The organism is Bacillus sp. SD075 (assembly GCF_017355165.1).
Lineage (GTDB): Bacteria > Bacillota > Bacilli > Bacillales > DSM-1321 > Peribacillus.
In genome coordinates, this window is sequence record NZ_JADILK010000012.1 from 56,864 (window position 1) to 113,156 (window position 56,293).

Sequence of the window (56,293 nt, forward strand, 5' to 3'; positions counted from 1 at the left end):
AGCTTTAGTGGTTATACAGCATCATACGCACGAGCTTGTCTCTTTGATTGGGGGAAAAGATTATAAAAAAAATTCTTTCAACCGGGCATATCAAAGTTATAGGCAGCCAGGGTCGGCCATTAAGCCACTTCTCGATTATGCTCCCTATTTAGAAGAAACGGATGCAGACCTCAATCAGCTCGTAAGCGGAGCAAGCTATTGCAGCAATAGCTATTGTCCAAAGAATTATAGCGGCGACAGCTACGGGATGGTCACACTAAGAACTGCCTTCGCCCAGTCCTATAACACACCCGCCATAAGACTTTTTGAAAAAACGGGGGTGGAAACAAGTTTCAAGTACCTGGATGCTTTCAACTTTAAAAAGGTGAGCAAGAAAGACCACCATACAAGTTCTGCCATAGGCGGATTCGAATATGGCATGAGCCCCCTTGAACTGACAAATGCCTATACTTCCTTCAATGACGGAAACTATCAGCCAGCTCGCGCCATTATTAAAGTCACCGATCAAGAAGGTAAAGTCCTTTATAAATGGAAAGACTCCTCCAAGGAGATTTGGAACAAAGGCACCGTAGCCAAGATGCGGCAGCTGCTCCATGAAACAACCCTTTCCGGGACAGCCCGCAAAGCTTACTTTCCTACAGATTATGTCGGCGGTAAAACCGGAACGACCAATGATGTGAAAGACATGTGGTTTGTCGGTCTAACAGCCAACTATACAACGGGGGTTTGGATCGGCAGGGACAAACCATCTAATCTACAATCCATTTATTCACATACACCGCATCTATTGATTTGGAAAGATATCAGCCAGACTGCCGAGTGAAAAAAAGAAGGTGCCATCATCGGCACCTTCTTTTTGCTATATGGGAAGACTCGCAATAACGCTGTTATAAAGCTTCAATCCTGCAAAAGCGACTATTGAAATCAGTGCTGTCCAAACGAAGATTGGAAAGAAAACCAATCCCACTAGCCTTGATAAATTCAGGCTCGGGCTTAACTTATTGACAAAATAAATTAAAGCGACAATATTCGTTGCGATAAAGATGAACCCTAGCCCGATGATGAATTGAACACTAAACAGCGAAAAGGCACCGCCAATCACGTATATGACAGCTCCCTTTCTTACACTGTTCAGGGCTTTACCCTCCGAATCCTTGGAAAAGAATAATAAAGACAGCTCCAATACCGTATCGGAAATCAGCTTCAATGCGGCAAAAACCATGAAGAATAATAAGAGCAATACGATCAGCAGCGCCAGCTTAATGCCAGCTTCAGAAAAAAACTCCAGCATCCCTTGGTAGATTCCCAAATTTCCAAATAACTTGAGCATTTGCATTTCCCCATAAATGGCAAAGGAAAGGCTGAATAATAGTATTGAAATAATTGGTAAATAGCTAAATAAATATGCGTTTTTCATGCTTTCTCCATCCATGCGTCTTTTTCCCTATATTATGCAAGATAATCCACCATTTCACAATGGATACTCTATTAATTCACCCTTGAAAAACTTTTTTAATAAATTTTTCAGGTCGGTTCCCCCTCCTTTTCTACCTATATATAAAACATCAATTAAGTTGGCCTTCACTGTTTTTAAAGCCATGCAAACCCACTTAAATTGCGTTATACTTTTAAGCGAGACAAGTATTCGATAAAAAAATACATATTCAACGAAGATTTCCTAACGTCTAGGATTGTGTAAAAAAAGCATAATAAGATGACTTCGTATTAAAAAGGGGGGAGTTTATGTCTTTACTTCATTGGGCGGTATTATCACCGTTTCTATTAGCACTCATTGTACCAATATTATACAAACTATTTCGACAAATACATACAGGATGGTTTGTATTGATTTTACCGATTCTCCTTTTCACCTATTTTTCAAGGTTCATTTCCCTGACCAAACAAGGGGATATCATTACGGAAAGGGCAACATGGATTCCTTCTCTCGGAATTCATGTTGATTTCTATGTAGATGGACTAGGGCTTTTGTTCGCCTTGCTCATTACAGGTATAGGCTCACTCGTCGTTCTGTATTCAATTTTCTATTTATCGAAGGAGAAAGAAAGGCTGAACCAATTTTACGTCTTCCTTTTGCTTTTCATGGGAGCGATGCTTGGTGTCGTCCTTTCCGATAATCTAATTGTCCTTTATTCGTTTTGGGAATTCACGAGTTTATCATCATTTCTATTGATAGGATATTGGAATGAAAGGGAGCGTTCACGTTATGGAGCGCAGAAATCCCTGCTGATCACTGTGCTTGGCGGTTTAAGCATGCTTGGGGGCATCATTCTCCTTTCCATTATGGGGAACACATTCAGCATACGTGAATTGATTGCCCAAAGCGGGGACCTCATGGAGCACTCACTCTTCATTCCTGCACTTTTGCTTGTGCTGCTTGGCGCGTTCACTAAATCCGCACAGTTTCCATTCCATATCTGGCTTCCTGATGCGATGGAAGCCCCGACACCGGTCAGTGCATACCTTCATTCAGCCACAATGGTCAAGGCCGGAATTTATTTGGTTGCCCGATTAAGCCCTGTTTTTGCGGAATCGGGATTATGGTTCTGGCTCGTTTCGATCGCCGGATTGATCACCCTGTTCTGGGGCTCATTCTCTGCAATCAAGCAGACTGATTTAAAGGGGATCCTTGCTTTTTCCACCATCAGTCAGCTCGGATTGATCATGTCGCTATTGGGGCTTGGTGCAGCGGCACTCCACTATGAAACTTTTGGGGAAAATATATACTTGGCAGCCACGGTTGCAGCTGTATTCCACTTGATTAATCATGCGACCTTCAAAGGCAGCCTTTTCATGGTTGCAGGCATCATTGATCATGAAACCGGTACGCGTGATATCAGAAAGCTTGGCGGATTGATGCAATTGATGCCGATCACTTTCTCCGTCGCTGTCATAGGTGCTTTTTCAATGGCCGGACTTCCTCCCTTCAATGGTTTTTTGAGCAAGGAAATGTTCTTGGCCAGCATGGTGAATGTATTGGAATTGAATATCTTCAATATGGAGACATGGGGGGTTTTGTTCCCTGTGGTGGCATGGGCTGCCAGTGTATTCACTTTTATATATAGCATGATCGTCGTCCTCAAGCCCTTTACAGGTAAACTTCAGTTACAACTGTTGGAAAAGAAGCCTCACGAGGCACCGATCGGGATGCTTCTATCCCCGATCATCCTTGCTTCGTTGGTCATCGTTTTCGGTATTTTTCCAAACCTGCTTTCTTCGTCGCTCATTAAACCTGCGGTGGCCGGCATACAGCCAAACTTGGTGGGTCCGGATTTCCAAGTCCATATCGCCTTCTGGCATGGATTCAATACTGAAATATGGATGACCGTCGGAATCATAGTCTTTGGGATTATTTTATACAAAACGCTTCCGAAGTGGCAGAAAATCACTCAGTGGATTCCTGTACGCCTATCCCTGAATGCTTTGTATGATAACGGGGTAAAAGGGCTCGAACGCTCAGCTTCCTCCGTCATGAAATTATTAATGACAGGTTCGATTCGGACGTATCTGCTTTCAATCTTCCTTTTCTTCATTCTTTCCTTGGGCTTTACGCTCTATTGGAAGGATGCTTTTAAATTGGATACAGTGAATTTTGCACCGATTGGTTTATATGAATTGGTATTGGCTGCGATCATCGTGATTGGCTCAATTGCCATTCTGTTTGCAAGATCACGTCTCACTTCCATTATCATCTTGGGAGCCGTCGGATATACGATTTCCTTATTTTTCGTTTTACTGCGGGCACCGGATTTAGCCCTGACTCAACTAGTCATCGAAACGATTTCGGTAGCTCTGTTCTTGCTCTGTTTCTTCCACCTTCCATTAATGGCAAGCAGAAAGGAAGAACGAATGAAATTCAAGTTGAATAATGCCCTGATATCGATTGGTGTGGGAGTGATCGTGACATTGATTGCCTTATCGGCACATAGCAATAAGCTATTTGATTCCATATCCAATTACTATCTTGAAAATGCTTATAAGGAAGCTGGCGGGAAAAACGTCGTAAACGTCATTCTCGTTGACTTCCGCGGACTTGATACGATGTTTGAAATCAGTGTCCTTTCCATCGCTGCGCTCGGAATATTCGCGATGATTAAATTGCGTTTGACAGGGGGGAAAGATAAATCATGAAGCAAAATGACCTGATTCTCCAAACGGTTACGAAAGTCGCCGCCTTTGTAATCTTGCTGTTTGCGGTAGCCATCTTTTTAGGGGGGCATTATTCACCAGGAGGCGGGTTTGTCGGGGGGTTAATGACTTCAGCCGCCATAGTCCTGCTGTTGCTCGCTTTCGACATTAAAACCGTCACCGGCATCTTGCCGATTGACTATAAGCTAATGATCGGTTCAGGCTTGTTCATATCAAGCCTGACCGTAGCCGGTGGGCTGGTGTTCGGGGTGCCCCTCATGACACATGTTTATCAGTATGTTGATTTACCGCTTCTTGGGCACATATCGCTTCATACCGCGGTACTTTTTGATCTGGGTGTTTATCTTGTGGTTGTTGGTGTAACGATGACCATTATTCAAACGATAGGGGAGAGTGAATAATGGAACTTTTAATGGCCATTGTCATTGGAATACTATTTATGTGTGCGACCTATTTAATGCTTTCCAAAAGCATTTTAAGAATCATAATCGGTACTGGGCTGCTCAGTCACGGCGCCCACCTTTTGATTTTGACGATGGGCGGCTTGAAAGGCGGTTCCGTTCCATTGCTAAGTGATGAAGCTGCATCCTATGTCGATCCGCTTCCGCAAGCGCTTATCTTAACGGCAATCGTCATCAGTTTCGGGGTCACATCATTTCTGCTGGTGCTTGCTTATCGGACCTACCAGGAACTCGGCACGGATGACATGGAAGAAATGAGAGGTACAGAAGCGAATGAATAATCTTACTTTCATGCCTGTTTTATGGCCGCTTTTAACAGGCATCCTTCTCATTTTCTCTGCAAAAAAAATCACGCTGCAAAGAGGGATATCCCTTTGTTCCTCTCTTATCGGAATTGCGATTGCCCTTTATCTAGTGATCACGGTCCATACTCAAGGGATCTTGACTTTAGGTGTCGGCAGCTGGGATGCGCCATTCGGGATTGTTATCGTCGCAGATATGCTTTCTTCGCTGCTGGTACTGACTACGAATATCATTGGATCGGCTATCCTGCTTTACTCGTTTTACTCCATAGGGGAGGAACGTGAAAGACATTATTATTATCCTATATTTCAATTTTTGCTGATTGGTGTAAACGGTGCCTTCCTTACAGGGGATCTTTTCAATCTATTCGTCTTCTTCGAAGTCATGCTGATGGCTTCCTACGTGCTGCTTGTATTGGGAGGGACGAAAATCCAACTGAGGGAATCATTGAAGTATATCATCGTCAATGTGCTTTCCTCTTCCTTTTTCGTCATCATGGTGGCGTATCTTTATTCCATTCTAGGAACATTGAACATGGCGGACATCAGCCAGAGGATTACGGAAGTCGGCCAGCCTGGAATCATCTCCGTGATAGCGATTGGCTTTCTGATCGTATTCGGTTTGAAGGGTGCCATTTTCCCGCTCTTCCAATGGCTGCCTGGGTCCTATTATGCTCCCCCCATTCCAGTGATGGCTCTATTCGGGGCATTGCTGACAAAGGTCGGGATATATTCCATTTTCAGGACCTATACACTCATGTTTTATCATGACCAGGATTTCACCCATACTTTCCTTGCGATACTAGCAATCTTGACCATCATCATCGGTGTCATTGGTGCGATAGCTTATTGGGATGTTAAAAAAATCATCATATACAATATCATCATCGCCGTCGGGGTCATCCTATTCGGAATCTCCGTCATGAATGAACAGGCTTTATCGGGCTCCATTCTATATATCATTCATGACATGCTGATCAAGGCCGCCCTCTTCCTGCTGGTTGGCATCATGATCAAAATCAGCGGATCGGATGATTTGCGGGAAATGGGCGGCTTGATCAAGCAATATCCGGCCGTTGCATGGACCTTTTTCATTGCTGCCATTTCATTGGCCGGAATTCCGCCGTTCAGCGGTTTTGCCGGCAAGCTCCTGATTCTTCAGGGAGCTGCAGAAAAAGGGGCCTACTTTGGAATGGCCGTTGTCTTGCTTTCAAGCTTGATGGTCCTTTATTCCGTCATGAAAATATTCATGAATGGCTTTTGGGGAACTCCAAAAGCTGATTATGCCTTAACCAATGAAACGGTTAATAAAATGCTGGTTCCTGCCGTCCTCCTTGTCATCGTTTCCGTTTTATTCGGAGTAGGAACAGAATCGATTTATCCATTCATTACACAAGCTGTAGATTCATTAATGAATCCTGAAATCTATAACAAAGCGGTTTTAAAGGAGTAGTGCCTGATGTCATTCCAAATTTTACTAAATGTGTTCCTTGCGTTTATCTGGATGTTTTTGAAAAATGAGTTTAACGGGAGCACTTTTATCATCGGATATTTATTGGGGCTCGGCATCATGTTCCTCTTCCGTCATTTTTTCAACGATCGTTTTTACTTGAAAAGGGTGAATGCCGTCATTCTATTGCTGCTCATATTTGCAAGGGAACTCATACTTTCCAACATTAGCGTCCTTAAGGCCGTGCTTAAACCGAGTCTGGATATGAGACCTGGCATATTCGCATTTGAAACCGTGCTGACTAAGGATTGGGAAATTACGATACTATCGAATTTAATTACACTGACACCAGGGACACTGGTCGTTGAAGTTTCGGAAGATAATCGGATTCTTTATATCCATGCGATGGATATTGCCGACAAAGATGAGGCCGTGGACAGCATTAAAAATTCATTTGAAAAGGCGATTATGGAGGTGAGCAAATAATGTTCGATCTAATGCTTAAAATCGCGTTGCTCGGTGTTTCGCTTTCCATGATTGGATTCTTATACCGATTAATCAAAGGGCCTTCCGTACCGGATCGGGTCATCGCACTCGATGCAATGGGAATCAATCTTATCGCAATCGTTGCACTTGCCTCCATTGTCATGGATACAAGCGCATATCTGGAAGCCATTCTTCTGCTCGGAATCCTATCATTCATCGGAACGGTCGCTTTCGCCAAATTCCTTGAGAAAGGGGAGATAATCGAAGATGACCGCAATCGTTGAAATCCTATCCGCCCTATTCCTATTAATGGGGGTCTTTCTCTTTTTAGTCTCGGCTTTTGGCATCATCCGGCTGCCCGACGTCTATACAAGAAATCACGCTGCCTCAAAAAGCTCGACACTTGGGATCATGTTCATCTTAATCGGCACCTTGTTATATTTTTATTATGAACATGGCCATTTCGATTTCCGGGTCGTGCTCGCGATCATCTTTATCTTCATGACCAGCCCTGTAGCCGGCCATTTAATCATTCGCTCGGCTTATCATACTGGCGTAAAAATGTGGGATCGGAGTGTCCAGGATGATTTAAAGAAAACCCGGTGATCCCCCATGCAAAAGAGCTGCCCTGATTACAGGTGCAGCTCTTTTCTGTCTCAATCCTTTAAAAATACCTGGTCGCCCACTCTGATTTCACCCGTCTGCAAGACAGAGGCATATACGCCAAAATGATTTTTCCTTTCCTTGACGACAGTTTTCAGGAGTGATGGATCTCTCTGGGAATCGCTTGGATCGACAGTTATGATCATACAACGCTCACAATGCCTTTTGATCTCCAATTCCACTTCATTTCCGATTAAAACCCTTTTTCCGAACCACTGCTCTTCTAAAAAGGGCGTTTTGTTCACTAAGGATAGCACCAAGTTTGGCCTGAATCTCCTGCCATCCAGTTCTTTTCCCCAAAGCTTTGTCAATTCGCCAATAGAGGCATCACTGACAAGCAGGATGTTTTCTTCTTCAATCGCACCTAAAGGAATATGTGCAGGGTGATACAACGGGTGTTGCCTCCTGTTTTAACAATCGTTCCATTTCCTCCCGAAAGGCTTCCCCTCCCCATGTCAGCACCTTTCCTGAAGGGGTCTTCACTTTGATTTCAGGATATTGATCAAGGGTTTCCTCACCAGAAAAAGCAGCTTGATAACGGACCATTTCCGGAACTTGGGTTATCGTCAGGAACTTCCCATTTTTGTCTTTAAAGGCATGGCTGCGATCTCCATATAGTCCATAGCCCATCACCTTCGTTTCCTGTACCTGTTCCCCAGTGAATGATTTTACAGGATGACGGGTGATTTCTTGTATATGACCCACCAGCATAAAACACCTCTTTTCAACAATAGTCTACTGCCATATTATACTTAAACCGGGCACTGTAAGATCATTACGCCACTTTAATGATGCCTTTGTTCTTTTGATTCACTTTGAATTTGGCAAGTCGATAACGGCCAATGTACAGCGTGAAATGCAGATAAGATGATCCTCTTCATCACGGATCTTCACGTCCCACACCATCGTCGTCTTTCCGCGATGGAGGATGTTCCCTTCAGCTGTAACAAAACCTGAACGGACGCCCCTTACATGATTGGCATTGATTTCAAGGCCGACGACAGCTTGTCTTGTGCTATCTACCAGCTGCATTCCGCCAAAGCTTGCAACAGATTCCGCAAGGGCAACGGACGCCCCCCCATGCAATAAACCATACGGCTGCCTAGTCCGCTCATCCACCGGCATCGTCGCAATGACTTTCCCATCACCGACTTCTTTCATTTCTATCCCAAGCGTGCCTATCAATGACTTTTCAATATTTCTCTCCATCCCATTACCCCCAACTCTCATGTGTTTTTCACCAAAAAATGAATCACTATTCACAATAGTATACATAAAAAGGATGACCCAAGTCTATCAAGTCATCCATCATTATGTGAATTCGATTATTTGGAGAGGATTTCTTTTAATTCAAACCAGCTTGTCAGTCTTGGAATATCCAATTCCCTGTTATAGGAGTTATCCATCGCATACACTTTCGTTGGAATATCCAATAAGGTTTCCAGCACTGCCGGTTTATCATCAAAATAATAATCCAATTCCAATTTACGGATCGTATCAATCTTTTCATGATCCTTCATCCCGCAGTAAAAATGGTCATCCTTAACCGGAAAGCCGTTTTCAATCAGCCATTTTTTCGTCCGTTCACCATGCTCCGCTTTTCTGGCTGTGATGTAATAGATTTCATGACCATCGCGTTCAAGCTCCTTCAGCGTTTCCACTGCGCCCTCGAAGGCTGGACAGGATGAATAATACACTTCATCGGCAAGACTGTTCCACATCTTGCCCCCAGCCTCTTTATCAAGCCCGAAAGCTTCATGGATCTCCAACGTCTTTAAAGCTCTGAATTTCGTTAACTCTATGTTCGTATTAAGCTTTTCATTATAAAGATGGAACGCGAACTCCCTCAAGTTAATAAGGGTATCGTCAATATCAAAACCGAATTTCATATCCTTCACTCCTATTCAAACATAAGCGGCGGCAAACTGTGATGCAAAGGAGATTTCCTTGTCCACCTGAATGGCCTGTAATCTTTCAATTTCGGCTTTTCTTTTTGGCTCTGCCATCTTAAGTCCAAGGAAGCCAGTATCCTCCTGCAGGATGCATCCTGCAATAAGCTCGGCTAATATATCGGCATCCTTCATGGCACAATTGAGTCCGAACGCACCTGTAGGCGTCATCGTATGGGCAGCATCACCCAATAAGGCAACGCCATCCTTTGTCCACGTTTCACTATAGCTGCTGTAAACATCCAATAAAATGAAGTCCTGCCAAGAGCGGATATTTTCACACACAACCTTTTTTAATTCAGGAAAGGCAAAAAGTAAATCTTCAATGAACGGATCAAAAGGCTGTTTTCGCAATTGGGGAAATGAGCCATGTTCTATATTCCAGCCAATCTGGATGAAACCTCCGGCCTGAGTGAAGAGGGCAACCTGTGAGTCATTGACCAATGCCATCTTGATAGAAGGCTTCCATCCCTCCGGAGCAGGAATTTTTGCCCACAGTAAATCATAGCCATGATCTTTAATCACGGCCGGTATTCCCGCTTTTTTTCGAACGGTGGAAAATCTGCCGTCCGCTCCGATTATCAATGAACATTGCACTTCCAGGCCTTCTCCGCCTTTTCGGGCCTTGACACCTGTAAAACGGCCCATTTCATTCTGAATCAAGTCCATAACCCTCGTATTCATCATCAATTGAAAAGAGTCCAGCTTTTCGGCTTCATGCAATATAGCTGTAAGCAGATGATTTTGAGGGACATGTATCCCAACATGATCGACAGGCCATTCAGGGAGTATCCTTTTAAATAGGTGGCCGCCATGCCAATATTCAATTTGTTCCATCCTAAGCAAGCCAAGTCTTTCCACACTCTCGAATAAACCGTGCTTTTTAAGAATGCCCTCTCCTTCATCGTTCAAGAACTCGCCCCTGAACTCTCTTGAAACTTCAGAATGCCTTTCAAGCAATACGACTGAAATGTCCCGCTTGGCCAATAGGTAAGCCAGCAGGGCTCCTCCAGGTCCTGATCCGACTATGCATACATCTGATTTAACCACCATGCCTCTTCACCTGTTGTCTATTTTTATTTAGGATAAGCCGTGATGCGTATGTCCTCACCAAACGTTTCCACGCCAGAGAAGGAAACATCCATCGCTTCATCCATCGTATCCACATTCATTCCAGTATACGGTGTTAGTGAGTTTCTTCCGCCCAATAGTTTAGGAGCTATATAAATCAAGTATTTATCGATGAGCCTTTCCCTAAGGAAAGAGGCATTCACTTCGCTTCCGCCTTCCAGCAAGACGTCCGTAATCCCCCTTTTATACAGTTCTTCCATCAAAGCCCTTAGATCCAGCCCCGTCTCGTTTTTGGGGACGAAAATGAATTCGATCCCTTTTTCACGTAAAAGGTCCATTTTATCAGCAGGTGCATGTTCCTGCGTTACGATCAAGGTTTTCGCATCTGATACTTGTACAACATTGGCATCCAAGGGAACACGTAATTCACTGTCTAATATGATCCGGATCGGACTTTTCCCCCCACCATCCGGAAGTCTGGTCGTAAGTGATGGATCATCGGCCAATACCGTCCCGATACCAACAAGAATGGCATCCACCTCATCACGCAGCAAATGAACGGAATGACGTGCTTCTTCTCCTGTTATCCATTTTGAATGGCCGGTGTGGGTAGCAAGTTTTCCATCGAGAGTCATCGCATACTTCGATAGGACGAATGGACGATTGGTCAGCATATTGTGAATAAACCGTTCATTCAGCCTTTGAGCTTCCTTTTCCAGGACGCCAACTTCCACTTCAATTCCCGCATCCTTTAGAATCGATATCCCTCTGCCGGCTACTTCCGGATTCGGATCTTGAGTAGCCACCACAACTCGCCGGACACCTGATTCTTTCACCAAATTTGCACAAGGAGGTGTCTTTCCATAATGGGAACAGGGCTCAAGAGTCACATATAGAGTGGCACCTTCTGCATACTCTCCCGCCATTTTGAAAGCATGTACTTCCGCATGAGGTTCACCCGCTTTTCGGTGGATCCCTGTCCCGGCTATCACACCGTCTTTGACTATGACTGCCCCGACCACTGGATTCGGATTCGTCTTTCCTTTAGCACTGGCCGCCAAATCCAGTGCCAGCTTCATGTAATATCGATCATCATTCATACTATAGCTCTCCTTATACAATCAAAGTTGGCTTCTTTTTGGGAATATGTCCAGACTTCTTAACCTTTGTATCCAGATAGAAACTATTATCTTCCGTCAAACCGCCCCAAAGCGGATTATGGTCCTTTGCCGCAAGTCCATGCTTCATGAGTGCGTCCAGCTTTTTGGGGTTGTTCGTGATTAAAGTCACCGGATCCTCACGCAGTTCCCTCAATACTCGAATGGCTCCCTCGTAAGATCGCGTATCGTCTTCGAATCCTAAAGCCTCATTCGCCTCGACCGTGTCATAACCTTCCTGCTGAAGCAAATAGGCAAGAGATTTGGAAAACAAGCCGATCCCTCTACCCTCATGGTCCGCAAGGTAAAAAATGGCCCCACACCCATGCTCGGCTATCATCTTCATCGATTGGTGGAGCTGGTAGCCGCAATCACAGCGTCTACTTCCGAAGATATCACCTGTGTGACAGATGCTATGCATCCGGACAAGTGCATCCTCCGACTTTTTAAAATCGCCATACACCAATACGGAGGATTGCTGTCCAAAAGCGAGGTTAGCTTCCGAAAGCGAATCAAGCACCGCTTCCTTGTCATTATCCGCGCCATCAAGCTGCAGCCATGTATACCATTGGAAGACCGTTGAGAAATCTCCTTGTTCGACAGGAAGGTTCACAGGCCCCACAAGGCATATATCAGCTTTTCCCGGGGTTTTGATGATATTCATTTTATCTATTAAAAGGTTTCTTGTTTCCTGGGTTATCTTCATGTTAACATCACCTATTTTATCTTTTATAGTGTGCCTTCTCCTTACTTTAGGTAAGTAAGTATATTACTATACACTATACCTGTCAATGAAGCAGTTTACAAATAATAGTGTGTCTTTGATCATAATTTTCAAGAAGTTTTTTCACAAAAGAAAGTCATTCACAAACCGCTATCATATCGGTTGGCCTTTATACATATTTTAACGTATAACGAAAACGTGTCTATAGACAGACTTAAAGAAAGGAAGGAAACCTTTTGGAGGATTTCCCTTATTTTTTATATGATCCTATCCTATTTCCACCTCACGCCAGGGCGATGAATATGAATCGGGAACGGGAAGGGACATTGCGTCCCTACTCGGCAACCAATCCAGACCTGCTAGTTAAATCGGCAAAGACCTCACAATCCTTGATGCTTGATGTAAAAAAAGTCATGGATACCTTAGCCACATCCAAGCCATTCTCGAACCGTTTGATGACTGCTGCCCAAGCTTCCAAAATGAGTGTCGTGGTCGATATGATCCGAAAGATAGGAATTAAGAACGAACCTGATATCACGTATAACCCCGATGGGATCCGTTTTGATTTCTATCCGAAAGCAGCCGAAGAAAATTGTCATATCATCGTCAGCTTGAAATGGAGGGATGTATAACGTCCAACACTTTTTGGTAAAAAAACCGAAGCCTTTTTTCGGCTTCGGATATTTGGGTTCATCTCGTTTTCGTTTCAAAGGTTTCAACCAATAATGCAAGCGTTCGTGCCATGACACCGGTAGCCCCCGCCGTGCACAATTCGGAACTGCTCGAGGTTGTGGATGTCCCGGCAATATCCAGATGGACCCACGGAGTGTCTTCGGCAAATTCGCCGATGAAGGCCCCGCCCATGATCGCATGTCCTGCCCCTCCAGGTGAATTATTCAAATCCGCTATTTTACTATTGCGTACCCGCTCTTTATCCTTTTCGGTAATCGGCAATCTCCAAATGGGCTCCCCGGCCTCCTCTGAGGCTTTGGCCACTTGTTCATAGAATTCCGTGTCATTTGTCATTGCACCCGTCATATCCATACCCAGCGCCGTTATGACACCACCCGTTAAAGTGGCAACGTCAATTAAATAGTCAGCACCATGATGTTTAGCGTAAGTCATGGCATCGGCCAAAACCAGCCTGCCTTCCGCATCCGTATTCAATACCTCTATCGTCTTGCCGCTCATGGCAGTGATCACATCATCCGGTTTGAATGCATCACCGCTGATCATATTATCAGTGGAAGGAATGACAGCCACGACATTTTGATCCGGCCCTAATTCGCCGATAATTTCCATTGCACCTAAAACAGCTGCCGCACCGCCCATATCCGTCTTCATCCCAACGATTCCAGCCTTCGTTTTCAAGGAGTATCCACCCGTATCGAATGTGATGCCTTTACCGACCAACCCGATAACATCTTTCCATTCATCCTTACCTTGATACTTCAGGACAATCATTTTCGGAGGCTCGACAGAGCCTTTATTGACAGCAAGGAGTGCTCCCATTCCCAACTTGAGCATATCTTCCTTATCGAGGATCTCCACTTCAAAACCATAACGGTCGCCCAAGTCAGATGAATAATCCGCCAAATCCGTGGAAGTCAACAAATTGCCTGGTGTGTTGACCAATGTTCTGGCTGAGTTCGTCGCCCTTCCGAAGATTCTCCCTACATGAAGCGCGGCACCGACCTCTTCTTGATCATATTCACTATACACCGTAATCGATTCAAGACTTTTTTCGACCTGGTTCGATTTTTGCTTATATCCATCAAATTTATAGGAAGCAAGTTCAAAAGCCTCGGAACAAGCATGCGCAGCGTCCAATGCATCCAGATTTTCAGTAGTGAATGTATCCAAAGCGATCGAAAGTGTCGTAATCTTGGATTCTTTAATCGTCTTACGCGCTTTTCCCAACGCTTCGCGAAGCGTTTCAAAGGATAGCTCCTTTTCCTTGCCCAACCCTACAAAAATCAATCTCTTTACGCTTAATTTACCTAATGTATGTATTTTGGCCACCGTTTTTTTCTTGGAAGAGATTTCTCCCGCTTTCACTAACTCTGTCAGCTGGCCGTCCAATCGTTCATCCGCTTGTTTCCCTATGCCTGTGAATTTTACCGGCCTGTCAAATACGCCTAGAATTAGGCATTCGTCAATCAAATCTATATCCAAGGAATCTTTTACTGTAAACATTCTGCTACCTCCTCCATTCGATTACATTCATTATAACGAAATCTTCAAAAATTTTCGAATAGGCCCGCGAAAATATTAATAACAAGGGATATTGTTTAGAATGGGTGACTTTAGAGTAATAGTATAAGAAAGAAGCATATTTATACTTATACCAGCAGGTAATAGACAGGACTGAATGGAACTAATAATAAGGGCCTTATTCCGAGCAGGATGTATTTACCCATATTAGGATTTCATCTTTACTTATAACTAGAAAGAAGGCTGATACTCTTGGAATTATTACTCAACTTCCCTTTAATTGCAGCATTGATTGCCATTTTCTTTGCTCAATTCATTAAAGTGCCCATCCACTTCATAGCATTTCGTAAAGTGAACTGGTCACTCATTAACTCCACAGGCGGTATGCCAAGCTCCCACTCTGCGGCTGTGTCAGCCCTAACCGTGGCGGTAGGGATCGAAAACGGGATGGATTCCCCTGTATTTGCCGTGGCCACGATCTTTGCAATCATCACGATGTTCGATGCAACAGGAGTGAGACGGCAAGCGGGAGAACAGGCAGCCGTCTTGAACCAGCTCGTTACCGACTTCAATACCTTTGTCGAGCAAGCAAAGAACTGGCAGAAAAAAGCAGATAAACAGAAACAGCAACAATTAAAGGAACTGTTGGGCCATAAGCCAATCGAGGTATTTTTCGGAGCCTTGACCGGAGTATTCATTGCGCTGGCACTTCACTTTTTCATCTTTCAAGGGTAGGTGTTCAATTTGAAAATAATCTCTCTTTGCCCCAGTAATACGGAACTTTGCACATATCTAGGGATTGAAGATCAGCTGATCGCCATCGATGACTACTCTGATTGGCCTGAAACCATCCAGCACCTTCCTAAGGTGGGGCCCGACTTATCGATTGATATCGATCATGTAGAATCACTAAAACCAGACTTGGTGCTGGCTTCACTGAGTGTACCGGGCATGGAAAAAAACATTGAGGGGCTAAAAGAACGGAACATCCCCCATATCATTTTCAACCCACAATCACTTGAAGATATTGCAAAAGATTTACTGACCTTGGGCGAGGCCATAGACCTTAAGGAAAAAGCAGAGGAACAGGCTGCCCAATTCCGTGATGCCATCCTTCAATATAAACACGTCGTCGACAAAATCGAAACAAAGCCGTCCCTGTATTGGGAATGGTGGCCTAATCCCTTATTCAGTCCAGGGGGAGTTAATTGGTTATCCGAGATCAGCAGGCTTGCGGGAGGATATAACCTTTTCGAAGATATCGATATGGCAAGCATTCAAGCCAATTCCGAAGAGGTCCAAAAAAAGGATCCCGACCATATTTGCTTAGCTTGGGTCGGTGTCCCTATACAAAAAGTAAATCCAGAACTGGTCAGGAAACGAAAAGGGTGGACCGATATGAAGGCAGTCCGGAATAACAATATTCACATCATGGAAGAACCCTTATTCTGCCGGCCTTCCCCGCGTTTACTGGATGGGCTGTCCAAATTGGCAAAGACTCTGCATCCTGAAGCCTATAAAAGCATGGTTTAAGGGCATCCCAAATGAACATGACATCAAAAAGGCTGCCTCAATTGAGGCAGCCTTTCACTGTCCTTTTTGCCCATCTTTAAAAAGCAAAGGAAGCTACATTGGCATTCAATGTTTTCTCAGCCATGTTCGGCTTGAATACTTGCCTGATCTTGGTTTCATTCAGCTTGCTTAACTGTTCTTCAGATAACTCGCCGCTCCCTTTTTGTACAACATATACTTCAAGGGTTTTCTTTCCCCAGTTCTCGTATACATCTTGTACCGTTTCGTAGTATAGGTCCAGATGGTTTCCTTTGATCGCCCCGCCCTTGTCCGCTACAACCCCATATCCATAACCCGGAATCCAAAGGATGGTTCCGAGAGGGAATACGGCCAGATCGGCGGCAATTGTGGAAAACAGATCCCGTTTCACCTTCACCCCTGAATACGTGATTCCATAGGATGGGCTCTCCGGGTACTTTCCGGTTGATTCATAACCTGCTGTATATCCTGTAGCCAAAACTTCATGCTTCGGGTATTTCGACAGCTCGATTGCCTCCGCTATCGTCGTGGGACCATTGCTCGTGGATGCCGATGCCATGAGCGTTGCCACTTGGCCTCCACTATGGATGGCTTTATATTCGAGACCAAGCATTCGATGTTGTCTCATCGCCTTTTCAAAAGGATGATCTTCAGGCATAGCCCCAAAAACATGATTCAAGGTTGAGTCGATGGCCAAGATAAATAATATGATAATAGCAACCCTCAAAAATAATGCCTTTACAATCTTCATATGTATTGGTTCCACTCCTCTCACAAGGATATTTGTTCCCTTTCCAGAGTGAAAGTATTCATAAAGCTTGAAAAGATCCAATTTTTCTTTTAAAAAAGGCTCTTTTCGTAATGATTGTTGTTTTTAAAACGAAACTATTTAAGGTTAATTGGAGCGGAAGTGCGAGACTCCTGCGGAAGCAGCGGGACAGGTGAGACCCCACAGGCTTTTAAGCCGAGGAGGCTCACCGCCCGCCCCGCGGAAAGCGAGCATCTGGAGGGGAAATCAACCACACCGCACTACTTAGTAAATAGCAACAAAGTATGCGAAAACAGCCTACAAAAAAAGGACCGTCCATAAATGACGGTCCTTCCCAATTTAAAACATTTGATATCCTTTATTCCTTAGTATCCTGATGACCACACCAGCTAAAACCGCGCCAAGCAGCCCGCTTGATAAAATAATGATGTCTGCCGTATGCAAGGATGTAAGATTCGTTCCAAGATTAGAAAAAGAAATTCCCGGATTTCTAAAATATTCTATGAGCTTTGTTTCATTGACAATGATGATGAAGACGATTGGAAATAAGATGACCATGATCCACGAAGAACGAAAGAGCATATTCAGCAAAAAGCCAATTCCGAAAAACAATATGAAAAATAAGAGTATTGAGATAATTAAAACAGGCAATGGCATGTTATTCTTGACCCTCCTTAAAAGCGACACCTTTAGTTTACTGAAAAAATAATTGCTGCGTCAACGACTTATTCCAAATAATTCCGAAGAAAAGATGATTACCCAAATCACATAAATAGTTTATATGATGTATATCCAAATTGATCTCCCGGGTTCAACCCGTCAAGCATCGTTTGCATCCTTTCTTTTTTAAAAGCTAAAAGCTGCTCCAATAGCAATGAATGCTTCCCCTCCTGCAGGAGTAGATCAGGATCATAAAATTGGGCTTCATATAATTCATCCATTTGAGCGGTCACTTCAAGACTGATCGGTTTAAGTAAAAATATCACCATATTATCACTTATCCCCCCTTTGATGACTCCGCTTCTCATTCCTACAATGCCTTCGATTTCTGTATGAATACCCGTTTCCTCCAACACTTCCCTTACTACAGCTTCATCTACGGTTTCATCATTTTTGACAAAACCTGCCGGAAGCGACCATTGCCCTTTCAATCCGCCATACCTTTTATTCACGACCAGCCACTCACCTTTATCAGATATCACAAGACCGGACACTGCCAGCCAAACATTTTTGCATCGTTCCACAAAACCCACTTCCCCGCATTCATTATAATTAGTGCCATCTCCAACCAGCAGAAAAAAAGATGATGCAAAGATACCTTCCTTGATTAAGCTTCGTCATCTCCATTATATTCCACATAAGAAAAGTGCATACTCCTCCATGACACACTCATTGATGGCTGAGATGGCAAATGAAAAAGCCATTCGGGGACAACCCCCAAATGGCCATTATTGATTTATCGGAAAAATTAAAGGACGTTGAATTTACCCTTTTTAGCAACAAGGGAAGCTCCGCCAATCATTAACAATGCTCTGTTATCAACCATTTTCTTCATGAATGATGCAGTCTTACCTGTAACTTTCTTACCGAATACAACACCAATCGCATTGTCTTCACCAAGTGAACATACCGTTCCTTTGTTTTCGAAAGTGAACGTTTCAAGGTCGCTTTCGTTACGGACCAATTTAGTCAGGTTCTTCGCAATGACCTCTCCTTGCTGCATCGCGATTTGTGCAGTAGGTGGATATGGACGATTGATTTCCTCGTTGATGATCAAAGCGCAATCCCCTACGATGAAAATATCGTCATGACCCGGTGCCCGCATGTCTAGGTTCACTTTTATACGTCCGCGCATAGCATCAAAACCGGAAGCCTCTATCACAGAGTTACCACGTACGCCAGCTGCCCATACAACAGTTCCCGCTTTGATTTCTTCCACTTCATCTTCGCCTTTTGCCACGATGATGCCTTCAGGAGTCGCCCCCTTGATCGGTGTACCGATTTTGAATTCCACACCTTTTTTCTCAAGGTAGGATACTGCATAATCCACCAATTCCGGATCGAAGCCAGGGAGGACGGCTGGTGCTGCCTCCACACAGTACATACGGACTTTTTGGAAATCGATGTCATATTCTTTACAAAGTTCAGGGACACGGTTAGCCAATTCGCCAAGGAATTCAATACCCGTAAATCCTGCTCCTCCAACAACGATCGTCAAGCGGTCTTCATTCTTCTCGACCTCAGTACTGTACGTAGCGAATTGCAATTGGATATGGTCACGGATTTTACGTGCAGTGTTCACGTTAGAGATAGAGAAAGCATATTCTTTCAGCCCTTGGATTCCGAATGTTTCCGATTCAGGTCCAAGTCCAATCACTAAATAATCATAAGAAATTTCGCCGTTTTCAAGGATGACTTTTTTGTTCTCTGTTTTCACTTCCAAAACAGAATCCTGGATGAACTTAACTTTGCTGTTAATGACACTTTTGATTGGATAGCGCACACGATCATGATGAAGCGTTCCAGCCGATGCTTCATGCAGCCATGTTGTTTCATAGTGGTAATCATTTTTGTTAACTAATACGATTTCTGCTTCATTTTGACCTAATGCCTTCTGTAAGCGAGTAACAGTCATCAATCCACCATAACCTGCTCCTAAAACAACGATTGTTGGCTTTTTCAAAAGTATTCGTCCACCTTTACGATATTTTCTTTTGATGCTTTCCATAACTAAAATATATTGCCTATCTTATTAATTTCCATTATAAAAAGCACTCTTATACATTTGTGACGTTTTTCACGTAACACTTCGTAATTGTCATTAAAAATTCATAAAAATTTTACCCAATGATGTCTAAGTAAATATTAGTCTTTTTCCATACCTTTTTCAAGTAACAATCCGAACTTTTTCTGGTTAAAACAAAGCAGAAAAACATTACTTTCCACCCATTTTCGAGCCATATTTATACGATATGATTCACATTGGTAAAGAGTAATTTCACCCAATTATAAAGAGGTTAAAGGACATTCATCATGAAGCTGCCCGAGATATAGTCGAAACTTTCCCATTTTTCTAACTTTATCCGTTTTTTAAAAGATCATCTATGTTAAAATAAGAGAATAAATTTCAGCAAACCTAGTATATCGGAGGGATAACGTTGGAAGTTAATGAAAAAGTTTATGATATTACCATCATTGGCGGAGGCCCAGTTGGATTATTCACTGCATTTTATGGGGGAATGAGACAGGCAACCGTTAAAATCATCGAGAGCCTACCACAATTAGGCGGACAATTGTCGGCCCTTTATCCTGAGAAATACATCTATGATATCGCTGGTTTCCCCAAAGTGCGCGCTCAGGAACTAGTGAATAATTTAAAAGAACAAATGGCAAAGTTCGAACAGGATGTTGTCCTGGAGCAAGCCGTTAAAGAAGTGGAAAAGCAAGCAGATGGAATTTTCAAGTTAACGACTGATAAAGAGATCCATTACTCCAAAACGATTATCATCACAGCTGGAAATGGGGCCTTCCAACCCCGCCGTATCGAAATTGAAGATGCAAAAAAATATGAAAGCGGCAACCTTCACTATTTCATCGACGACCTCAAACATTTTGCCGGCAAAAAAGTGGTGGTCTTCGGAGGTGGGGATTCAGCAGTGGACTGGGCCCTTATGCTGGAGCCGATTGCAGAGAAAGTGAGCATCATTCACAGAAGAGATAAATTCCGTGCCCACGAACATAGTGTAGAAACGCTTAAAAATTCAAAAGTTGAAATAAAGACTCCTTACATACCTTCAGAGTTGATTGGTACAGACGGACGGATCCAAACAATTGTCATCAAGGATACAAATGGTGAAGATACAGAGACGATGGAAGTAGATGCAGTCATCGTCAATTACGGCTTCGTTTCTTCTCTTGGTCCCATTAAGGAATGGGGACTTGATATCCAGAAGAACAGTATTTTGGTGAATTCGAGAATGGAAACGAATATCCCTGGAATTTATGCAGCAGGTGATATTGCAACATATGATGGCAAAGTAAAATTAATTGCAAGCGGTTTTGGTGAGGCACCCACTGCCGTCAATCACGCCAAACAATATATTGACCCAAAAGCAAAAGTTCAGCCGATGCACAGTTCTTCCATGTTTTAGACTTACTAAAAGACCCGGCTTCCTTAGCCGGGTTTCAAACTGTAGGCACTCGCTTTCCGAGGGCGGTCTTTGTTCCGGCAGGGTCTTCGCACACCCGTCCCAATCAATATTGTTATAAGGCCAATTTGAGATTGAGAAGTTGGCAAACCCGAACCCGTTGCAGTAGACGGTGCATATAAAATACCAGCGAATAAAAGCTCTACTTTAACAAAAAAACGGCTTCCATAGCCGTTTTTTTGTTGTCCCCAATTCCGTACTGTGGATAACTTTTTTACATAAGTTATCCACAATATTTACCGCTGTCATTCCAAGGTAAAGAGTAGGAGAAGCCATGAAAGGGAAATGCACCTATGAATACTTTAATGGCAGGAGCCAATGGAGTGACCGGAAAGCAGATCATTAGGGAATTATCAAAAAATCCGCAAATGAATGTACAGAATGATCCGGAAAGAGGAACAGGTTCAAACGATAAAAGAACTCGGCGGGCATTCAATCTCTTCAGATTTAGAGGGAAATGTGGATAATGCAGTGGATAACATGGAAACCATCATTTTGCCCGCCGGATCAAGACCAAAAATGGGGCCGGATAAAACGACAGCTGTGGATAATGGAGCCATTAAACTGGTGGCTGCCCCCAAAGGGTCCTGTTAAGCTCTGTCGGTTCTGTTAGACCGGAACAAGCCCAAGAAGGAATGCACCATTACCTTGAAGCAAAGCATGATGCCGATGAATATTTTAAAGCAAGCGGGCTGACATGCATGATTGTCCGTCAGATTGCTTTGACACATGAACAAGCCGTCGGAAAAATCATTCAATAGAACAAGGGGCACTTGTTAAAGTGCCCCTTGTTCTAAACTATTAGAGTTTCTTAGCAATTCTCCGGTGTACCGGCGTTTTTTGCCGTTTTGAAGGAAGACCCGCAACCGCATGAAGCGATGGCATTTGGGTTTTCGATCGTAAATCCTCCACCCATCATCGTTTGTTTATAATCAATTACCGTGCCATTCAATATATCTGCATCCTCACCATCAACAAGGATCTTTATTTCAAACTGTTCCAGCTGGCTATCCTTTTCTCCGGGCTCTTGTTCAAAACCCATTCCGTAGGATAATCCACTGCAGCCTCCGCCTTTAACAGCCACTCTTAAAAAGGAACCCTCTTCACCATTTTGTTTCATCATTTCTTTTATCTGAAAAGCGGCAGCTTCCGTTATTTGAACAACATCACTCACAATAAATCCCTCCTTCTTCTGATATGTGAGATAGAACTATTTCTCTTTATAGTATATACCAAAGAAAATCCCGCGCTCAATTTTCCAGCTTGAAAAAATTCATATTCCCGTACCTATTTTACCAACAAAAATTAGTTTACAATAAGATATATAGGTATATGGTTCTGTTCTGTTGGACCCGATCCCACATTACAATAAGGGGGGAATCTCCATCGAAGGCATACATCCCCTATATGGAAAAAGCAGGCAATGCCTTTTATGCAAACAAAAATCAACCACTAAAAAGGTACGGTCGCGTTTTGTAAAGGTAGCTAAATATGACACAGACTTTTGCCCCATTTATGCTTCAGCCGTTAAGGCTCTTTATTATAATAGTATTGTTTGCCCTCATTGTGGCTTTTCCCATTCCGCGGATTTCTCCCGGTACTTCCCCCCTACTATGATGTAAATCATTATGGAAAAGTCAGCTCCCAGTGGATTCCCCATCATTTTAACAAGGAGAAATTCATTAGAGACGCGATCAATACATACAAGCTGGCAAGTTATTGCGGAGCTTTAAAAAGGAAAAACAGATAATCCTTGCTGGAATCTGTTTACGGGTAGCCTGGTTAATATAGGTTAACCAAACCAAGGAACAGGAAGCAAGGTTTTTGAAGTTCGTCTTAAAGGAATATGAAGCATCCTATTCAACATGGGACTTCAGCGGAACCCAGGTTTCCGAAGCCAGAATTCTTTATCTAGCTGGCGACATTTCAAGAAGGATAGGAAATGAAAAGGCAGCCATCAAGTATTTTTCATTTTTAAAATAAAAAGGCTCAAGGCAAAAGGGTTCTATCTAAAAGGTAAAACAAAGGGGATTGGAACAGATGGTACGAGACTAGCGTGTCTACGGGAAACCCCACAGGCAAAAGCCGAGGAGGCTCACGGACCGCCCGCGGAAAGCAAGTACCTTTCGTTCCAATCAACGTCCAAATTGTACAAGCCATAAAAAAATGTAGAGAAACTCGATTTTCATCAAGTTTCTCTACAGTATGAGGGCTGTTCCTTTCAGGAACAGCCCTTTTTATTCGCCGTTGATGATTAAAACATTTCAAATTCATCAATGTACTTATATATTTTATCTACCAATTCATCCGTAGTGTCACCGGAAACCACTTCACCGTTTACAAGCGCATATAAGTTACTGGAGCATCTACCGCAATATCCCAGACAACCATATTCTATGATATCTAAATTCGGATCCCGCTCCAATCTTTCCAGAGCCTCCTGAGCGCCGCTGGCCAGATTGCTTACACAAAATTCAATAATCGGGTACATCGTTTCACCTCACAGTTACTAACAAACCATCTTATTACTTTTCCCATTTACAGTCAATATTTACGCATAAAAAATCAGCCGATTTCAAGATATCGGTTGTGATTTCCTTTTATATTCGTTATACTTTTGTCGGGGTACGTAAAAGAAAGACAATGATCTAATTTTTTTATTCTTACTACTAATTGGGGTATATATATTTAATTAAACTTTAAAGGGGACCATTTGGGGGAATCCTATAGGTAAATGCTTGTCAAATTTTTTTCAAGAGATCAAATAAAGGGGAAAAATCAAATGAAGAATCTAGTCATACTTGGTGGCGGGTATGGTGGTATGCGCATGTTGCAAAGATTGCTGCCTAATCAGCTTCCTGAAAATGTGAGCATCACACTTATCGACCGTAATCCTTACCACTGCTTAAAAACGGAATATTATGCTTTAGCAGCAGGCACCATTCCAGATCAGCACATCCGTGTTGCATTTCCTGAACACCCTCGCTTGAAGAACGTATATGGAGAAGTACTTTCCATCGATATGGAAAATAAACAAGTCATTATAGATAATCAAGATCCTGTCGTTTATGATGATTTAGTCATTGGCCTTGGCTGCGAAGATAAATACCACGACATTCCTGGTGCAGACACACACACTTACAGTATCCAAACAATCGATAAATCACGCCGCACATATTCAGCTTTGAATAATTTAGGTGCCGGTGCAACCGTTTCTATCGTTGGTGGCGGACTGAGTGGTGTTGAGCTTGCAAGTGAATTGATTGAAAGCCGTTCAGATTTAAACGTTAAGCTATTCGACCGTGGACCGCATATTCTATCTGCTTTCCCAGAAAGATTAAGTACTTTTGTTGAATCATGGTTCGATAAACATACAATCGAAATCGTCCATCACTCAAATATAACGAAAGTTGAACCGAACCTTCTTTATAATGGTGACGAAGCCGTTCAAAGCGACGTTATCGTTTGGACAGCTGGAATTCAGCCAAGTAAGATCATCCGCGATATGGATATTGAAAAGGACCGTCAAGGAAGAGCTGTTCTGACTCCTCAGCATTTCCTTCCTAATGATGATAGCATCTTTGTGGTCGGTGACTGTGCTAGCCTGCCTCATGCACCTAGTGCTCAATTAGCGGAGTCCCAAGCTGAGCAAATCGTCCAAGTACTTGTGAAGAAATGGGCAAATGAACCACTTCCGGAAAGCTTCCCTACAATGAAATTAAAAGGAACATTAGGTTCCCTTGGGAAAAAACAAGGTTTTGGTCTTGTTGCAAATCGCCCAATCACGGGTAGAGTGGCACGCCTGATGAAATCCGGCATTCTCTGGATGTATAAATACCATAACGGTTGATTCCAACCATCCATGCTACATTTCATAAACTGGCCCAATGAACTGCACGCAGTTCATTCATGGGCCAGTTTTTCTTATTTCTTCCATTATATATCACACTTGCACCGTATATCCATATTTCTCCATGGTTTCCACCACTTTTTTCAGACGCACATTTCCTTCTGCAATGATTTCACCTTCGATGAGGACCAGTGGATAAAATAAATCTTCTTCGATCACCTTCTCGGAAAAGTTCTTTTGCTTTAGCGTTTCTGGGGGATTATACATATCTATATAGGTTATTTTGAATTTCTGCTCAGGAAACTTTCTCGTTAAAGCGGCCTCAAGCCACTCATAAGTATCTTTCGAAGAAGGGAGATTCACACAACTCGCGCAAATTTGCTCCGCTCCATACACTTCTATCTCAATTTCTTTCATTACCCCTACTTCCTCCTTCATTTTAGTATATCTGCTTCATTCACTTAGAAATATTCACCTGTTTCCATCATACCAGAATAATATAGATTATATTTCCGCAAAGTTACAGTTGGATTTTTTACAACCTTCGCTTTATAATATGATTAGGAAAGGAGTCGATTGCAATGTCTGAACAAACAATGGAAGTTCAAGTTCAAGAAGTCCTAGATAAGCTTCGTCCGTTTCTTCTTCGTGATGGCGGTGACTGTGAACTAGTTGACGTAGAAGATGGAATTGTAAAATTACGATTACTAGGAGCCTGTGGAAGCTGCCCTAGTTCGACCATTACGCTAAAAGCTGGGATTGAGCGTGCCCTTCTTGAAGAAGTTCCTGGTGTAGTGGAAGTTGAACAAGTTTTCTAATAGCCCTTTAAATAACATGCAGCGTATGGATGAAGGATCACTTCATCTATACACGTTCAACCTTTTTCATACAGGCAGGAACTTTTCCGGGTCTGTAATAAAAATAAAGCTGACTCGGCTTTTGCCCTATCAAATGAATTGATACGGCTTGACGCGAGTCAGCTTTTTTATATGGACAATAAATGAAGTGCGGCTCACGATTTCAAAAATTTCAATTCCTTTTTTTCCTGTTCTGAAAGGATTGCCGTATAACTGCCATCATTATCTATTTCCAATTCTTTCACAAGATATTCCGGAAATTTTTCCTTCAATCCAGTGAGCAAACTTCCGCTTTCTTCTGCGGATGCCAAGCATAAAACAGTTGGACCTGCTCCGCTTAGGGCTGCACCAAATCCGCCTTCATTGAGGACAACTTCTTCAATAAGCGCTAAATGAGGGACCAACTCCGCTCTAAATGGTTGATGGAAACGATCACTTTGCATCATTTCACCAACGAGCTTCCAATCTTTAGATAGGACTCCCGCCAGCAAAACATTTGCGGCTGCACTTCCGCTTATAGCATCTTTATAGGAAAGCGAATCCGGAAGGACATTTCTTGAATCCTCCGTAAGCAATTCGAAATCGGGAATGACAGCAATCACCGTAACTCCCTCAATCGGAAACGACACGACATTCGTTCTTTCCTCAGTATGAAGGCCCACAACCAATCCACCATACACAGATGCCCCCGCATTATCGGGATGCCCTTCGAAGATGGAAGCGTGCCTGTTCTTCTCCTCATCGGATAAATGAAGTTCACCAACGATGTTCGCCAATTCAATCCCTGCCACAATGGCAGAGGCACTGCTTCCAAGACCCCGCGCCAGTGGAATTTCGCTAGAGACGAAAAGCCGGCATGGGGATAGTTCCTTTCCATAGGAAGCCGCCGTTTCCTTGGCAATTTGGACGATGTAATTACGATCATCCCTTGGAAAAACAGACATTTCCTCTGAAAGTGGAACGACTTCCCAATGATCTGATGAAGATCCGTGTATTTCCAAGTAAAGTCCTAGCGCCAATCCGATGGAATCAAACCCTGGACCTAAGTTGGCTGTACTTGCTGGTACACGGATCAAAAACATCTCTGATTCCGCACTCATGCCTGTTTCACACCCTGCAGATGTTCTAAAATGACTTCTTCATCCATTGGCAGCAATGTCGGTTGAATCGTGCTTGTATCGACTGCCACATTCGGATCTTTCAATCCATTTCCAGTCAATACAGCAACAATCTTACTTCCTTTTTTGATTTCACCGCTTTTTAATTGTTTATAGATGCCTGCAATGGAAGCACATGATGCCGGCTCTGCAAATACCCCTTCTTTTTTAGCGAGGAAATGATAGGCCTCCAGAATTTCTTCATCTGTCACCTCATCAATTTTACCTTTGGATTCATTGGCCGCTTCCACAGCAAATTTCCAACTTGCCGGATTTCCAATCCGGATGGCTGTTGCAATCGTTTCTGGATTTTCAATGATGCTATCCCGGACAATTGCAGCCGCACCTTCAGCTTCGAACCCCCTCATTTCAGGAAGGCCCGTTTGTTTCGATTCGTTATATTCTTTAAACCCTTTCCAGTAAGCAGTTATATTACCAGCATTCCCAACTGGAAGCGCCAAAATGTCCGGTGCGGAGCCAAGAGCATCACAAATTTCGAATGCCGCTGTCTTCTGCCCTTCAATCCGGTATGGGTTGACCGAATTCACAAGAGTTATCGGTGAACCCTCACTAAGTGAACGGACAATTGTTAAAGCCTGGTCGAAGTTCCCTTCGATCGAGATGATTTCCGCTCCATACATAACGGCTTGCGCAAGCTTGCCCATGGCTATTTTACCTTCCGGGATGACAACGATGCAGCGCAGGTTGGCGCGGGCCGCATAAGCGGCTGCAGCTGCAGATGTATTCCCGGTGGAAGCACAGATGATCGTGTCGCTGCCCTCTTCTATCGCTTTGGCGACGGCCATAACCATTCCGCGGTCTTTAAACGACCCCGTTGGATTTGCCCCTTCATATTTTACATGTAAGTCGATTCCCCACTCTTCGGATAATCGATTCAGCCTGATTAAAGGTGTATTACCTTCCAAAAGGGTTAATGCGGGTGTGTTATCATTAACGGGTAAAAAATCTTTATACGTGCTTATAAGTCCTTGCCAGCTCATTTGATGTCCTCTCCTTCAACTCTGTATGTGCTTTTCACTTCTCTTACCATATTGTAATCATGTAATTTCTGTATTATTTGCTCAAACGCAGCCTTTGTGGCAGTATGCGTAACTAATACGATTTCGGAAGATTCCTTTTCATCCAGAGGCAATTGAAGGATTTTATCGAATCCTACCCCATGCTCGGCAAATAAATTCGTGATTTTGGCTAAAACGCCAACTTCATCTTGAACATGTAATCGAATGAAAAACTTAGCGAAAATCTCAGTGGCATCTTTTAATTGTTTCGGGTACTGAGGCGAAACGGCACTTCGGCCATTTACGCCCAACCTCATATTCTTGATGACCGTCACCATATCCGAAACGACTGCGGTCGCAGTAGGGAGACTGCCAGCCCCTGGCCCGTAAAACATCGTTTCCCCTACGGCTTCCCCATAAACGTATACAGCATTATACTCATTATTTACCGATGCTAACGGATGTGCTTCCGGAAGTAGTGCAGGCTGGACACTTACTTCGACCCTATCCCCTGCCCTGGATGCGACGCCGATCAATTTCATTGTATAACCAAGCTTCTTACTATATCTCAAATCCTCTTCGGATATCTCGGTAATTCCCTGTACCTCAACATCATTCAAGCCAATGTTCATTGAGAACCCGAGCGTTGATAGGATCGCCATTTTACGGGCCGCATCCAATCCGCCTACATCGGCTGTCGGATCGGCTTCAGCAAATCCCAGCTCCTGAGCTTCCTTCAATACGTCATCATAAGCTCTGCCTTCCTTACTCATTTTCGTTAAAATGAAATTCGTCGTTCCATTGACGATTCCCATCATTTTCGTGATGCGGTCGGAAGATAGTCCATCGACAAGACCGCGTAAAATCGGGATTCCCCCTGCAACACTTGCTTCATAGAATAAATCACATTGATTCTCGGTGGCCAATTCTAGCAGTTCCGCTCCATATAAAGCCATTAGGTCTTTATTGGCCGTAACGATATGCTTTTTATTTTTTATCGCTTCTATCAGATAACCGCGTGTTTCTTCGATTCCGCCCATCACTTCTATTACAACATCAATCTCGGGATTCGAAAGGATATCCTCAGGATTGTCAGTTAACATTCCTTTTCCGACCTCGACAAGCCGCTCCTTCGTCGTGTCATTGACTAGTATCTTCTTAATAGATATGGAACAGCCCACTTGATGCATGAGCTTGTCCTGATGACTTTCAATGATTTGTACGACTCCTGATCCGACTGTACCTAACCCCAATAAACCGATCGAGATGGCTTTCATATTTTGGTTCCCCCTTAAAAACTGTTTGCCTGAAGAAAACATTTGTATTTGTATAGTAGACATTATAAGTTTAATTCATATAATTATCAATAGTTAGAAAAGATGGATGCACGAACTTTTTTCGTCCATCCCTTGAACGAGTAGGAACGGGTAAAGCTAATTTTTTTATGGGAAAACCATTTTGATGATCATTAATTAACGCTCTTCAATGAATCTTTTGTACCCATTACAATATGTGGCTTTTGCACAGGATCCATCCATTTCAGTAAACTGAGGATATTCTTTTCAGCTGTGGCTGTACATCCCGCCGTTGGCTTTGTAGCTCCTCTCCATATATGAAGAAAGATTGCACTGCCTTTTCCTTTTATGATGGGATTCGTATTATAATTGATCACAGCGCCATACCTATAGAGTTCATGATTCATCCTTTCAAAAGACTTCCATTTAACTGCAGGGTTTCCTTTATAGGTCTTCCACTTGTTATAATCCTTGGATGTCCGATCATCAATCCAGAAGTCATATTTGGTCGTTTTCTTATAACCCATTTTCATTCCGGCCGGCTTCGTTTCGCTTCCAAAGGACGTACCAAATGAATAAATCCCAACCGGGGATTTCCCATCCCCCTCTTTTTTGCTCTTCGTGAAGCCGTTCTTTCCAATGACACCTTCCATCTTCTTCAATGCCCGGCGCCATTCCCCTTGTTTCTTCTCAAAGGTTTGGATCGTTACCTTCGTATCACTCATCGATTTACCTGTCACCGATACGACTTGGTTAATGCCTTTTCTTCTATCGAATTTCTTCAGAAGAGCTTTTTCATCGGTACTGAAAACCTCTTTTACGTCTGCCATATTGATATATGCAGTCCTTTTTGAGTGACAGACTTTATACCAGTTTCCAGTTCTCCCGCTTGCCGATAATTCTTTATTTTTCTTATAAGTTATTAATGTCTTGCTTGCAGCCGACGCCTTTTCTTTCACATCCGCAGCAGACTTCATGACAATTTTGAATTGAGTTGCTTCGCAACTTGTTTTCGTTTCAGCTTTCGCCAGACTCGTCGTTTGCATGATTAAAAGGGCTAAAAGGGCGGCCATCATCAATCTTTTCATGATCCCATCCTTCCGTAGTGATTAACTATCTAATTATTCTAAAAAATCTTGTTATCATCATAACATAGTAAGTAAGGATGGATCATATTTCTTTCCCGTTTTTATCTAAATCCAGTCAATTTTAGGCAAATCATATTGCTTGGCCGGGACCTCGGCCAATTCATAAAAATGTTTGAGGAAGGACTCATATTGTTGGGAGGATTTCGTGATCGAAGAAATTTTATCCTCCAATTCATTCGACCTTGATTCCGTCGTTTTTGAAAAATACTCTTCCACAGTTTCAAAATAATGAATGGGAAACAGCATCCTCGAATATAACAACCGGGCTGAAAAGCTGGAGAACGGCTCTATGGATTGATATTCATGAAAGAAATGGCCAATGCCCCTCTGATGGGTATGCACATTTTGAAAATAGTGTTCCCTCACCCATTCGGCAACATCCCTGGTTCCATGGTCGAAGACCCAATCGAATGGATTTTTGATCCACTTATTGCTTTTCCAGGTATCATGTAAAAACCGTTCATAACATACGGTTCCACTATCGACAATTTGCGGGGTGTCATCAATTTCCGTGTCGACTAAATATTGAATCGCATTTTCACCTAGGACCATATAATAGGGAAAGGTTTCTATAAATAATTTTTCAAACTGGTTATCTGGATGGGCATTGAGCTTATCCCGCCAAATCTTATCTAACTGATCGATCCTTTGTTCCCAGAGTTCTTTCCATTTACCGATCCTTGAACATGTTCGAATCGTTTCATTAATATTTCTCCCACGCTGATGAAATCTTGCCAAACGTCTTCCTGGGTTGAAGTTTTTCGGGCCTTCCAATGCCTGATTGGCAAGAAGGATGAATAATTGTTCATCCGCTTCGGAAACATAACTTCCATGGTTGGCAAGGACAAAAGCGGATACGTGACGATCTCCTTGTGAAATCAGATGTTGAGACATTATATGCCGTTCAACTAATTCTTCCTGCTCCATATTTTCAATGGGAACGATGCTGTAAATCATATTCCCTGAACGAAAGCTTGGAAACCTGCTATTGGCCTCTTCACGCTCCACCTGTATGCCATAATTATTAAAAATGATTTCTTCTATCATGGAATGGCCCCCTTCATCAAATGGATATAATAGAAATATGGACATCATATACTTATATATATATGTGGAATAACCCGTTTTCTGAATGATTATCGAAACCTTATTAGAAATTCGAATCAAAATATCCTTCATGGGTTTTCATTTTAAATCAAATTACCTGCTTTAGAACTATCACTTTAAAATATAGAGAAATGGGTGATGACATGGCTAATATTGAACAATCAATGTCTGAAAAAACGGCACGAAGATGGCTAATTGAACGAGGAGTGAAATTGGAGGATATCGCTGAGCTTGTCATGTATTTACAATCCGGCTACCATGAAAATCTCCAAATGTCCGATTGCCTTCACAATGTCGAACGGGTCCTTTCAAAACGCGAGGTCCAAAATGCCATCCTTACCGGCATTCAGTTGGATGTTCTAGCTGAGAAAAAACTGCTCGAGGAGCCTCTGCTGAGCATCATTGAAATAGATGAAGGCCTTTATGGGGTAGATGAAATATTGGCTTTTTCCATTGTGAATGTTTACGGATCCATCGGCTTTACCAATTATGGTTTCATCGATAAACAAAAGCCGGGTATCCTGAAATATTTAAACGATAAAAGCACAGGTAAGGTGAACACCTTTTTAGACGATATCGTTGGGGCAATTGCAGCTGCCGCTTCAAGCCGGCTTGCCCATAGATCCGAAAATGCGGAATAGTACACTTATGAAATCACCACATAAAAAAACCAGGGCTGCATTCGCAGGCCTGGTTTTTTTCATTCGAAGCGCCATAAGTCGAGAGTGTCCACCACATACGTCGGCTGCTCCTTATATTGCTGTAAACATTCTTTCGTCGTAACGCCAGTATGTACAAGCAGTGTATCGATCCCTGCATTAATGCCGGCAAGAATATCCGTATCATAGTTATCGCCAACCATGATTGTCTCTTCTTTAGGTACCCCTAATACTCTTAGTGCTTGCTCCACTATTACGGATTCAGGTTTTCCAATGAAAATCGGCTGTACCTGAGTCGAAACGGAAACTACGGATGTCAATGCACCATTCCCGGGCAACAGGCCTTGCTCAGTAGGAATGGCAATATCCCCATTGGTCGAAATGAAAACAGCGCCATTTCTTACAGCAAGACAGGCTTTTGACAACTTTTCATAATTGAGGCCGCGGTCGATTCCCATTACCAGAAAGTCTGGATGCTCTTCCACAAGCTTCAATCCTTTTTCCTTAAGAGCCTCGATTATGCCTTCTTCACCCACCACATAGACCGATGCCTCTTTCTTTTGTTCAGCGATGTAATTGGCAGTAGCCATACTTGTCGTGAAAACTTGGTCATCTTCCGTCGAAATGCCGATGCTTCTCAATTTATCCGCTACCTGTGCCGGAGTCCGGGATGAATTATTGGTGACGAATAAATAAGGGATACCTCTTTTCCTTAGGTCATCAATAAACCCTGCCGCTTCCGCAATTTGTTCAGTTCCGCGATACATGGTGCCATCCAAATCAATTAAATATCCTTTATACGACTTCATTTGAATTCGCCTTCCTAACGCTGCTAATTTTTAAAAGCTGATACAGGTCCCAATTCATTTGTTAAATAGTTCCTCACCAAATCAGGGAATTGCTTGAATGCCTCGATATTTTCCGAAAATACAGCATGCAGTTCTTTGTGATTCACTTCAATGAAGTCTTGAACCAGCATTTTCCTTAGCGGCAAAACCTTTTTGAATTGTATCGCTTTTGCTTCTGAAATCACTTTTTCATCTTGAAGGATATCAATAATATCTTCATAACTTCCTGGATCACGCATAATAAAACCATCAATTACCGCATTTCCTACATCCAACACGGAATCGATGGAAGTTTGTATGAGCCTTTCAGCGATAAGTTCTGAATGGTCTCCATCCCAATTATCATGCCCTTCAAAAAGTCCAAGCTGCTTTTCAAGAAAACCTAATATTTGTTCAATCTTTTGGCGGTCTACAAAGTACATTTTTTTCCAGATCCTTTCTGATCTAAGATGAAATAGGGTATCATTTGGTTGAATGAGCGGCATAGTTGAATCCCTGTGCCGGACCAACCTTATTCCTTGATAATACCATAGCTTCTCCCTTACTCTCAATTCCTTCAACCACAACCTTTGTACCATCCAATTACTAACAGGTGCAGATTCACTCCAACAAAACCCATTCACGATCCCATCAATATGCTTAACCATTTTCACTTAATCGATGGAACACCATGATTGCTGACCGTTCCTTTAGGATCATGGGGAGGGACGAAGCTCTCCAGCCGAAAGCTCCGAAAATGTCTGTTCCCCTATTGAAGTCACTTTGTTATGATGGAACTACAAATGTGAAGATAGAAGGGAATGATACTATGGAAGATCGCTTTTATTTATACAATGACGTCGTTGAATCGAAAACCCGGTTCATAAGTTTCATGGGAGAGGAATCCAGATTCGATTTGGCCATTACGACAACCGATCGTTTTTATGGGAAGAAGCTTGTATTAAATATGCAGAGTAACCGTTTCGCGATTATTGGACCTGATGATTTAGAAGAGGAAGGCTATCTTGAGCATGCCTTTCAGTTGTCAGAAGCGGAAGCCGAAGAACTAAGTCACTTTTTAATGGAAATCGTCTGATTGCTGAAGTTTTTTTTCTTAAACGGGAAACCTACTGAATGTACGATTACATGAGGGGGGATTAACTTGGGCAAAGAAGAATACCACGATTTTTCCAATGTCGAAAAACAGAGGGATTATTTAATTCCTGAAGAATTTCCCGAAGGTCCTTTTGGATCATCCATAGCAAAAGATGCACCAGTTCAGAATAAAAGCACCCCATGGCAGGAAGGGCAACGATATCAAAGTGCCTTTAATTTTGAAAATAAATCGTTACATGAAGGTATGCCTCGAAATTATCCTGGTGCCCATCCGACACATGATGATTCAGAAAAAGATGAACAGCCTCCATATGAAGGATATGGAAACTCTTAACATGGTAGGCCAGAGTGAATTCTGGCCTTATTTCTTTATTTTCTTAACAACGAAATATGGACAGCCAAAATTGCAGTATTCATATAAATATTCACTAAGCGTGCTTATTTTCGTATCGAAGGTCGCTTTCTGATTAGAATCATCAAAAAATCCACGCAGCCTCAATTGCCCGTATCCCCAATCCCCTACTATATAATCATACTTCGTTAAAATCTCACTGTATCTGGCTTTAAAAGCTTCTTCGTTATAGCCTTCCCTTTCATCCTCGATTATTTCATAGGTCATGTTATTGATGTTAATCATTGTTTTCACCTCTCATATATACATTCCTTCTTTAAATTATAACTGATTCCCCATCAATTACTAAGCGAAAAATAGAGAAATATGTTCATCCTAAAGTTACGGGGGTGTTATTGATGAAAAAAACGATAATAACGATAGGTTTAAGCTCGATTATTGCACTAACCGGATGTGCTGACAAAGAAGAAGATCAGGGGCTAGGTGCAAAAAACAATGCCGGTAACCCAACAAACATAAATAATCCAACTCAATATTATGACGAGGATTATCGAAATAATGACAATAAAAGTGATGATTTCGGTTTCACCCGCACCAATAGTGCAACCATTGACGGCCGTAACATTTCCAACAAAGCTGCTTCCATTGACCGTGAACAACTTTCTGATGTCATTTCTAAACTGATTGTTCAGATTCCAAATGTCAATGATGTAGCTACCCTCGTTACTGATGAGGAAGTGCTTGTCGTATATGATACTAATTCCAAGGACCGGACGGAAACCGCAGATCAAGTCAAACGTACTGCCATGTCCATCGTACCTCGCTACTATCATGTCTACGTCAGTGATGATTATCAAGCCCTTGCCCAAGATGTCGAGAATTTCTCTACATTGAAGTCCGGCAGCAAAGGGATCGACTATACGATCGAACAAACCATCAAAAGAATGCTGAAATCTCCTCAAGGATACAAAATGAGTGACGAAGAAAATGAAAACGGGGAATTGGTTAACGATAAAAGGGATCACCACGATAACATCCATCAAAAAATGGATAACCGCTGAATAAAAAAGGACCGAATTATTTCGGTCCTTTCACTCTATTTCAATAATTTCTCACCTTTGTTTTGCTTATGTTTTGCCGCAGCATTGACCTGTTCATCCGCATGGTAGGAAGAACGGACAAGCGGACCTGATTCACAATGGCTGAAACCTTTTTCCAATGCACGTTCCTTCAGTTCGGCAAACTCCTCAGGCGTGTAATATTTCAGCACCTTTAAGTGCTTTTTAGTCGGCTGCAAATACTGACCGATTGTCATGATGTCCACATTATTGGCCCTTAGGTCATCCATGGTCTCGAGGATTTCCTCCCGCGTTTCACCCAGACCTACCATTAAACTGGACTTTGTCGGGATTTCCGGATACAGTTCCTTGGCCCTTCTTAAAAGCTCCAATGAACGTTCGTACTTGGCCTGAGCCCGTACACGATCGGATAAACTTCTGACAGTCTCTATATTATGGTTCAGGATATCTGGTTTAGCATCCATCAATGTTTTGATATTTTCAAACACCCCACCCATATCAGACGGCAATACTTCAATTGATGTAAAAGGATTTTTGCGTCGGATGGCACGGACCGTTTCAGCGAAAACTTCAGCGCCTCCATCCTTTAAATCATCACGGGCAACAGCTGTAATGACGACATGCTTTAAATTCATCAAAACAACGGAATCGGCAACACGTTCCGGTTCTGCCCAGTCCAATTCATTCGGACGTCCGGTTGTAACAGCACAGAAACGGCAAGCCCTTGTACAGATTTCACCTAAGATCATGAAAGTAGCCGTTCTTCTCACTGCCCAGCATTCATGAATATTCGGACATTTTGCCTCTTCACAGACAGTATGAAGATTTTTCTCGCGCATCATATTTTTTAAACCGAGGTAATTTTCGTTAGTGTTAAGCTTTATTTTCAACCAATCTGGTTTACGAAGAATTTCTTTATTTGTAGAAGACATGAAAATGCCACTCCATTCTATAGAAATTAACACACCCTACTTTAACAATAAAAAAGCATTTATACAAGTTATAGTTGGTTTCCCATTATTTATTTTTCATGTTTATAGCTAAATCAGCAAAACTATAAAAGATGGATGGACTGATGACTTTTAAATATGAAGAATGTCACGAAAGGAGCCTGCCCCGTTGAAAAAATTATTCCTTCTTACCATAACTTGTTTGTTTATTTTGAATGCACCAGGCCAAGTGGCTAATGCTGCCGATACCCCGGATGTCTATGCCGGGAGAATGGAGCTATATAAAAATATGGAGGCTACCCTCCAAATCCCGTGGTATTACCTTGCTGGAGCTGATCAATATGAACACAGCCTCAGGGCTGCACGTAGGGATTTAGAGCCGGCAAAGGGTTTAATAGGCATCCACATCGAGCCTTCAAAGTGGAGCGGGGCTCTCAATCCTGACTTAAATGACGTGAACCCGCTCACGATCACATTTTTTGATGGGTTGGGCCAGGATGGCAATGGTGATGGAAAAGCTGATATAACTAATGATACCGATCGATTGTATGCTTTTTCGAAACATCTCCAATCTTATGGTGCAGATGAAGATAATATTCGGATCGGTTTGTGGGATTATTATAAACGAGATAAAGCCGTTAGCATCATTATCGGCAATGCCGAGATTTATAAGAAATATGGCCGGCTGGATTTACAGGAAAAGGCCTTCCCGGTTCCAGTACGGACCCACTATACGTATTTAAATACATGGGGAAGCGCTCGTGGATGGGGCGGAAGGAGAATCCATGAGGGCACTGATATTTTTGCGGATTATAGCCTTCCCGTTCGATCCACGAGCTATGGGATCATTGAAATGAAAGGCTGGAATAAATTCGGCGGTTGGCGGATTGGGATACGGGATTTAAATAATACCTACCATTACTTTGCCCATTTAAGCGGCTTTGCCAAAGGGTTAAGAGTCGGACAGATCGTCGAACCCGGACAAGTCATCGGTGGTGTCGGCAGTACAGGTTACGGTCCTCCAGGAACTTCCGGAAAATTCCCACCGCATCTTCATTACGGGATGTACAAAGACAATGGGATCACAGAATGGAGCTTTGACCCTTATCCCTATTTAAGATTGTGGGAACGGAAAGACTTGGCTAAAAAGCAAAAGTGAGCGGCGTTAATTTTACGCTGCTTTTTTTTGATTCGAACATAAACCCCTGAACTTGATGCATAAGTATTAATAAAGGGGGCTAAAGCGTGTTCCGAAAAAGATTTCGACCCAAGAAATTCAAAAAAAAGGGGCCTCTTCCCACCCGAAAAGTATTTCTCTATTCATTTATCCTGTTTATCATATCAAGCATCATGACACTTTGGTACGTGGACAAATCCATTGAGCCCGTGATCATGAATGTAGCTGAATATGAAATCAAACGGATTGCAACTGAAACGATTCATGAATCGGTTGATGAGAATATAGCGAAGGTTGATATGAACAAAATCATCACCAACAACAAAGGTGGTAAGGACTCCAGTTCTTCCTATAGCTTCAATCCGGTCATATACAGTGAATTGCGGGCTAACATTACGAAGGATATTCAAAAGAAGCTTGGCATCAAACAGGGAAATCCTTTTAAAACAGGTTCAGCCAAAATAAATGATGAACAATATAATAGCGTGGTCTATTATATACCATTTGGTGTCGTGACCGGGAATAACCTCCTTTCCAATTTCGGGCCTGAAATCCCGGTGAAAATGTCAGTCATCGGAAATGTTGAATCGGATCTGAGGACAAAACTGACTAACGCGGGCATCAATAATGTTTATTATGAACTGATTGTGGATTTTGATGTCAATATTCAAATCGTCATACCCTCATTCGCAAAGGAGACCAAGGTGAGTCAAGAAGTGACAGTCGGAAGCCTTCTGATCGAAGGAGATGTCCCAAGTTATTTTAGTAATGGAAACGGTTCGGTGGCGCCTGCCATCATGAAGGAAAATAAGGAATGAAAAAACCAGCTTATCCTGAGGTTAAGCTGGTTCTTGTATATTGAGACATTTCATGATAATCAAATGCAGGTTTTTATTCAAGTCCACTTCATAGGGGTCTTTTATCTGCTCCCCATCTTCTTCAAGTATCCTTATCATGGGGCGGTCTCCTATCCCCTCATTTTGAGCGGATACTACCCCTTTTCTCCCATCATTCAGTTCTACGGATAGACCATTTGGATAAATGGCAACCGCCCTGCGGAAAGCCTCGATGATCGTATTGTCGAACTTTTTCCCGACACCGGCATAAAGGACTTCCAATCCCTGATGCGGCAGCATGGCCTTACGGTAAACCCGGTTGGAAGTTACGGCATCAAAAACATCGGCAACGGCAATGATCTTGCCGAAATAATGGATTTCATCCCCTTTTATCCCACGGGGATATCCAGATCCATCTAACCGTTCATGATGCTGATAGGCACAATTCGCAACTAAAAGTGAAACCGTATGAACATTTTTGATTAGATGAAATCCATAATCAGCATGTTTTTGGATTTGTTCAAACTCCTTTTCAGTCAGCTTATCTGGTTTACGGAGGATTTCCAGGGGCACGAGCATTTTACCGACATCATGTAAAATCGCTCCCAGACCAAGTATTTCGAGATTCTTATTATTGATATTCAATTCCATCCCGATTGCCAGGGTATATAAGGTCACATTGAAGGAATGAGTAAAGATATAGTCATCGTATGTATAAACGTCGGCCAATAAAGTCATTAACTCTTTATTCCTTTTCAGTTCGCCCATGATGTTTCGGACTAGTTGAGTGAACTTGACGTTAGCCTGCTCTATCGTAAATGATCCATCAAGGTTCATTTTGTTTTTCATGTCCAGGAAAGTGGATTCAATCGTATTAATGGCTTCTCTTCTTAGTTTCCGGGACACTGGGGCCATAGGAATAATGTCATCCGTCCTGAAATCTTGAATGTATACAAAGGGAATATTTAGGGACACCAGTCGATTGATCATTTTCTGCGTTAATAAAAGACCCTCGCACAATAGGATATGCCCCCGCTCATTATAGATGTTTTTACCGAGCCTCGCTCCAGGGCTTAGGGACTTTGTAATAGCTAGCCTCATACTTGTACTCCATTTCCCCCATTCAATATTTGTAAAAAACCTTTTCCTTCCTTATAGGGATTATCGGAAAATATCTTTATAAATGAATCTGTTTGAACATATTAATTGAAAAAATATCAGCATTTTCTTTGATAAAGAATAAGGCCCCCTTCTGAAAAAGAAAGCCCCCCTTTTCAAATCATTTTGATTAATGCCTCTTTACCAATCATTCCTGGATGAATTCCCTTTTCCACAGCCTCCCAGGTAACTGATTCAAGCGGCGCCTCCAATAGCTCTTCAATCGTTTTAACTCCCGTAGCCCTCCCTGCAAGGATTTTACGATCTTTCAATTTATCATTCAGCAGTCCAACATCTAACGCACCGCACATTATATACCCTTTATCGGACGCGACAGCAAGTAAATTCGTTTTGGGAAGTCGGACAGAAATGGCTAGGAATGTATGATTGTCAAGAATTATTGGTATCATGTTAATCAATGGGTTTCGCCCCTCTCTTCCCCATACTTTATGAAAAAAAGGGCGAAACCGTGATTTGGCATTAGGCGTTTGTGTATATTTTTTTCAGCTTCCATAAAAGGATATCCCGTAAGAACTCCGGTAATAGGTATTTCTTGCGATTGGAGCGCTGGATACTAGGAAAGAAGTGCCCAAACGTGAACATATCAGGTATTGCCAGTTTATAGGACTTATCCGCCTGCAGCTTCTCTCCTTTTATAAATATCCCTTTTACGATTCCATTCTCCATTTCGTTAAATTCAATTTGATCATAATGCATGACTCCCATGATTTTCCCGCGGAAACCGAAACCTTTCACCTGAATATGAGGCCACTCCTCATTTCTCGATTGCATTAAGATTTCTTTTAATTCATTCCCATTAACTTCTACGACACAAGGATTGATGGGATGCGGACAAATCCTGTGAATATCCCCTTCTGTGACAGGCCCCTTCAGCAGCCCTTCGAGCAGAAGACCGGCATTCAAAAAGGAACAATCCGCCTGACTCCACTCCCTCAGTGCCTCCCCAAGGATTTCCGTCAATGGACTTCCTTTGAACCAATCATTATTCAGTGCTCTTGGTAAGTCCACTGCCACCTGTTTTAGCGTTTCCCCTCCAGCCTGGTATATCTCTTCAATCCATGCCCGTTCATTCTCCAATTCCAAAAAGTCATTGGTATCATAAAGAATGGCACTCTTCTGACTAATTTTCTTTTCCTGATTGACGGTCATTTCCACCTGTCCAACAAAGAAACCATATTTCCCTGCACCGCAAAGGAGTGTATCATTGATCAATCTACCCTGGTGGAGGATGTGGTGGGTATGCGCGCCAAGTATGATGTCAATCTCCGGAAAGTCCTCTGCCATCCTCTCATCATCATGGATGCCCAGGTGGGAAAGGATGATGATGACATCCGCCTCTGTTTTGACCCTTTCGAGCTGTAACTTTAACTCCACGAATGGTTCTGTTATTTCCCAGCCCAGCGCAGAATAAAACTTTTGAAAAAAGGCCGTCAAACCTATCAGGGCAATCTTGGTGCCTTTACCCGTTGTATGTATCCAATATGGCAGCGCCCATTCCGGCCTTTCATTATCACCATAATAAATATTGGCCGCCAAGACCTTGAACTTTGCATGATCATATAAGGAGTCTAACGCATCATGAGGTAAAGTGATCCCTTCATTATTGCCGATGGTCACATATTGGTAACCCGCCTCATTAAGCAGTTCAATATTTCCTTTACCCAATGTACCTTCTGTATATGGATGCCAGCGGTCCACATGATCGCCTATATCAAGTATGATCGCTTCTTCTCCCGTTTCTTGATGAAGTTTTCCTCTTTCTTTAAGAAACTTATCAATACGAGGCCAATTCTCAAAATGGCTATGGAGATCATTGGTGTGATATAAATGAATGATTTCTGACATCATTTCTCCTCCTCGTTTATCCTGTAATACCTTGGTATATAAGACGTAAACCAATGATTATCAGCACTATTTTCAACATATATTCCAGCGAAGCACTCTTTAGGCGCGTATTGATGAGTGCCCCCCATTTAGCACCGAACCATGCTCCTGGAATCAGGGCAAAAGCATATGGCCAATTTACATTTCCAAGGGAAATATGCGTAATTGAATTAGTGATGGAAGATAGAAATACCATGAACATCGAAGTTGCTACAGCCATATGCGGAGGAAAGAAGAAAAGAAGCATCATGACGGGAACCATTAGGGCTCCACCGCCAATTCCAAATAACCCGGAGCTGAATCCCACTACAAAAGTGATCATTACAGCTAACAGGGGGTGGTAACCATAAGAAAATGAATGTCCACTTTCCGTTTTATACGTCTTAACTATTTTCCCTTTTCCAGGCCTGAAAAGCATTGGCTTCAAACGATTTTTCACTAATAACACGATAGCCATGAAAACCATGAAAATCCCAAAATACAATGAGAAAGCTTCGGCATTAAGGTTTTTATTTACATAGGCCCCTATTATTCCACCAGGTGCACTGCCAATAAAAAAGATTAAGCCGGCCTTATAATCCACCACTTTACGTTTTAAATAAGATAAAGTGGAAGATAAGCCGGTAAAAATCATGATTACGGTTGAAACACCTACGGCGACCTGAGGAGTCAGCTCATCGATAATATTTGTAGATGCACCTAAATATAAAAGTGAAGGTACAATGATGATGCCGCCGCCTAGACCGACAAGAGCGCCGATTGATCCCGCTACTAATCCAACACCCATTAATACTAACCATACCATGAAGAAATCCGCCTTTACCTATTTATGAGGATATTACCTCTACTAGCTTGTCACAGCATCTCAGTATTCATTATATAATTCCTTTTAAAACAAACCAAGCTGCTTGGGAGCCAGTCCTTCATATTCTATACCAAGCAGTTCAATCATTTGTTTGGCATTATCAGCGGCATCTCCACCTGAATTATTATTGAACAGGACATATATCTCCTTGGATTCCTTTTCCAATATCCTGATTTTCTCTACCCATTCTGTCAATTCCTGATGATTATATCTATATAAGTACCTGACCTCACGCCAATTATCCCCCGAAGAAGGCCTTTGCCAACCATGCAGGTTACGGCCATGAAAGCGTATCAGGGTTTTATCTTTATCGCTGGCATGCAGAACGACAGGAATGGATCCCTCTCCAGCCTGCGGCTCATCGCATACAGTATGGATCCAGCCTTCCTTTTTGATAAAGTCCAAAGTTTGCTGGACTACGCCGGGTCTGTACCAGCTTTGATTACGAAATTCTATGGCAGCTGGAATATCGCCCATTTCAGCCTTGCACCATCGCAGGTAATTCACATTTTCACGTTTACAATCAAACCATGGCGGAAACTGGAATAAGACCATCGCGAGCTTGCCGGACTTCTGATATGCTTCCAGAGAGTCACGAAATGCCTTGAACATTTCCTTCTTACTTTCAAATGGAATTTCCCCGCGCTGATGTCCTGTCATCCCTTGATAGGATTTAACGACGAACTGGAATGATGCTGGCGTCTCGGCTACCCACTTTTCACTGTTCCTCTTTGGCTGGACTGCATAAAATGAGGCATCCACCTCTACAACGGGAAAATGAGCCCCGTACTCTTTAAGTTTATCACGTTGGGCCACACCGCCATGATACAAACTATCATGATCACCCCAACCTGTCACACCCACAAAAATCATCTGCATCATCACTCCTTCGGGACGGGCCCCATTTCCTGACTTCTGACTTCTTCTTTTGTTATTTTTTTACCCTTATTGTGCCATATCTAATCTTTAGATTAAAGGTGTCGAATATCAAAACAAAAAGCCTGCCAGACAGACCCGGCAGGCTTTTGTATGAATGGTTATCCTAAATCGCCTTACAGGCAGGCAATTGGTTATTAACCGATTGAGCCTTCCATTTCGAACTTGATCAGACGGTTCATTTCGACCGCATATTCCATTGGAAGTTCTTTTGTAAATGGTTCGATGAAGCCCATTACGATCATTTCCGTTGCTTCTTGCTCAGAAATTCCTCGGCTCATCAGGTAGAACAATTGTTCTTCAGACACTTTGGATACCTTCGCTTCGTGTTCAAGGGAAATGTTATCATTCAAGATTTCATTGTAAGGGATTGTATCAGATGTAGACTGATTATCCATGATTAATGTATCACATTCAATGTTGGAACGAGCTCCATCCGCTTTACGTCCGAAATGAACGATACCACGGTATGTTACTTTACCGCCCTGTTTAGAAATTGATTTTGATACAATAGTTGAAGATGTATTTGGCGCTAGGTGAATCATTTTGGCCCCAGCATCTTGGTGTTGGCCTTTGCCGGCGATGGCAATGGATAATGTCATACCGCGGGCACCTTCACCTTTCAAGATGACAGCTGGATATTTCATTGTCAATTTGGAACCGATGTTACCATCAATCCACTCCATTGTTGCGTTAGCGTCACAAACCGCACGTTTCGTAACAAGGTTAAACACGTTGTTTGCCCAGTTTTGAATCGTCGTGTAACGGCAGTAAGCATCTTTCTTAATGACGATTTCAACAACCGCACTATGAAGGGAGTTAGTTGTATAAACCGGGGCTGTACAACCTTCTACATAGTGAACGGATGCGCCTTCATCAACAATGATAAGCGTACGTTCGAATTGACCCATGTTTTCAGAGTTAATCCGGAAATAAGCTTGAAGCGGAGTATCCACTTTAACGCCTTTTGGTACATAGATGAAAGAACCACCTGACCAAACTGCCGAGTTCAATGCCGAGAATTTATTGTCAGTGGGCGGGATCGTTTTTCCGAAATGCTCACGGAAGATATCTTCATTTTCACGAAGTGCTGAGTCCGTATCTTTAAACACGATACCCAAATCTTCCAATTCCACTTTCATGCTATGATAAACCACTTCTGATTCATATTGAGCGGATACACCAGCAAGATATTTTTGTTCGGCTTCAGGAATTCCTAATTTATCAAAAGTCTGCTTGATTTCATCAGGAACCTCATCCCAAGACTTCTCTGATTTCTCTGATGGCTTAACATAGTATGTGATTTCATCAAAGTTCAGGCTCTGCATGTCGCCGCCCCATTGAGGCATTGGCATGTTGTAAAAATGCTCCAATGATTTCAAACGGAAATCAAGCATCCATTGCGGTTCATCCTTCATTCGAGAAATTTCTTCCACGATTTCTTTTGTCAGACCACGCTTTGAACGGAAGATGGAAACATCTTTATCCGCAAAGCCATATTTATAATCGCCGATTTCAGGCATTTTTTTTGCCATAGCTCGTATTCCTCCATTTCAAATGGCTGAATTACAACAGCTCATTTTAATTTAATTATTCCTTCAATCCCTTTTCCATGGCTTTCCAAGCTAGGGTCGCACACTTGATTCGGGCTGGGAATTTAGAAACACCTTGAAGGGCTTCAATATCCCCAAGGTCCATCTCATCGTCGTATTCTTTCCCCTGGATCATTAAGGAAAAAGTCTCGGACATCGCTAGAGCAGTATTAACGTCTTTGCCCTTAATGGCTTGAGTCATCATGGAAGCAGAACTCATGGATATCGAACATCCATCACCATCGAATTTAACATCGCTGACCTTGCCGTCTTCAATCTTCATCGTTAAACGAATCCGATCTCCGCAGGTTGGATTATTCATATCGATTGTCATGCTTCCATCTTCTAGCATGCCCTTATTACGTGGTTTCTTATAGTGATCCATAATGACTTGACGGTAAAGTGTATCTAAGTTATCAAAAGACATTACTGAAATACTCCTTCGTTTTAACAAGCCCGGACACAAGCTTATCAATATCTTCTTCCGTGTTATATAGATAGAAACTTGCTCTTGCTGTCGATGATACGTCAAGCCATTTCATCAATGGCTGTGCGCAATGATGACCGGCACGGACAGCAATTCCATCTGCATCAAGAACGGTAGCGACATCATGTGGATGTACATCATTAATATTAAAGGTTACTACACCCGCACGCTTTTCTGCATCTTTAGGACCGTATATGGTCAGCCCTTCAACTGCTGACATTTTCTCCATTGCATAAGCGGCGAGCTTATGTTCATGCCGTTCAATATTATCCAAACCGATTTCTTCCAAGAAATCAATTGCAGCCCCCATGCCGATGGCGCCGGCAATGATTGGGGTTCCGCCTTCGAATTTCCATGGGAGTTCTTTCCATGTAGACTCATACAAACCTACAAAATCAATCATCTCTCCACCGAATTCAATCGGCTCCATTTTTTCCAGAAGCTCTTTCTTGCCATATAATACCCCGATACCTGTTGGACCGACCATTTTATGGCCTGAAAAGGCAAAGAAATCACAATCCAACTCACGGACATCCACTTTTAGATGCGGCGTGCTTTGTGCCCCGTCCACTACCATTACAGCATTGTGTTCATGGGCAATTTTAGCGATTTCCTTCACAGGATTGATAACTCCGAGTACATTCGAAACCTGCATGATGGAAACGATTTTCGTTGCATCCGTAATTGTAGCCCTCGCATCATCAAGGGAAATCGTGCCATCTGCTTGAAGTGGAATATATTTCAGTACAGCGCCTTTTTCTTTGGCAAGCTGCTGCCACGGAATGATATTACTGTGATGCTCCATGTAAGAAATGACGATTTCGTCACCCTCTTTAACATTTGCCCCACCGTAACTTCTAGCTACAGTATTTAAAGAAGTCGTTGTTCCTCTAGTGAAGATGATTTCTTCTGTAGAATAAGCATTAATGAATTTACGTACCTTTTCACGTGCACCTTCATACGCATCCGTAGCTTTTGTTCCTAGTGTATGCACCCCGCGGTGAACATTCGAGTTGTATCCGCGGTAATATTGCTCAATCGCTTCAATCACTGCAGCCGGTTTTTGAGAGGTTGCAGCACTATCTAAATAAACTAATGGCTGACCATTGACTTCTTGATCTAATATTGGAAAAAGCTTACGAATTTCGTATGGGTTCATTACTGTACTTTCCTTTCAATGACCGCTACTAATTGTTTTTTAACTCCCTCAATTGGAAGCTGATTAACAACAGGGGCCAAGAATCCGTGAATGACAAGTCTTTCTGCTTCTTTCTTTGTAATACCACGGCTCATTAAATAATACAGTTGAAGCGGATCAACACGACCGACGGAAGCAGCATGACCAGCCGTTACATCATCTTCATCAATCAAGAGGATTGGATTGGCGTCCCCGCGTGCTTTTTCACTTAACATCAATACGCGTGATTCTTGTTCGGCATTAGCCTTTGTAGCACCATACTCTATTTTCCCAATCCCATTGAAAATGGAGGATGCTGCGTCTTTCATGACACCGTGCTTAAGGATATAGCCCTCAGAGCGTTTGCCAAAATGTATGATGGCTGTCGTAAAGTTCTGTTTTTGTTCCCCACGTCCGACTACAACGGATTTAGTATCGCCATGTGAGCCATCGCCCATTAGATAGGTTGTATTATCAGAAATCGTATTTCCATCGTTCATCAGGCCAAGCGCCCACTCAATACGAGCGTCACGCCCTGCCACTCCACGTCGGTTAACGTATGTCGTAAAGCCTTTTGAAAGGGTATCGACCGCACCGTATTCTACTTTGGCATTCGCATTTGCAAATACTTCCGTTACGATGTTGGCAATCCCTTCGTTAGACTCAACGCTCGAGAAGTAGTTCTCTACATATGTGACCGAGCTATTATCTTCCGCTACGATCAGGACATGGTTGAAAAGTGTAGTATCCGGATTATCCAACAGGAATACCGATTGAATCGGCTCTTTGATTTCTACATTTTTCGGAACATAAAGAAATGCTCCCCCATTAACTAATGCAGCATGAAGTGCTGTTAAACGATGTTCATCTATTTTAACGCCGTCTTTCATAAAATATTTTTGCACGAGCTCAGCATGGTCACGGGCCGCTGTTAAAATATCCGTGAAAATGACGCCTTGTTCTTTCACATTTGCTGACAGATTGATATGTGCCGGCGTATTATTGCGTTGAATGTATAAGTTTTCATTTTCTTCAATGATGGATTTAATTTCTTCCGGAAGCTCCTCTAAAGAGGCAAAAGCTTCACTTTCAACCGTATGAGTCTGGAAAGAAGTAAAATTCCATTTATCGATTTTCGTTTTATCCGGCTTTGGCATCGGGAGCTTTTCTAATTCAGAAAACGCTTGAATCCGAAGCTCGGATAGCCAAGCTGGATCATTATTTTTAGTTGAATAGGAGCTTATATCCTCTTGTTCAAACGGTAATTTCGTTTCTGTAGTCATTGCAAATCCTCCTACTTACGCTTCTTCGCCAACAGTTTCGTCTTCAATGCCCAATTCTTGTTTAATCCAGTCATAACCTTCCGCTTCCAAGCGGGCAGCAAGTTCAGGACCACCTGATTTTACGACACGTCCTTGCATCATGACATGTACAAAATCAGGAGTGATGTAATTTAATAGACGTTGGTAGTGAGTGATGATCAAGCATCCAAAGTCTTCTCCGCGCATTTCGTTGATTCCCTTTGAAACGACTTTAAGTGCATCGATATCCAGACCTGAATCAATCTCATCCAAGATTGCAATTTTAGGTTGGATCATCATTAATTGAAGAATCTCGTTACGCTTTTTCTCTCCGCCTGAGAAACCTTCATTCAAATAGCGTTGCGCCATATCTTCATCCATTTCAAGGAACTCCATTTTTTGATCCATTAGACGAATGAATTTCATCAATGAAATTTCATCACCTTCTTCACGGCGTGCGTTAATGGAAGAACGTAAGAAGTCAGCATTTGTAACACCGCTGATTTCACTTGGATATTGCATAGCCAGGAATAGACCGACACGAGCGCGCTCGTCTACTTCCATTTCCAAAACATCTTCACCATCGAATGTGATGCTTCCGCTAGTTACTTCATATTTGGGGTGACCCATGATCGCTGATGATAAGGTGGATTTACCAGTTCCGTTTGGTCCCATGATCGCATGGATTTCTCCACCTTTGACTTCAAGGTTTACCCCTTTTAAAATCTCTTTACCTTCAATTGATACGTGAAGATCTTTAATCGTTAATGTAGAAGCTGACATAATAATACCTCCGTGAACTAATTCCAATTTTATTACCAGAAAGTAAAGATCACTTTCTAAACTATAATTTACGTAAAAGCATTCTCACTTTATTCTCATTCCAATTTTATAACAAATCCAATTTGGAATCAACTAAATAGATAGGGGTTTCCACTTCTCCCATGTTAAAAACCTGTCCTATTCTTACAATACTAACAGATATAGCCTATTTACTGCCTATTCATACTTATTTTATCTTTTGTTAAAATTATCTTATTATTCGGCAAATCTTCGTCCTTATTAATATATGTTCGAAGAATTCAATTGCGAGGTATGAGTTCCCCTTTAAAAAGAAAAAAATCGGACTGTCAGGCTTATGTAAGTTTATCCAATAAGGAAACCCTTATTTTATGGACCACTTTCCATTTTACCTCTACAGACCGATCTTTTAAAGAACTCTTTTATATGCTTAGCCGTGAATTTTGCGTTGTAGGTCCTGTACCATTTTGTTGCACTTTACATGTTCCCTATCCCGTTCTTTCTCAACCTCGATACGGAGGTCTAAGTTTCTACTGTACTCACTGTAGCCAATCCCATGTGAAGACTGCATCGCCTTTTCCATTTCGCTTGTTACATGTAAATCTAGAGTATTGATAGTGAACCATCCTTTCAAATTTGTGTATCATTTTATTACTTTCATTATTTCTATACCCTTCATTTTCATGATTAAACATAAAAAAAGTCCTGAATTAAATCAGGCTGCACACTGTAGACAAACTGGATGATAATTGAGTTTGTCTACAGTGTGTCTAGGCTCTTTAAATTTGAACGTTCCTTTCAGCGAGCGGTCCGGAAAACATCCTAGGCCCTTAAGTGCCTGCGTGGACTCCCTTGACTCGCCTCTGCCGCAGGAGTCTCGTAAATCCGTTCCAATCCACTAGGATTAAACAATCAGGTAGTACCACCATGCACACAGTCTTTATTTGTTCCATGCGTAAACCGATGGAAGAAGTTGCATTCAACATGACACCGTTGGTTTTTAGGTTACGGATCCCATGATAAAGTTCCTCACTTCTCTAAGTTGGGGGATAATCATGAGTGACGACGCATTATTTGAAAGATGAACGGACAAAACAGTTTGCCTATTCACTTCATATCGCAGCAGATCGTAACGGATTTATATATGTTTTTAACGCACTCAGCAACAAATAAAGAGGGGCAATCGTGAGTACAAATCGCTTTAACTGCCTCACATCCTATAAAAATCAAAAAGGTTTCGGAATGAGACCATTCCGAAACCTTTTTGTCTACAAACTGCGGTCTGAATTAAATCAGGTCGCCATTTTAGAATTATTTATCCGCCGGTACAACTGCACCATCGTATTCTTTAAGGATGAAATCTTGAATTTCTTTAGAATGCAATACTTCTACAAGCGCTTTTATTTCTTCTTTATTTTCATCACCTTTGTTTACGGCAATTACGTTCACATACGGTGATTCCGAATCTTCAATCGCAATCGAATCTTCAATCGGATTCAAACCTGCGTCGATCGCATAGTTGGAGTTGATCAGGACAGCATCACCTTCGCCGCTCTCATAAATTTTTGGAAGCAGGGCCGCTTCATATTCAGCATCGAATTTAATGTTTTTCTTATTTTCAACGATGTCTTTAGTTGTAGCTGTCGTTTTATCGATGCCTTCTTTCAAAGTGATCAAGCCATTCTTTTCCAATAGGGATAAAGCACGCCCATGATCAGCGACAGAGCTGCTCAAAATGATCGTTGCCCCATCAGGAAGTTTATCGATGCTTTTATATTTCTGTGAGTATAGTGCTATTGGCTCGATATGGATTCCACCCGCATTGACGAAATCATATCCATTTTCTTTAATTTGCGACTCCAAGTAAGGAATGTGCTGGAAATAGTTAGCGTCCAATTCCTTATCATTCAACGCCTTATTCGGTAAAATATAGTCCTGGAATGTTTCGATTTCCAATTCGATTCCTTTTTCTTCAAGAAGCGGCTTAGCTTTCTCAAGGATTTCAGCATGCGGAACATTGGATGCCCCTACAACTAATTTCTTCGATTCTTTTTCCGTATCGCTGCCGCTTTTATCCTTTTCACTTCCGCAAGCAGCCAAAGCGATAGATAAAACTAAAATTAATGCAAATCCTAAAAACTTCTTCATCCTATTCATCTCCCTTTATCTTTTATCCAATTTAGATGTAATTACATCTCCAATAATTTGAATTATGAAGACGATAATTAGAATAACGATAGTCGCTACAAGCGTAACGTCATTGTGATTTCTTTGATAGCCATCCAAATAGGCCAGATTACCCAGCCCTCCTGCCCCGATGACCCCGGCCATAGCGGTATATCCAACCAATGCAATCGATGTTACCGTAATACCGGAAATAAGGGCAGGCATCGACTCTGGAAGGAGGACCTTCCAAATGATCGTGCTCGTTTTCGCCCCCATCGATTTCGCGGCTTCAATTACACCTTTATCGATTTCGCGAAGGCCGATTTCGACCATACGCGCATAAAATGGTGCCGAACCGATAATAAGTGCCGGCAGTGCAGCGTTCTCTCCGATCATGGAACCGACAAGAGCTTTAGTGAAAGGGATGAGCAGCACGATCAAAATGAGAAATGGAATGGAACGGAATATATTAACGACAGCACTCATGACCCCGTTGACTGCCCGGTTTTCCCACATATTACCCTTCCCTGTCAGGAACAGGATCAACCCTAATAGTATGCCTATAAAAAAGGTTGCCACTACAGAAATGCTTGTCATGTAAAGCGTTTCTTTCGTTGCATCAATAATGTCTTCCCAGTCAACGTTCGGCAATAATTCTTCAAGCATGAGTAATCACCTCCACGCCTACCTGCTGTGCTTTAATGAATTCGATTGCGCGGAGCATTTCGTCCTCTGTGCCATCAAGGTGGATAAACAATGTTCCATATGAACCGCTTCTTGTTTGGGATATCTTACCTTGGACGATATTGACATCCAACTCGAAGTTACGTACAAGCTTGGTGATCAACGGGCTTTCTGCATGATCACCTACAAAGGTCAATTGAATCACTTTGCCTGCAGGGTAGCGTTCGAGCAAATGGTCCATCGTTTCTTTCGTTTCTTCTGGTTCCGTTACTTGTTGCACGAAACGCTTCGTCATTTGTTCTTTAGGATTCTTGAAAACATCCAGGACAGGCCCCTGTTCAACAACTTGCCCGCTTTCCATCACGGCGACGCGATGACAGATTTTACGTATTACATGCATTTCATGTGTTATCAAAACGATTGTCAATCCCAGGCGCTGGTTGATGTCAACAAGCAATTCGAGTATTGAGTCGGTAGTCTGCGGATCCAATGCAGAGGTCGCTTCATCACAAAGCAGTACTTTAGGATCATTTGCCAGAGCCCTGGCTATACCCACCCTTTGCTTTTGCCCTCCGCTTAATTGTGAAGGATATGCCTTTTCCCTGCCTTCCAGTCCGACTAACTTGATCAATTCGTTCACACGCTTGGTTCGTTCAGTTTTAGAAACTCCTGCAATTTCCAATGGGAAAGAAATATTCTCCTGAACGGTCCTTGACCATAATAGATTGAAATGTTGGAAAATCATGCTGATTTCTTGACGGGCCTTACGGAGCTGAGCCCCTTTAATTTTTGAAATTTCCTTTTCAGCCACTACTACGGATCCCTCTGTGGGTGTTTCCAATCCATTGAGCATTCTGATCAAAGTACTTTTCCCCGCTCCACTGTAACCGATGATACCGAAAATCTCGCCTTTATTTATTTCAACATTTACATTATTTACAGCCTTGATCGTCTCACTGTTTCCTTTTCCTGTTCGGAACAGCTTGCTGACTTTCGTCAATGTAATCATTAATCCTCACCTCTTTTATCCAATAAAACCTATGAACTTAGTTGATTTCTCTACATCATTAGTCTGTTTCTCATATCAGTTTCCCCATTAATAAGAAAAAACCTTTCTGCATGAGCAGAAAGGCAGGTGAAGAAACAGGCCTTCCTCTCATCTTCCAAAGTGATTAAACTTTGTGTGAATTGGCACCTTTCCAAGGAAATCTCCTTGTCGGTTGCCGGGTTTCATCGGGCACATCCCTCCACCTCTCTTGATAAGAGCTAATATATAGAATATTTGTACATCATTAAGTTCTTTAGTATGGTGAAATTTTATCATAGATAAAAAAGGAGCGCAATGTATATTATTTCTAGTATAAGAATGAACAGGAGCTTCGCTTAAACCGTTTTGGAAGTCAAGGAGACGATATTCGTCGCTTTTTCAATGGCCTGCTCCAAATCTTCTATTAAATCGTCTACATTTTCAATCCCAATGGATAAACGGACTTGATCAGCAAGCACACCCGCTTTCGCAAGACCCGCCTCATTCAATTGTTGATGGGTCGTACTGGCTGGGTGGATGATCAAGCTCTTCGCATCCCCCACATTCGCTACATGGGACCATAATTCCACCGAATTGATAAGTTTTGCCCCAGCTTCGCGATTACCTTGTATCCCGAATGTTACGACAGATCCAGCTCCCTTTGGTAAATATTTATCCGCAAGGGCTTTATCGGGATGATCTTCATCACCAGGATGCGTAACCCAAGATACCGCAGGATGGTTTTTTAAATATTTTATGACAGACTTGGTGTTTGATAGATGCTCTTTCATCCTTACATGCAGCGTTTCAAGTCCAAGCGTAAACTGGAATGCACTTTGGGCACTTAGCGCAGGGCCTAAATCACGAAGTAACTGGACTCGGGCTTTCGTTATGAATGCGGCAGGTCCAACTGCCTCGGCATATACCAGACCGTCGTAACTTGGGTCAGGCTCCGTGAAGCCAGGGTAGTTTGGCGAGTTCCAATCGAACTTCCCTCCATCCACGATGACACCGCCTAGCGTCGTTCCATTTCCCAGAAGCCATTTTGTAGCGGAATGGATGACAATATCCGCTCCAAAATCAATTGGTCTGCATAGGTACGGAGTCGCGAAAGTATTATCAATGATTAAAGGTATGCCTGCATCATGGGCGATTTCCGCTACCGCTTCAATATCGAGCACCCTCAAGCTTGGATTTCCGATCGTTTCAGCAAAGATGGCTTTAGTTCTTGGCGTAATCGCCCTTTTGAAATTTTCAGGTTCATCAGGAGAAACGAATTTCACTTTTATTCCATATTTAGGAAGTGTGTTTTCGAAAAGGTTATACGTACCGCCATATAATGTAGAGGCTGAAACAATCTCATCACCTGCTGCGGCAATATTCAGGATTGAAAGTGAGATGGCAGCCATCCCGCTTGATGTTGCCAATCCGCCGATACCGCCTTCCAATAAGGCCATTCTTTCCTCAAAAACGCTGACCGTGGGATTATGGAGTCGTGTATATATATATCCATTCTCCTTTAGGCCAAATAAATTCGCTGCATGGTCGGTGTCTTTGAACAAGTATGCATTGCTTTGGTAGATAGGAACTGCACGGGCACCTGTTTCATCAGCTTGCAGACCGCCATGGACACTCAATGTTTCGAAACGCAACTTTTTCTCTGACATATGTTTTCTCCTCTTTTTCTATGGATTTAGTTGGAATTATATGAAATCTGACCTTTTATAAACAAAAAAACCACTTCAATAAGAAGAGGTTTCAAGAACATACCTCATCTACCAGAGCCAACACTCTGCTGGAATTAGCACCGTATATAAAATTATACCGGTTGCCGGGCTTCGTCGGGCCAGTCCCTCCGCCACTCTTGATAAGAACTATTAAATTCTGCCGTTACTTAATTCAAAATATAGCATTTTAGAATAAATCAGTCAATGAATTGTTTGAATATTCTTTGTTTATTTTCGGTCTCGCCTTGAAATCTCTGCAACAAAGAAACCAACCACGGTTCTGATTGGTTTCTTAGCTGAGTTCCTTAAGCAATCCGTACAAATAAGGAACGGATTGAAAGGCATATATTTTTTTGTTTAGCTGTCCTTCTTTGAAAAGCAATAAACAAGGAACACTTTCGATTTCATATGTTTCGGCAATTCCTTGGACATAGTTCATATTCATTTTGCCTGTCCTCAATTCCGGGAAAAGCTCCAAGGATATCGTCAGCATCTTGGAGGCAACCTGACAGGTGCCGCATAAAGGCGTATATAAATATAAGCAAAAGGTTTCCCCATTTTCAACAGCAAGCCTACATTCTTCTTCTTTCCATTCCTGCATCAATTAATCGTTCACCCTTTGACTTAAAAATTTCATTTTCACATTCATATTGGCAGATAAAAGCACAGTTGCGATATGATGTTCGGGTGAGCTTTCCACTTCTTTGTACATTTTATTGATATACAGGTGGTTCGCTTCCGGCATTTCCCTTCGGAATTGCTTCCGCAGCTTTTCTCCTGATTCATCTGCGTCAAAAAGGAGATAGACATCACGGTCCATCAATTCATCCACTAATTCATCCAGCTTAGTTAATGATATGGTCCCATTCGTACATCTTATTTCCACATCTTCATTTAAAACGGAGGCAACTTTTCTTCTATCGGAACTGCCTTCTACAATGATCACTTTATCGAATTCGCCCCACTCCATGTCATCACTCCATCTCACGAATTATGTGCGCAACTGCCACTGTACAAAATGAAAAAGAGAGCAGGCCTTTTCAGTCCCCCCTCTCCTTCTATTTTAACCGTTGATTAAACTTTCATATTCTTCAGCACTCATCAGGTTTTCAATATCATTGCTATTAGATGGTTCAAGCACGACCATCCATGCCTTTTCATAAGGAGACTCATTTACATATTCAGGGTTGTCACTTAAATCTTCGTTTACTTCTACAACCTTGCCACTTATAGGAGCATAAAGCTCAGAAACGGTCTTAACGGATTCAACACTTCCAAATGGTTCGTTCGCTTTCAATTCATCTCCGATTTCCGGAAGCTCAACGAATACGATGTCCCCAAGCTCGGACTGTGCGAAGGCTGTAATTCCGATGCGCACTGTTCCATCTTCCGTTTTGACCCATTCATGTTCTTTAGTATAACGAAGTTCTTTTGGTGTTGTTGTCATTATTAACCCTCCATATGTACATCTTATTTTATCTATTCCATTATAAGGTAGATTGTTTGTTTAAGTAAGGAATTAACCAAATATTTTGTGAAATTTCAGTTCCAAACCTGTTCGAATTGCTCTTCTTTGAAACCTACCGTCACTTTGGTGCCATCCGATACAATCGGCCTTTTCAGAAGCATGCCATCTGTGGACAATATATCAAGCATCTCTGCTTCAGAAGCCTCTTTCAGCTTATCCTTTAAGCCCAGCTCCCGATATTTTTGACCGCTAGTATTGAAAAACTTCTTCAATTCCAAATTACTGATTTTATATAGTTGTTCTATTTCAGTTCGCGAAGGCGGATTTTCCGCTATATGGATCGCTTCATACTGCAGTTCATGATTATCCAGCCACTTCTTCGCATTACGGCATGTGCC

Annotated in this window: 64 protein-coding genes, 3 pseudogenes and 2 riboswitches (2 of these 69 cut by a window edge); of the genes and pseudogenes, 24 read left to right on the forward strand and 43 right to left on the reverse strand. The window is 42.4% G+C overall.

Going from position 1 to position 56,293, the window contains the following annotated elements:
• On the forward strand, window positions 1-823 hold the 3' end of the coding sequence (locus IOC57_RS11255) for a transglycosylase domain-containing protein (protein ID WP_207438802.1). The gene continues 1,037 nt to the left of window position 1, outside the view; only the last 823 of its 1,860 coding nucleotides appear in the window; the start codon falls outside the window, past its left edge; its stop codon occupies window positions 821-823.
• 36 nt (window positions 824-859) lie between these two features.
• Here the strand turns inward: IOC57_RS11255 and IOC57_RS11260 are convergent, their stop codons facing one another.
• Complete coding sequence (locus IOC57_RS11260) at window positions 860-1,417, reverse strand: DUF5366 family protein (protein ID WP_207438803.1); 558 nt, start codon at window positions 1,415-1,417, stop codon at window positions 860-862.
• A 326-nt stretch (window positions 1,418-1,743) separates the two neighbouring features.
• Here IOC57_RS11260 and IOC57_RS11265 point away from each other — a divergent pair, with 326 nt between their 5' ends.
• The 7 genes from IOC57_RS11265 to mnhG are packed head-to-tail and all read left to right on the forward strand — an operon-like array spanning window position 1,744 to window position 7,472.
• A complete protein-coding gene (locus tag IOC57_RS11265; protein ID WP_207438804.1) occupies window positions 1,744-4,149 on the forward strand; it encodes a Na+/H+ antiporter subunit A in 2,406 nt (801 codons plus the stop codon).
• Window positions 4,146-4,568, forward strand: coding sequence for a Na(+)/H(+) antiporter subunit B (locus tag IOC57_RS11270; RefSeq protein ID WP_034310256.1), 423 nt, complete (start codon window positions 4,146-4,148; stop codon window positions 4,566-4,568). The genes IOC57_RS11265 and IOC57_RS11270 overlap by 4 nt, the downstream gene beginning before the upstream one ends.
• Entirely contained in the window at window positions 4,568-4,909 is a 342-nt protein-coding gene (locus IOC57_RS11275; RefSeq protein ID WP_076368129.1) for a Na(+)/H(+) antiporter subunit C, read from the forward strand. Before IOC57_RS11270 ends, IOC57_RS11275 begins: the two co-directional genes overlap by 1 nt.
• Window positions 4,902-6,383 carry a Na+/H+ antiporter subunit D gene (locus tag IOC57_RS11280; RefSeq protein WP_207438805.1) on the forward strand — a complete coding sequence of 494 codons (1,482 nt, stop codon included), beginning with the start codon at window positions 4,902-4,904 and terminating at the stop codon, window positions 6,381-6,383. The genes IOC57_RS11275 and IOC57_RS11280 overlap by 8 nt, the downstream gene beginning before the upstream one ends.
• Window positions 6,384-6,389: 6 nt before the next feature.
• Entirely contained in the window at window positions 6,390-6,866 is a 477-nt protein-coding gene (locus tag IOC57_RS11285) for a Na+/H+ antiporter subunit E (protein WP_207438806.1), read from the forward strand.
• Between the two features lie 11 nt (window positions 6,867-6,877).
• Window positions 6,878-7,150: a Na(+)/H(+) antiporter subunit F1 gene (locus IOC57_RS11290; protein WP_370023645.1), complete on the forward strand. Its 273-nt coding sequence runs from the start codon at window positions 6,878-6,880 to the stop codon at window positions 7,148-7,150.
• Complete coding sequence (mnhG, locus tag IOC57_RS11295) at window positions 7,134-7,472, forward strand: monovalent cation/H(+) antiporter subunit G (RefSeq protein ID WP_207438807.1); 339 nt, start codon at window positions 7,134-7,136, stop codon at window positions 7,470-7,472. Before IOC57_RS11290 ends, mnhG begins: the two co-directional genes overlap by 17 nt.
• A 50-nt stretch (window positions 7,473-7,522) precedes the next feature.
• Here the strand turns inward: mnhG and IOC57_RS11300 are convergent.
• The 6 genes and pseudogenes from IOC57_RS11300 to IOC57_RS11325 all read right to left on the reverse strand — a co-directional run bounded on the left by IOC57_RS11300 (window position 7,523) and on the right by IOC57_RS11325 (window position 12,412).
• Window positions 7,523-8,240: pseudogene (locus tag IOC57_RS11300) on the reverse strand (MOSC domain-containing protein).
• A gap of 99 nt (window positions 8,241-8,339) precedes the next feature.
• On the reverse strand, window positions 8,340-8,738 hold the full coding sequence (locus IOC57_RS11305; protein ID WP_207438808.1) for a hotdog fold thioesterase: 399 nt from the start codon (window positions 8,736-8,738) through the stop codon (window positions 8,340-8,342).
• A 116-nt stretch (window positions 8,739-8,854) separates the two neighbouring features.
• Window positions 8,855-9,418, reverse strand: coding sequence for a 5' nucleotidase, NT5C type (locus IOC57_RS11310; RefSeq protein WP_207438809.1), 564 nt, complete (start codon window positions 9,416-9,418; stop codon window positions 8,855-8,857).
• 15 nt (window positions 9,419-9,433) lie between these two features.
• Window positions 9,434-10,531, reverse strand: coding sequence for an FAD-dependent monooxygenase (locus IOC57_RS11315; protein ID WP_207438810.1), 1,098 nt, complete (start codon window positions 10,529-10,531; stop codon window positions 9,434-9,436).
• A 23-nt stretch (window positions 10,532-10,554) separates the two neighbouring features.
• On the reverse strand, window positions 10,555-11,649 hold the full coding sequence (gene ribD, locus IOC57_RS11320; RefSeq protein WP_207438811.1) for a bifunctional diaminohydroxyphosphoribosylaminopyrimidine deaminase/5-amino-6-(5-phosphoribosylamino)uracil reductase RibD: 1,095 nt from the start codon (window positions 11,647-11,649) through the stop codon (window positions 10,555-10,557).
• A 13-nt stretch (window positions 11,650-11,662) separates the two neighbouring features.
• Window positions 11,663-12,412, reverse strand: a complete 750-nt coding sequence (locus tag IOC57_RS11325) for a GTP cyclohydrolase II (protein WP_207438812.1) — start codon at window positions 12,410-12,412, stop codon at window positions 11,663-11,665.
• Between the two features lie 320 nt (window positions 12,413-12,732).
• Between IOC57_RS11325 and IOC57_RS11330 the strand changes: the two genes are divergently transcribed.
• A complete protein-coding gene (locus IOC57_RS11330) occupies window positions 12,733-13,062 on the forward strand; it encodes a YuzC family spore coat inner layer protein (protein WP_207438813.1) in 330 nt (109 codons plus the stop codon).
• A 58-nt stretch (window positions 13,063-13,120) separates the two neighbouring features.
• On the opposite strand, the gene IOC57_RS11335 is transcribed toward IOC57_RS11330, so the two are convergent.
• Window positions 13,121-14,626, reverse strand: coding sequence for a leucyl aminopeptidase (locus IOC57_RS11335; RefSeq protein WP_207438814.1), 1,506 nt, complete (start codon window positions 14,624-14,626; stop codon window positions 13,121-13,123).
• Between the two features lie 270 nt (window positions 14,627-14,896).
• Between IOC57_RS11335 and IOC57_RS11340 the strand changes: the two genes are divergently transcribed.
• Window positions 14,897-15,379, forward strand: a complete 483-nt coding sequence (locus IOC57_RS11340) for a divergent PAP2 family protein (protein WP_207438815.1) — start codon at window positions 14,897-14,899, stop codon at window positions 15,377-15,379.
• Between the two features lie 9 nt (window positions 15,380-15,388).
• Window positions 15,389-16,177 (forward strand): cobalamin-binding protein, encoded by a 789-nt coding sequence (locus IOC57_RS11345; protein WP_207438816.1) that lies wholly within the window; start codon window positions 15,389-15,391, stop codon window positions 16,175-16,177.
• Window positions 16,178-16,253: 76 nt separating this feature from the next.
• Here IOC57_RS11345 and IOC57_RS11350 read toward each other — a convergent pair whose 3' ends face one another.
• The 4 genes from IOC57_RS11350 to IOC57_RS11365 form a co-directional block, all read right to left on the reverse strand.
• Window positions 16,254-16,946: a 3D domain-containing protein gene (locus IOC57_RS11350; protein ID WP_207438817.1), complete on the reverse strand. Its 693-nt coding sequence runs from the start codon at window positions 16,944-16,946 to the stop codon at window positions 16,254-16,256.
• Window positions 16,947-17,303: 357 nt separating this feature from the next.
• Window positions 17,304-17,621, reverse strand: a complete 318-nt coding sequence (locus IOC57_RS11355; RefSeq protein ID WP_063234052.1) for a YuiB family protein — start codon at window positions 17,619-17,621, stop codon at window positions 17,304-17,306.
• Between the two features lie 107 nt (window positions 17,622-17,728).
• Complete coding sequence (locus IOC57_RS11360; protein ID WP_396020802.1) at window positions 17,729-18,208, reverse strand: NUDIX domain-containing protein; 480 nt, start codon at window positions 18,206-18,208, stop codon at window positions 17,729-17,731.
• A gap of 224 nt (window positions 18,209-18,432) precedes the next feature.
• The gene (locus IOC57_RS11365; RefSeq protein WP_207438819.1) at window positions 18,433-19,647 is read right to left on the reverse strand and encodes an NAD(P)/FAD-dependent oxidoreductase; all 1,215 of its coding nucleotides are present in this window, start codon (window positions 19,645-19,647) and stop codon (window positions 18,433-18,435) included.
• A gap of 475 nt (window positions 19,648-20,122) precedes the next feature.
• Between IOC57_RS11365 and IOC57_RS11370 the strand changes: the two genes are divergently transcribed.
• The 3 genes from IOC57_RS11370 to IOC57_RS11380 all read left to right on the forward strand — a co-directional run bounded on the left by IOC57_RS11370 (window position 20,123) and on the right by IOC57_RS11380 (window position 21,933).
• Entirely contained in the window at window positions 20,123-21,115 is a 993-nt protein-coding gene (locus IOC57_RS11370; protein ID WP_207438820.1) for an NAD(P)/FAD-dependent oxidoreductase, read from the forward strand.
• A gap of 438 nt (window positions 21,116-21,553) precedes the next feature.
• Window positions 21,554-21,766: a Rossmann-fold NAD(P)-binding domain-containing protein gene (locus tag IOC57_RS11375; protein WP_207438821.1), complete on the forward strand. Its 213-nt coding sequence runs from the start codon at window positions 21,554-21,556 to the stop codon at window positions 21,764-21,766.
• A 41-nt stretch (window positions 21,767-21,807) separates the two neighbouring features.
• Window positions 21,808-21,933 carry an NAD(P)H-binding protein gene (locus tag IOC57_RS11380; protein WP_207438864.1) on the forward strand — a complete coding sequence of 42 codons (126 nt, stop codon included), beginning with the start codon at window positions 21,808-21,810 and terminating at the stop codon, window positions 21,931-21,933.
• Between the two features lie 50 nt (window positions 21,934-21,983).
• Here the strand turns inward: IOC57_RS11380 and IOC57_RS11385 are convergent, their stop codons facing one another.
• Window positions 21,984-22,346, reverse strand: a complete 363-nt coding sequence (locus IOC57_RS11385; protein WP_063234048.1) for a HesB/IscA family protein — start codon at window positions 22,344-22,346, stop codon at window positions 21,984-21,986.
• Window positions 22,347-22,518: 172 nt separating this feature from the next.
• Between IOC57_RS11385 and IOC57_RS26515 the strand changes: the two genes are divergently transcribed.
• Window positions 22,519-22,794: a DUF2225 domain-containing protein gene (locus IOC57_RS26515; protein WP_207438822.1), complete on the forward strand. Its 276-nt coding sequence runs from the start codon at window positions 22,519-22,521 to the stop codon at window positions 22,792-22,794.
• Window positions 22,795-22,984: 190 nt separating this feature from the next.
• Window positions 22,985-23,155: pseudogene (locus IOC57_RS11395) on the forward strand (DUF2225 domain-containing protein); the annotation flags it as partial.
• Window positions 23,156-23,426: 271 nt separating this feature from the next.
• Here the strand turns inward: IOC57_RS11395 and IOC57_RS11400 are convergent.
• A complete protein-coding gene (locus tag IOC57_RS11400; protein WP_207438824.1) occupies window positions 23,427-23,663 on the reverse strand; it encodes a YuzB family protein in 237 nt (78 codons plus the stop codon).
• A 291-nt stretch (window positions 23,664-23,954) separates the two neighbouring features.
• On the opposite strand from IOC57_RS11400, the gene IOC57_RS11405 reads away from it, so the two are divergent.
• Entirely contained in the window at window positions 23,955-25,022 is a 1,068-nt protein-coding gene (locus IOC57_RS11405; RefSeq protein WP_207438825.1) for an NAD(P)/FAD-dependent oxidoreductase, read from the forward strand.
• A gap of 93 nt (window positions 25,023-25,115) precedes the next feature.
• On the opposite strand, the gene IOC57_RS11410 is transcribed toward IOC57_RS11405, so the two are convergent.
• Complete coding sequence (locus tag IOC57_RS11410) at window positions 25,116-25,439, reverse strand: YuzD family protein (RefSeq protein ID WP_286184758.1); 324 nt, start codon at window positions 25,437-25,439, stop codon at window positions 25,116-25,118.
• A 179-nt stretch (window positions 25,440-25,618) separates the two neighbouring features.
• Between IOC57_RS11410 and IOC57_RS11415 the strand changes: the two are divergent.
• Window positions 25,619-25,840: pseudogene (locus tag IOC57_RS11415) on the forward strand (NifU family protein); the annotation flags it as partial.
• A gap of 194 nt (window positions 25,841-26,034) precedes the next feature.
• On the opposite strand, the gene thrB reads toward IOC57_RS11415, so the two are convergent.
• The 5 genes from thrB to yutH all read right to left on the reverse strand — a co-directional run bounded on the left by thrB (window position 26,035) and on the right by yutH (window position 31,545).
• A complete protein-coding gene (gene thrB, locus IOC57_RS11420) occupies window positions 26,035-26,979 on the reverse strand; it encodes a homoserine kinase (RefSeq protein ID WP_207438827.1) in 945 nt (314 codons plus the stop codon).
• A complete protein-coding gene (gene thrC / locus IOC57_RS11425; protein WP_207438828.1) occupies window positions 26,976-28,037 on the reverse strand; it encodes a threonine synthase in 1,062 nt (353 codons plus the stop codon). The genes thrB and thrC overlap by 4 nt, the downstream gene beginning before the upstream one ends.
• Window positions 28,034-29,332, reverse strand: coding sequence for a homoserine dehydrogenase (locus IOC57_RS11430; RefSeq protein ID WP_207438829.1), 1,299 nt, complete (start codon window positions 29,330-29,332; stop codon window positions 28,034-28,036). Before IOC57_RS11430 ends, thrC begins: the two co-directional genes overlap by 4 nt.
• 191 nt (window positions 29,333-29,523) lie before the next feature.
• Window positions 29,524-30,438, reverse strand: a complete 915-nt coding sequence (locus IOC57_RS25850) for a L,D-transpeptidase family protein (RefSeq protein ID WP_286184759.1) — start codon at window positions 30,436-30,438, stop codon at window positions 29,524-29,526.
• A gap of 105 nt (window positions 30,439-30,543) precedes the next feature.
• Window positions 30,544-31,545, reverse strand: a complete 1,002-nt coding sequence (gene yutH, locus IOC57_RS11440) for a spore coat putative kinase YutH (protein WP_207438830.1) — start codon at window positions 31,543-31,545, stop codon at window positions 30,544-30,546.
• A 203-nt stretch (window positions 31,546-31,748) separates the two neighbouring features.
• Here yutH and IOC57_RS11445 point away from each other — a divergent pair, with 203 nt between their 5' ends.
• Window positions 31,749-32,246 carry a phosphatidylglycerophosphatase A family protein gene (locus tag IOC57_RS11445; protein ID WP_286184761.1) on the forward strand — a complete coding sequence of 166 codons (498 nt, stop codon included), beginning with the start codon at window positions 31,749-31,751 and terminating at the stop codon, window positions 32,244-32,246.
• 59 nt (window positions 32,247-32,305) lie between these two features.
• On the opposite strand, the gene IOC57_RS11450 is transcribed toward IOC57_RS11445, so the two are convergent.
• Both IOC57_RS11450 and IOC57_RS11455 read right to left on the reverse strand, forming a co-directional pair.
• Window positions 32,306-33,073, reverse strand: a complete 768-nt coding sequence (locus tag IOC57_RS11450) for a TIGR01457 family HAD-type hydrolase (protein ID WP_207438832.1) — start codon at window positions 33,071-33,073, stop codon at window positions 32,306-32,308.
• A 23-nt stretch (window positions 33,074-33,096) separates the two neighbouring features.
• Window positions 33,097-33,534, reverse strand: coding sequence for a DUF86 domain-containing protein (locus IOC57_RS11455; protein WP_207438833.1), 438 nt, complete (start codon window positions 33,532-33,534; stop codon window positions 33,097-33,099).
• A gap of 386 nt (window positions 33,535-33,920) precedes the next feature.
• Between IOC57_RS11455 and IOC57_RS11460 the strand changes: the two genes are divergently transcribed.
• A complete protein-coding gene (locus IOC57_RS11460) occupies window positions 33,921-34,187 on the forward strand; it encodes a DUF3055 domain-containing protein (RefSeq protein ID WP_207438866.1) in 267 nt (88 codons plus the stop codon).
• Window positions 34,188-34,253: 66 nt separating this feature from the next.
• On the forward strand, window positions 34,254-34,541 hold the full coding sequence (locus tag IOC57_RS11465) for a cytosolic protein (RefSeq protein ID WP_286184762.1): 288 nt from the start codon (window positions 34,254-34,256) through the stop codon (window positions 34,539-34,541).
• A gap of 27 nt (window positions 34,542-34,568) precedes the next feature.
• Here the strand turns inward: IOC57_RS11465 and IOC57_RS11470 are convergent, their stop codons facing one another.
• Window positions 34,569-34,844, reverse strand: a complete 276-nt coding sequence (locus IOC57_RS11470; protein ID WP_034310177.1) for a YutD family protein — start codon at window positions 34,842-34,844, stop codon at window positions 34,569-34,571.
• Between the two features lie 113 nt (window positions 34,845-34,957).
• Here IOC57_RS11470 and IOC57_RS11475 point away from each other — a divergent pair, with 113 nt between their 5' ends.
• The gene (locus IOC57_RS11475) at window positions 34,958-35,620 is read left to right on the forward strand and encodes a YhcN/YlaJ family sporulation lipoprotein (RefSeq protein ID WP_207438834.1); all 663 of its coding nucleotides are present in this window, start codon (window positions 34,958-34,960) and stop codon (window positions 35,618-35,620) included.
• A 35-nt stretch (window positions 35,621-35,655) separates the two neighbouring features.
• On the opposite strand, the gene lipA is transcribed toward IOC57_RS11475, so the two are convergent.
• Window positions 35,656-36,570, reverse strand: coding sequence for a lipoyl synthase (gene lipA, locus IOC57_RS11480; RefSeq protein WP_207438835.1), 915 nt, complete (start codon window positions 36,568-36,570; stop codon window positions 35,656-35,658).
• Between the two features lie 187 nt (window positions 36,571-36,757).
• On the opposite strand from lipA, the gene IOC57_RS11485 reads away from it, so the two are divergent.
• Together IOC57_RS11485 and yunB are read left to right on the forward strand one after the other, a co-directional pair.
• Complete coding sequence (locus IOC57_RS11485; protein ID WP_396020803.1) at window positions 36,758-37,747, forward strand: M23 family metallopeptidase; 990 nt, start codon at window positions 36,758-36,760, stop codon at window positions 37,745-37,747.
• 86 nt (window positions 37,748-37,833) lie between these two features.
• On the forward strand, window positions 37,834-38,583 hold the full coding sequence (gene yunB, locus IOC57_RS11490) for a sporulation protein YunB (protein WP_207438837.1): 750 nt from the start codon (window positions 37,834-37,836) through the stop codon (window positions 38,581-38,583).
• Window positions 38,584-38,604: 21 nt separating this feature from the next.
• Here the strand turns inward: yunB and IOC57_RS11495 are convergent, their stop codons facing one another.
• The 19 genes from IOC57_RS11495 to IOC57_RS11580 all read right to left on the reverse strand — a co-directional run.
• Window positions 38,605-39,702, reverse strand: a complete 1,098-nt coding sequence (locus IOC57_RS11495; RefSeq protein WP_207438838.1) for an HD-GYP domain-containing protein — start codon at window positions 39,700-39,702, stop codon at window positions 38,605-38,607.
• Between the two features lie 173 nt (window positions 39,703-39,875).
• Window positions 39,876-40,178 carry a YunC family protein gene (locus IOC57_RS11500; protein ID WP_207438839.1) on the reverse strand — a complete coding sequence of 101 codons (303 nt, stop codon included), beginning with the start codon at window positions 40,176-40,178 and terminating at the stop codon, window positions 39,876-39,878.
• A 61-nt stretch (window positions 40,179-40,239) separates the two neighbouring features.
• Window positions 40,240-41,625 (reverse strand): bifunctional metallophosphatase/5'-nucleotidase, encoded by a 1,386-nt coding sequence (locus IOC57_RS11505; RefSeq protein WP_207438840.1) that lies wholly within the window; start codon window positions 41,623-41,625, stop codon window positions 40,240-40,242.
• Window positions 41,626-41,641: 16 nt separating this feature from the next.
• Window positions 41,642-42,469 (reverse strand): sulfite exporter TauE/SafE family protein, encoded by an 828-nt coding sequence (locus IOC57_RS11510; RefSeq protein WP_207438841.1) that lies wholly within the window; start codon window positions 42,467-42,469, stop codon window positions 41,642-41,644.
• Window positions 42,470-42,553: 84 nt separating this feature from the next.
• Entirely contained in the window at window positions 42,554-43,402 is an 849-nt protein-coding gene (locus IOC57_RS11515; protein ID WP_207438842.1) for a DUF72 domain-containing protein, read from the reverse strand.
• A 200-nt stretch (window positions 43,403-43,602) separates the two neighbouring features.
• Window positions 43,603-45,000, reverse strand: coding sequence for a Fe-S cluster assembly protein SufB (gene sufB, locus IOC57_RS11520; RefSeq protein ID WP_144478059.1), 1,398 nt, complete (start codon window positions 44,998-45,000; stop codon window positions 43,603-43,605).
• 55 nt (window positions 45,001-45,055) lie between these two features.
• Entirely contained in the window at window positions 45,056-45,484 is a 429-nt protein-coding gene (gene sufU / locus IOC57_RS11525) for a Fe-S cluster assembly sulfur transfer protein SufU (RefSeq protein ID WP_207438843.1), read from the reverse strand.
• Entirely contained in the window at window positions 45,474-46,703 is a 1,230-nt protein-coding gene (locus tag IOC57_RS11530; protein ID WP_207438844.1) for a cysteine desulfurase, read from the reverse strand. Before IOC57_RS11530 ends, sufU begins: the two co-directional genes overlap by 11 nt.
• Complete coding sequence (gene sufD / locus IOC57_RS11535) at window positions 46,703-48,004, reverse strand: Fe-S cluster assembly protein SufD (RefSeq protein WP_207438845.1); 1,302 nt, start codon at window positions 48,002-48,004, stop codon at window positions 46,703-46,705. The genes IOC57_RS11530 and sufD overlap by 1 nt, the downstream gene beginning before the upstream one ends.
• A gap of 15 nt (window positions 48,005-48,019) precedes the next feature.
• Window positions 48,020-48,805: a Fe-S cluster assembly ATPase SufC gene (sufC, locus tag IOC57_RS11540; RefSeq protein ID WP_207438846.1), complete on the reverse strand. Its 786-nt coding sequence runs from the start codon at window positions 48,803-48,805 to the stop codon at window positions 48,020-48,022.
• Window positions 48,806-49,253: 448 nt separating this feature from the next.
• A complete protein-coding gene (locus IOC57_RS26740; protein WP_471802854.1) occupies window positions 49,254-49,406 on the reverse strand; it encodes a YuzK family famiily protein in 153 nt (50 codons plus the stop codon).
• Window positions 49,407-50,134: 728 nt separating this feature from the next.
• On the reverse strand, window positions 50,135-50,971 hold the full coding sequence (locus IOC57_RS11545) for a MetQ/NlpA family ABC transporter substrate-binding protein (RefSeq protein ID WP_207438847.1): 837 nt from the start codon (window positions 50,969-50,971) through the stop codon (window positions 50,135-50,137).
• Between the two features lie 15 nt (window positions 50,972-50,986).
• The gene (locus IOC57_RS11550) at window positions 50,987-51,655 is read right to left on the reverse strand and encodes a methionine ABC transporter permease (RefSeq protein WP_207438848.1); all 669 of its coding nucleotides are present in this window, start codon (window positions 51,653-51,655) and stop codon (window positions 50,987-50,989) included.
• Window positions 51,648-52,682, reverse strand: coding sequence for a methionine ABC transporter ATP-binding protein (locus tag IOC57_RS11555; RefSeq protein WP_063234022.1), 1,035 nt, complete (start codon window positions 52,680-52,682; stop codon window positions 51,648-51,650). The genes IOC57_RS11550 and IOC57_RS11555 overlap by 8 nt, the downstream gene beginning before the upstream one ends.
• Window positions 52,683-52,826: 144 nt before the next feature.
• Window positions 52,827-52,939, reverse strand: a riboswitch (SAM riboswitch).
• 117 nt (window positions 52,940-53,056) lie between these two features.
• Window positions 53,057-54,367 carry an O-acetylhomoserine aminocarboxypropyltransferase/cysteine synthase family protein gene (locus IOC57_RS11560; protein WP_207438849.1) on the reverse strand — a complete coding sequence of 437 codons (1,311 nt, stop codon included), beginning with the start codon at window positions 54,365-54,367 and terminating at the stop codon, window positions 53,057-53,059.
• A gap of 101 nt (window positions 54,368-54,468) precedes the next feature.
• A riboswitch (SAM riboswitch) is annotated at window positions 54,469-54,574 on the reverse strand.
• A 145-nt stretch (window positions 54,575-54,719) separates the two neighbouring features.
• On the reverse strand, window positions 54,720-55,028 hold the full coding sequence (locus tag IOC57_RS11565) for a thioredoxin family protein (protein WP_207438868.1): 309 nt from the start codon (window positions 55,026-55,028) through the stop codon (window positions 54,720-54,722).
• 3 nt (window positions 55,029-55,031) lie between these two features.
• Window positions 55,032-55,397: a toprim domain-containing protein gene (locus tag IOC57_RS11570; RefSeq protein WP_048688210.1), complete on the reverse strand. Its 366-nt coding sequence runs from the start codon at window positions 55,395-55,397 to the stop codon at window positions 55,032-55,034.
• A gap of 93 nt (window positions 55,398-55,490) precedes the next feature.
• Window positions 55,491-55,874: a glycine cleavage system protein GcvH gene (gcvH, locus tag IOC57_RS11575; RefSeq protein ID WP_057278066.1), complete on the reverse strand. Its 384-nt coding sequence runs from the start codon at window positions 55,872-55,874 to the stop codon at window positions 55,491-55,493.
• A gap of 95 nt (window positions 55,875-55,969) precedes the next feature.
• Window positions 55,970-56,293, reverse strand: partial view of an arsenate reductase family protein gene (locus IOC57_RS11580; RefSeq protein WP_207438850.1) — the 3' portion only. Its footprint extends 33 nt past the window's final position; only the last 324 of its 357 coding nucleotides appear in the window; its start codon lies off the right edge, out of view; the stop codon is at window positions 55,970-55,972.

Bases quoted from the DNA above. Each gene is read 5' to 3' on its own strand.
- IOC57_RS11260 (WP_207438803.1), bottom strand. From the start codon at position 1,417: ATGAAAAACGCATATTTATTTAGCTATTTACCAATTATTTCAATACTA.
- IOC57_RS11265 (WP_207438804.1), top strand. From the start codon at position 1,744: ATGTCTTTACTTCATTGGGCGGTATTATCACCGTTTCTATTAGCACTC.
- IOC57_RS11270 (WP_034310256.1), top strand. From the start codon at position 4,146: ATGAAGCAAAATGACCTGATTCTCCAAACGGTTACGAAAGTCGCCGCC.
- IOC57_RS11275 (WP_076368129.1), top strand. From the start codon at position 4,568: ATGGAACTTTTAATGGCCATTGTCATTGGAATACTATTTATGTGTGCG.
- IOC57_RS11280 (WP_207438805.1), top strand. From the start codon at position 4,902: ATGAATAATCTTACTTTCATGCCTGTTTTATGGCCGCTTTTAACAGGC.
- IOC57_RS11285 (WP_207438806.1), top strand. From the start codon at position 6,390: ATGTCATTCCAAATTTTACTAAATGTGTTCCTTGCGTTTATCTGGATG.
- IOC57_RS11290 (WP_370023645.1), top strand. From the start codon at position 6,878: ATGCTTAAAATCGCGTTGCTCGGTGTTTCGCTTTCCATGATTGGATTC.
- mnhG (WP_207438807.1), top strand. From the start codon at position 7,134: ATGACCGCAATCGTTGAAATCCTATCCGCCCTATTCCTATTAATGGGG.
- IOC57_RS11305 (WP_207438808.1), bottom strand. From the start codon at position 8,738: ATGGAGAGAAATATTGAAAAGTCATTGATAGGCACGCTTGGGATAGAA.
- IOC57_RS11310 (WP_207438809.1), bottom strand. From the start codon at position 9,418: ATGAAATTCGGTTTTGATATTGACGATACCCTTATTAACTTGAGGGAG.
- IOC57_RS11315 (WP_207438810.1), bottom strand. From the start codon at position 10,531: ATGGTGGTTAAATCAGATGTATGCATAGTCGGATCAGGACCTGGAGGA.
- ribD (WP_207438811.1), bottom strand. From the start codon at position 11,649: ATGAATGATGATCGATATTACATGAAGCTGGCACTGGATTTGGCGGCC.
- IOC57_RS11325 (WP_207438812.1), bottom strand. From the start codon at position 12,412: ATGAAGATAACCCAGGAAACAAGAAACCTTTTAATAGATAAAATGAAT.
- IOC57_RS11330 (WP_207438813.1), top strand. From the start codon at position 12,733: ATGAATCGGGAACGGGAAGGGACATTGCGTCCCTACTCGGCAACCAAT.
- IOC57_RS11335 (WP_207438814.1), bottom strand. From the start codon at position 14,626: ATGTTTACAGTAAAAGATTCCTTGGATATAGATTTGATTGACGAATGC.
- IOC57_RS11350 (WP_207438817.1), bottom strand. From the start codon at position 16,946: ATGAAGATTGTAAAGGCATTATTTTTGAGGGTTGCTATTATCATATTA.
- IOC57_RS11355 (WP_063234052.1), bottom strand. From the start codon at position 17,621: ATGCCATTGCCTGTTTTAATTATCTCAATACTCTTATTTTTCATATTG.
- IOC57_RS11375 (WP_207438821.1), top strand. From the start codon at position 21,554: ATGATCCGGAAAGAGGAACAGGTTCAAACGATAAAAGAACTCGGCGGG.
- IOC57_RS11380 (WP_207438864.1), top strand. From the start codon at position 21,808: ATGCACCATTACCTTGAAGCAAAGCATGATGCCGATGAATATTTTAAA.
- IOC57_RS11400 (WP_207438824.1), bottom strand. From the start codon at position 23,663: ATGTACCCGATTATTGAATTTTGTGTAAGCAATCTGGCCAGCGGCGCT.
- IOC57_RS11405 (WP_207438825.1), top strand. From the start codon at position 23,955: ATGAAGAATCTAGTCATACTTGGTGGCGGGTATGGTGGTATGCGCATG.
- IOC57_RS11410 (WP_286184758.1), bottom strand. From the start codon at position 25,439: ATGAAAGAAATTGAGATAGAAGTGTATGGAGCGGAGCAAATTTGCGCG.
- thrB (WP_207438827.1), bottom strand. From the start codon at position 26,979: ATGAGTGCGGAATCAGAGATGTTTTTGATCCGTGTACCAGCAAGTACA.
- thrC (WP_207438828.1), bottom strand. From the start codon at position 28,037: ATGAGCTGGCAAGGACTTATAAGCACGTATAAAGATTTTTTACCCGTT.
- IOC57_RS11430 (WP_207438829.1), bottom strand. From the start codon at position 29,332: ATGAAAGCCATCTCGATCGGTTTATTGGGGTTAGGTACAGTCGGATCA.
- IOC57_RS25850 (WP_286184759.1), bottom strand. From the start codon at position 30,438: ATGAAAAGATTGATGATGGCCGCCCTTTTAGCCCTTTTAATCATGCAA.
- yutH (WP_207438830.1), bottom strand. From the start codon at position 31,545: ATGATAGAAGAAATCATTTTTAATAATTATGGCATACAGGTGGAGCGT.
- IOC57_RS11445 (WP_286184761.1), top strand. From the start codon at position 31,749: ATGGCTAATATTGAACAATCAATGTCTGAAAAAACGGCACGAAGATGG.
- IOC57_RS11450 (WP_207438832.1), bottom strand. From the start codon at position 33,073: ATGAAGTCGTATAAAGGATATTTAATTGATTTGGATGGCACCATGTAT.
- IOC57_RS11455 (WP_207438833.1), bottom strand. From the start codon at position 33,534: ATGTACTTTGTAGACCGCCAAAAGATTGAACAAATATTAGGTTTTCTT.
- IOC57_RS11460 (WP_207438866.1), top strand. From the start codon at position 33,921: ATGGAAGATCGCTTTTATTTATACAATGACGTCGTTGAATCGAAAACC.
- IOC57_RS11470 (WP_034310177.1), bottom strand. From the start codon at position 34,844: ATGATTAACATCAATAACATGACCTATGAAATAATCGAGGATGAAAGG.
- IOC57_RS11475 (WP_207438834.1), top strand. From the start codon at position 34,958: ATGAAAAAAACGATAATAACGATAGGTTTAAGCTCGATTATTGCACTA.
- lipA (WP_207438835.1), bottom strand. From the start codon at position 36,570: ATGTCTTCTACAAATAAAGAAATTCTTCGTAAACCAGATTGGTTGAAA.
- IOC57_RS11495 (WP_207438838.1), bottom strand. From the start codon at position 39,702: ATGAGGCTAGCTATTACAAAGTCCCTAAGCCCTGGAGCGAGGCTCGGT.
- IOC57_RS11505 (WP_207438840.1), bottom strand. From the start codon at position 41,625: ATGTCAGAAATCATTCATTTATATCACACCAATGATCTCCATAGCCAT.
- IOC57_RS11510 (WP_207438841.1), bottom strand. From the start codon at position 42,469: ATGGTATGGTTAGTATTAATGGGTGTTGGATTAGTAGCGGGATCAATC.
- IOC57_RS11515 (WP_207438842.1), bottom strand. From the start codon at position 43,402: ATGATTTTTGTGGGTGTGACAGGTTGGGGTGATCATGATAGTTTGTAT.
- sufB (WP_144478059.1), bottom strand. From the start codon at position 45,000: ATGGCAAAAAAAATGCCTGAAATCGGCGATTATAAATATGGCTTTGCG.
- sufU (WP_207438843.1), bottom strand. From the start codon at position 45,484: ATGTCTTTTGATAACTTAGATACACTTTACCGTCAAGTCATTATGGAT.
- IOC57_RS11530 (WP_207438844.1), bottom strand. From the start codon at position 46,703: ATGAACCCATACGAAATTCGTAAGCTTTTTCCAATATTAGATCAAGAA.
- sufD (WP_207438845.1), bottom strand. From the start codon at position 48,004: ATGACTACAGAAACGAAATTACCGTTTGAACAAGAGGATATAAGCTCC.
- sufC (WP_207438846.1), bottom strand. From the start codon at position 48,805: ATGTCAGCTTCTACATTAACGATTAAAGATCTTCACGTATCAATTGAA.
- IOC57_RS26740 (WP_471802854.1), bottom strand. From the start codon at position 49,406: ATGGAAAAGGCGATGCAGTCTTCACATGGGATTGGCTACAGTGAGTAC.
- IOC57_RS11545 (WP_207438847.1), bottom strand. From the start codon at position 50,971: ATGAAGAAGTTTTTAGGATTTGCATTAATTTTAGTTTTATCTATCGCT.
- IOC57_RS11550 (WP_207438848.1), bottom strand. From the start codon at position 51,655: ATGCTTGAAGAATTATTGCCGAACGTTGACTGGGAAGACATTATTGAT.
- IOC57_RS11555 (WP_063234022.1), bottom strand. From the start codon at position 52,682: ATGATTACATTGACGAAAGTCAGCAAGCTGTTCCGAACAGGAAAAGGA.
- IOC57_RS11560 (WP_207438849.1), bottom strand. From the start codon at position 54,367: ATGTCAGAGAAAAAGTTGCGTTTCGAAACATTGAGTGTCCATGGCGGT.
- IOC57_RS11565 (WP_207438868.1), bottom strand. From the start codon at position 55,028: ATGCAGGAATGGAAAGAAGAAGAATGTAGGCTTGCTGTTGAAAATGGG.
- IOC57_RS11570 (WP_048688210.1), bottom strand. From the start codon at position 55,397: ATGGAGTGGGGCGAATTCGATAAAGTGATCATTGTAGAAGGCAGTTCC.
- gcvH (WP_057278066.1), bottom strand. From the start codon at position 55,874: ATGACAACAACACCAAAAGAACTTCGTTATACTAAAGAACATGAATGG.